We start from the raw sequence: 56753 nt of genomic DNA on the forward strand, positions 1-56753 counted from the left end.
GAGTTTACGCCGATTGAGAATGAGCTTGCTCATGGCTTGTCCTTCTCCTGAATAGGCGTATCGGGGCTGGTCCGATAGCGTCCCGTGATCATCGAGCGCAGATTATTCAGCGGCCCGGAGACAATCACCATGATCACATGGACGACGAAAAACAGCACCAGAAGCGCCATGGCGATAAAGTGGATGGTGCGCGCCGTCTGTCGCCCCCCGAACAAGTCCAGCAGCCACGGAAACCCTGCATTCATACCCGGGCTCATGCACAGCCCGGTCAGGATAACCGCTGGAAACAGCACAACGAAGACCATGAAATAGGTGAGCTTTTGCAAAGGCGAATAGCGTCGCCCATGATGGATCCGGAACCGCAGATGGTTCCAAATATCACCCGGCAAGCCCCGCCAATCGCCCTTTTTCGGGATAATATCACGCTCAATATGCCCATTGAGCACGCTGGCGACAAACCAGACGAACATCGTGCCGACGAAAATCCAGCCAAAGAAGAAGTGCACCACCCGCCCGGTCGCCAGATCGCGGAACGAGGGAATGGTCACAGCCCCCGGAAAGGCCACAAAATCGGGCCGCACGGCCGATCCGCTCATGCCCAAAACGCCGGTGGTATCAAAGGTCTGCCCGAAGACGGTCGTCTGTCCGCGCGGACCCTCAGGCGTATTGACCGCCCTGATATCGAGAATGGCGTTGTCAAACTCAAAGCCAGATTGCTGGCCGATATAGAGCGTGGGGTGGGCGTTGAAAATCTGCAAGCCAGAGAACAGCAGAAAGAATAGGCAGATCACCCAGGACCAATGGGTTAACCGCGTCCAGATCGATTGCCGATAGACCAGCGGCCCTTTGGTCGCTGGTGTGGTTTTCTCTGCGTTCAACGCCACGGTATTCGCCTCCTCAAGAGAGATAAGCGTCCGCGCCACTCATGCGGCGCGGTAGGCACTTCACGCTAAACGTCGCGTGCCGCCCAATTCATACCACGGCGGATGATGGTTGCCATATTAGGGTTTTCGAATTCTTTGGCTTGGTGGCCTAAAGTCATGTGGAACACGCGGCCCTGGCCGTACTGCCGCTTCCAGACGACAGGCATAACGACGCCCTTGGTCCAAGCGGCGTGCTCACCCGAAAATGTCGTCGTCGCCAGCACTTCGATCGATGGATCGACATGCATGTAATATTGCTCGGACGTGTATGGGAACGACTTGATCCCGGCCATGATCGGATCTTCCGGCCGCGCCACATCGACCGTGTAGTCGATGATATCGCCCGGATGCGCCACCCACTGGCCACCGACCATGAATTGATATTCGACGCTATCGCGAAACGCGTCGCTCATCCCCCCGTGATGCCCGGCAAGGCCCACGCCGTTTTCGACCGCCTTGGTCAGGTTCGCCACCTCGTCCTTGCCAATCTTGCTCATCGTGAAAATCGGGATAATCAACGACAGATTGGCAATATCAGGATCGGCAAAAGCGCTGGTCTCGGTTGAGGTGCGGACAGAATATCCGTCCTCATGGAGCCACCGACGATAAATCGTGGCGCACTCCTCAGGGTCATGCCCCTCCCAACCACCATAAACGATCAATGCACTGCGCATGCGCAATCCCCTGCAAATCAAACCGTGGCAACAATAACGGAGTGATCGGGAGATGTAAGCCCACTAAGCCAATTCATTGCCAAATCTAGACACGCACCGCCGACAAGCCCTTAAGTCTCTTACTATAAAGAAAATTTCCCACCCTCATCTTAGCGCCCCCACCAACCCACTCGATCCATCCCTCCGCCGACGAGTGGCAGGTTTGGCAGGCGTACTCTTGCCTCCCCTCAGCCCCTTCCCCAAATCCCCCAACCAACTCGATCCATCCCTCCCCCTACCAGGGGACTGTTTACAACTTGCTCATTTGGGATTCTAGTTTGGCTGTTTGGGGGTGATTTGCCGGAGGGTTTGAGATGGATTGTCCAGATTGTTCTAGCGCTGCGACGGTCAAGCGCGGCCTTAAGGCGGGTTACCAGCGATTTAGCTGTAAGGAGTGTGGTCGGTACTTTACTGACCGCGCCCTAAATTCAGCGCTCAGACAAAAGCGCAGGCCGTTCAGATGTATCTCAACGGCACCGGCATTCGGGCCATTGGGCGCGTCCTTTCGGCCTCCCCAGCCGCGGTCCTTAAATGGATCCGCAAGGAGCACGACATCTTGCAAGAGCGGATCGCGGCTCAGCGCGGGACGCCAGCGAGCGGGCCCGATATTATTGAGATGGACGAGATCTATACCTACGTCCAAAAAAACAGCAGCGAGCGGTTATCTGGACCGTTTATAGCCGAAGACAGCGCCGCGTTGTTGCCCACCACATCGGTGACAAAGGCGTAGAAAGTGCGATCACGGCTTACCGCTTGGCCCTGCAGGCTGTGGGTGAGATCGGGGCCATCTTTACCGATGCCAACTCTTGTTACGCACTCGCTTTCAAGCGCAATGGCGTGACCGTGCCACATTTGGAAACAAAGGCGCAAACCCACCTGATTGAGTCCTCAAATTCCTCAATAAGGGACAATCTTGCGCGGTTCAATCGGCGGACAAAGCGCGTCTCCAAAACAGTGCAGATGCTCGAGATTACGCTCAATCTGTTCTTCAACAGGCACCTCATGAAGAGTCCCAAATGAACAGTCCCCCCTACCAGGGGGAGGTTAGGTGGGGGTCCCGGTGCCTCCCATCAGCCCCGCCCCAAAAAACACCGCACTTTGCACTGTTACAAAGACCTGCTTAACTACCCGCGCGTTCCGTGCCCGCCACGGACTGCAGCAAGGACAATGAACGAGGAATTACGGGGATGAAGAAACTGCTTTTGAGCGCCACCGCGCTCACGTTTTTCGCCGGTCTTTCTGGCGCCGCCTATGCCGACTTCACACTGAACATCCTGCACATCAACGATTTCCACTCGCGGTTTGACCCGATCACGGGATCGGACTCCAATTGCAATGCGGAAACTGACGCCAAAGGCGAATGCTTCGGCGGCATCGCGCGATTGAAAACCATCATCGACGACACCCGCGAGAAATACACCTCGGGCAATTCGATTCTGCTGTCCGCGGGCGACAACTTCCAAGGCTCGCTCTATTACTCGACCTACAAGTCCAAGATCGTTGCCGACTTCTTCAACCAGATGGGCTTTGACGTCGTCGCCACCGGCAATCATGAATTTGACGACGGCCCGGAAGAGTTCCTCAAATTTATCGACGCTGCCGAGTTCCCAATCATTGGCGGCAATTTTGACGTCTCGCGTGACGATAACCTGCGCGGCAAGATCAAGGGCTCCTATGTTGTCGAAATCGGCGGCGAAAAGATCGGCATTATCGGCGCCACTGCAGAGGACACACCCGAAATCGCTTCCGTGGGCAATGTCGAATTCCACGACGTCATTCAATATGTCCGCGGCGCGGCCGAAGCGCTCGACGCCGCTGGCGTCAATAAGATCATCCTGCTCTCCCACATTGGCTATGGGGTAGATCTGCAAGTTGCCGCAGCGGTCCCGCTCGTCGACATCATTGTTGGTGGTCACAGCCACTCGCTGCTATCGAACACAGCTGAAAACGCCGTCGGCCCTTATCCGACCATGGTCACCAATCCGGACGGGATTGAGGTCGCCGTCGTCCAAGCCAATCAATATGGCAAATATCTCGGCGATCTCTCCGTCACTTGGGACGACAATGGCGTTGTCACCAAGGCCGAAGGCGAGCCCTATCTGATCGACGCCACCGTCGTCGGCAATGAAGACTTCAAGACCCAGCTTGCCGATCTGGCTGGCCCCCTCGCCGAAATGGCAGCTGTCGTTGTCGGTTCCACCACCGCACCGCTCGAAGGCTCGCGTGAAGTCTGCCGCGTGCAAGAATGTAACCTCGGCAATCTGCTCGCCGAAGCGATCCTCGAGCGCACCAAAGATCAGGGCGCAACCATCGCTTTCCAGAACTCTGGCGGCATTCGCGCGTCCATCGACACCGGCGAAATCACCATGGGTGAAGTGCTGACGGTTCTGCCGTTCTCTAACACTCTCGCCACCGTCGAAGTCTCGGGCGCAGACGTCATTGAAGCGCTCGAAAACGCCGTCAGTGACGTCGAAAACGGCGCTGGCCGCTTCAGCCAAGTCGCGGGCATGAAGTATTCCTTCTCGCTCTCCAAACCGGTGGGCGAGCGCGTCTCCGACGTTCTGGTCAAGGGCGAAGGCGATGAATGGGTGCCGATCGACGAAGAGGTTGACTACATCATCGTCACCAATAACTTTGTCCGCGGCGGCGGTGACGGTTTTGGAGTTTTTGCCGAGGGCGAAGATCCATATGACTTCGGCCCACCACTTGAACAGGTTCTGGCCGATTACATCGCCGAGCATGGTGGCTCCTACACACCATTCTTGGATGGTCGCATCACCCAGCTCGACTAACGCAAACTATAGCCAAGATTCTAAGGGCGCTTCCGAGCGCCCTTTTTTGTGCCCACAAACGAAAATTGTGATGACCCGTTCGGTGAACAATTCGTGAGCCCGCCCGTTAAGGGAGGGCTGGCGCCGTCACGCCTTGTGATCGGCCTAGCCAACGCGATAATTTAGAGACCCTTAGCATGAAGCCCTTACTTTTTGCTGCCATCGCCGTTTCCGCTCTGACCCTTGCGGCGTGTGATAACGCGCCAAGCGAAACACCCCCAGCCGCGTCAACGACCACGACGACACCAGCCCCGGCCCCTGCTCCAACGCCTGCACCTGCCCCAGCGCCTGCAGCGACGCCAGCGCCAACGCCTGCTCCGGCAGACCCGACCGCGACTTTGCCGTCGGACGCTGAAGTCAAGCAGGCCATGGACGATCTGCAGAACCAGGTAAAAGAGCTCAATCTGACCGATGCTGAAAAGCAGGAAGCGATTGCTCAGGCCCGTACTCAGGCCGAAACCATGGCCAAAAGCTCGGGCCTTACGGACGAACAGGTCAAGCAGGCTGGCGATGCCGCCGAAAACGCGGCCAAGCAGATGTTCGGCCTCTAATTCAAAAAAATTAGGCCCGCATCGCTGCGGGCCTCTTGCTTTGCACCGTGTCGCTTAGACGTGGTGCTCGGTGCGGTCGCGATCAGTCACCGTCCCCAAATCCAAAACCTTCTGAATATTTGTGGCGTGGCGGAAGCTTGGCTCAAGGTTCTTGCCGGTGCGGCACGCTTCAACAAAGCGCTCGTAATTTGTCTGCACCTTGTCGACCTGAACCTCGGTCCATGTCGCTGTCTCAGCATCATCACCGAGGCAGGTCAGAAGCTGCGATCCATCATGACGATGGCGCACTTCCACCGCACCCAACTCACCATAAACGCGCAAGCGCAGTTCATTGACGTGGCCGGTTGCCCAACGGGTCGCGTGAATCACGCCGAGTGCGCCATTTTCCAGCTGCGCCGTCATGGCAAAGCTGTCGTTCGCGTCCAGATCATATTCGCCAATCTTATTGCCCGGAGCCTTATCGAAGGTTTCCAAGCGGCAGAAGACCTTGGAGAAATCGCTGCCCGCGCCATAGGCGGCAAAGTCCAGGATGTGAACGCCGATGTCGCCCAAAACGCCATTCGAGCCATGCTTTTTGGACAAGCGCCAAAGCCACTGCGACTCCGTGCGCCAGTCACCCCAAGCCTTGGACACCAGCCAGCTCTGCAGATAGCTCGCCTCAAAATGCTTGACCTGACCGACCTGTCCCGACAGCACGATCTCACGGGCCTTTTGCAGCTCAGAGACGTTGCGATAGGTCAGATTGACCATGTTCACGAGGCCAAGGCGCTCGGCCGTTTCGGTCATTTCCAGCGCACGCGCATGGTCGGTCGCCAGTGGCTTTTCGCAGAACACATGCTTGCCGCCATTGAGCGCTGCAATCGTGGTCGCGTAGTGCACGCTATCGGGCGTCACATTGGCAATGGCGTCAAATTCGCCCCAAGCCAGCGCTGCATCGAGCGAGCCAAAGCCGCGCTCAATATTGTGTGCCGAGCAGAACGCCTCAACGCGTGCCGGATCAACGTCCACGCCCCCCACAAGGGTCACGCCTTCAATGGCCGCAAAATTCTTGGCGTGCGTGTTTGCCATGCCGCCAGTACCCAGGATGAGGATACGCATTGTCATTTATCCCTGCGGCCCGCGCCGCGCTGTTTCTCAACCAACGGTTCAGCTCTTGTACCGAGCCGATTTCCGTCCATTCAAAAATCCCGACGCGAACGCCGGGATTTCAAAAAGTGCGTCGCTCAGCTTATTTGAAGCCTTCGCGGCCTTCATGAAGGGTCGGACCGCGTTCTTCGATCGCTTCGAGCGCTTCACCAACCGGCACATTCGGTGCGTCCAGCAGCGCTGGGAAACGCGTACCGTTATTGGCCCAGTTCACCGCATTGCGCAGCACCTTGCCTACGGTATCGTCGTGATAGGTTGGATAGGTTTCGTGACCCGGACGGAAGTAGAAGATATTGCCCGCGCCGCGACGATAGGTCAGGCCCGAACGGAACACTTCGCCACCCTGGAACCACGACACGAAAACCGTTTCGAGTGGTTCTGGCACCGAGAAGGGCTCGCCATACATTTCTTCCATTTCGAGTTCGAAGAATGGCGGCAGGCCCTTGGCAATCGGGTGGCCCGGATTGACGACCCACAGGCGTTCGCGTTCGCCCGCTTCACGCCAGCTGAGCGCACAAGGCGAACCCATCAGGCGCTTGAAAATCTTTGAGAAGTGGCCCGAGTGCAGAACGATCAGGCCCATGCCCTGCCAAACATGCTTGGCAATGCGTTCGACAACTTCATCGGAAACGTCGCCATGCGCGGCGTGGCCCCACCAAACCAGAACGTCGGTGTTCGCAAGCACGTCTTCGGTGCAGCCATGTTCCGGCTCCTGAAGCGTCGCGGTCTTCACCTCGATATTGCCATCCTGCTTGAGCAGCGAGGCAATCTGGTTGTGCATGCCATTTGGATAGTTTTCGGCGACAACCTTGTTCTTTTGTTCGTGAACATTCTCGCCCCAAACGAGTGTACGGATGGGCATGGTAGGCTCCTAATGCTGTCGACCCCTTGGTCGACGTCTGCTGAGGTTACGGAGGTTGGCGACAGCCACAGGCATGCCGCCAACCCGATCTGTTCATGCGCCCTCAGGCGCAAACTTTAGCGAATGGGTTTTCCGGCCTCGTCGAACCGATGGATTTTCTCATTCAGAGGCGACACCCGAATGACATCGCCGCTGCGATACTCGCGCGCTTCATCCAAGCGCACGACCACTGGCTCTTCCTGCCCCATGTCGAGGTAGACATAGCTGTCCGAACCGAGGTTCTCGGTGTGGATGACCTTGCCTTCCCAAACGCCATCGGGCGACACGGTCATGTGCTCGCCACGAATGCCGACGGTGGTGCAGTTATGCGCCGCAGCCTTGTCGCCGGTGATGAAGTTCATCTTGGGAGATCCGATAAAGCCCGCGACGAACAGGCTGTTTGGCGTCTCGTAAAGCTCCATCGGCGTACCGACCTGCTCGACCAGACCATCCCGCAACACACAAATCCGGTCGGCTAGCGTCATCGCTTCCACCTGATCGTGCGTGACGTAGATCATCGTCACGTCGTTCATTTCTTCATGCAGCTTGGCGATCTCAATACGGGTCGCCACGCGCAGCGCCGCGTCCAGGTTCGAGAGCGGCTCGTCAAACAAGAACACCTTTGGGTCGCGCGTAATCGCACGGCCAATCGCCACACGCTGGCGCTGACCACCCGAAAGCTGCTTGGGCAGACGGTCGAGATACTGCCGGATTTGCAGCATGTCCGCTGCGCGTTCGACGCGCTTGCGAATGTCTTCCTTGCTCTTGCCCTTTTCGAGCGTCAGCCCGAAAGCCATGTTGTCGTAAACCGTCATATGCGGATAGAGCGCATAGGACTGGAACACCATGGCGATACCGCGCTTGGATGGTGCCAAAGCGTTCACCCGCTGCCCGTCAAACAGCATGTCGCCGGAGGTAATGTCCTCTAGCCCGCTGATGAGGCGCAACAGTGTGGACTTCCCGCACCCCGAAGGGCCGACGAAGACCATGAACTCGCCCTTTTTGATGTCGAGGTCGACGCCTTTGATCACCTCAACCGCGCCAAAGGCCTTACGGATATTGCGAAGCTCAATGCTTGCCATTTTCGACTTACTCCTTAGCCCTTGACGCCGCCGGCGGTGAGCCCGCTGACAATCTTGCGCTGGAAGATCAACACGAGCGCCACCAGCGGCACGGTTACAATCACCGAGGCTGCCATGATGATGCCCCATGGGATTTCATACTGAGACCCGCCCGACAGCATGGCGATAGCCACGGGAACCGTTCGGGTCTGGTTGCTGACGGTGAAGGTGAGTGCAAAGAGGAACTCGTTCCACGCCGCGATGAAGGCCAATAGGCCCGTCGTCACCAGCGCTGGCCACATCAGCGGCAGGAATACGCGGGTAATAATCACCCAAGGCGATGCCCCATCCACAATCGCTGCTTCTTCGATCTCGATGGGCAGGTCACGCATAAAGGTGGTGAGCACCCAGACAGTGAAGGGCAGCGTAAAGATGGTGTAGGAGAAGATCAGCGCCCAAGGGGTGTTGTAGATCCCCAAGGCACGGATCACCTCAAACAGGCCCGACAACACCGCAATTTGCGGGAACATCGAGACGGCCAGAATGCACATCAAAAGCAGGCCACGCCCCGCAAAGCGCACACGGCTCAATGCGAAGGATGCTGTCACCGCCAGAAACAGCGCAAACACCACGGTCGTTGTCGCGATGAACACCGAGTTCAGCAGATTACGCGGGAACGAGCCCTGGCTGAACACGGAGATATAGTTCTCGAGGCTGAACGAGGTCGGCCAGTAGTTGACGCGGTACAGGTCGGTGCCCGACTTAAAGCTCGTTAGAATGGCGTAGTAGAACGGGAACACCGCAGCCACCACAATCGCCACGACGAGCGCATAGAACAGCACCGTCTTGGTCAATTTCCAAAGGTTCAGTGAGCTATCCATTAGCGAGAACCTCCGTCAAAATTCACCTTGCCCAACCAGATGTAGAGAATGGTGAAGAGCGCGATGATGAGGAACAGCAGCGTCGATTGCGTCGAGCCTTCGGCGAAATTGTCGAACTGGAATAAGTTCTCCTGCGCCAACACCGACATGGTCTTGGTGGCCTTGGAGTTCGGCGTCAGCACATAAATCAGATCGAAAATGCGCAGCGCATCGAGCACGCGGAAGATGATTGCCACCATCAGCGCCGGACGCACCAGCGGCAGCGTGATCTTGAAGAACTGCTTGACCGGATGCACGCCGTCGATCTCAGCGGCTTCATAGATGTCCTTGGGGATCATCTGCAGGCCCGCCAGAATGAGCAGCGCCATAAACGGCGTCGTCTTCCAGATATCAACAATAAGCACGGCCAGCATGGCGGTATCGGGCGATGCCGTCCAAGCCACTGGCCCGTCCAACAGGCCCAGCTTCATGCCGAGATCATTGAGAATGCCGAACTGATCGTTCAGCATCCAGCTCCACATACGGGCCGATACAATGGTCGGGATCGCCCATGGAATAAGCACGGCAGCGCGGACAAAACCGCGGCCTTTGAATTCAGCGTTGAGCACCAGCGCCACGATCATGCCGAGCACGGTTTCCCAAAGCACGGACCAGAACGCGAAGCGCACGGTGTTCCAAACGGCGTTCCACCAATCGGGGTCGGCCAAAACACCACGATACAGCACGCGGCCGCTCTCAAGCGTGCGGATTTGCAGATAGTTTGCAAACCCAACCCACTGAGCGTCACCAATGCTGTTGAGCTTGGCGTCTGTGAAAGAAAAATAGATAGACCGAAGCAATGGCCACCCTGCCACGACCGCTAGGGCGATCAACATTGGCAGAAGGAACAGTCGCGCAGCACGAACACGCTGCTGCATCAGTTCGGATTTGTTGTGGGCCGCGCCTCTGGGCATCTGCGAAGAAACCGCCTCAGTCGTCATCAGCCTTCCCCCATGGTTCAAGGCAGAGGAGGTGCGGACATAGGTGCCCGCACCCTAACTTCATCCGAAGCGCTTACTTAGCGAGCAGATCGGTCAGGTCGATTTCGAGAACTTCAAGGTTCTCGGCAGCCGAACCATTGCCCGAGAGCGTGTTGTGGACTGCACTCCAGAACAGCGACGAGGCTTCGTTGTAAGAGGCTTGGGTTGGTGCGGAAGGACGCGGAACAGCGTTCTTGAAGATTTCTTCCCAAGCAGCCATGAACGGTGCTGCTGCCAAGACGTCAGCATCCTTGTAGAGGGTCTGAACGGTCGGCAGATTGTTCTGGCTGATCGCACGACGCTTCTGGGAGCCTTCTGAAGCGAGGAACAGCGCCAGTTCGGTCGCTGCATCGACTTCCTTGGAATACTTGGAAACCGCGAAGTTCCAGCCACCCAGCGTACCCGATGCCTTAGCGCCAGGGCCTTCGCCCGCAGGAAGCGGAGCTACGTCGAACTTGCCCTTAACAGGCGCGTCGGCCGAATTGCTCAGCGCATAAGCATATGGCCAGTTGCGCATGAACACCGAGTTGCCCAGCTGCCAGACACCACGAGCTTCTTCTTCGCCATAAGCGAGAACGCCTTCCGGTGCGATGGTGCCGATCCAGCTTGCAGCTTCTTCAAGCGCCGCTACAGCCTGCTCGTTATTGATCGAGATGGTGCCGTCAGCTTCGATGATCTGGCCACCGCCGTAAGCGTTAACCCACTCGAGAGCGTTACAGGTCAGGCCTTCATAGGCGTTCGCCTGGAAGACATAGCCCCACATGTCCTTGTTACCTTCGGCGCGCTCAGCATCCATGATCGCCTGAGCGGTCTGGTGCAGCTCAACCCAAGTCTTTGGAACTTCCTTGCCGTGCTTTTCCAGCAAGTCCTTGCGGTAGAACAGTGCTGGCGCGTCGGTAAAGCCTGGGACGGCAACCAGTTTGCCATTCACAGTCTGCGATTCAATCACGGACGGGAAGTGAACGCCAACAACGTCCTTGGCAGCTTCGGTCAGGTCAACGAGCTGATCGGCCAGCTGCGGCGCCCAGATAACGTCGGTCTGGTACACGTCGATGTCTGCGTTGCCCGCAGCAAGCCACAGACGGTACTGACCAAACTGGTCACTGGTCGAAGAAGGCATTGGGACGATGGTCACGTCATGGCCGCTTTCGGCCTTGAACAGATCCAGTTCCGACTGCAGGAACTGCAGGCCGGTGCCGGTGTCGCCCGAAACGATAGCGAGGGACGCCGCGTTTGCAGCGCCAACCATCGTCACACTCGCCAGCAATCCGGCGATAAGGGTCTTTAGATTCATTCGGAGTCCTCCCGAGAGAATATAAATGGGGGAGACAAAGACAGTCAGCCGCACTCCAGCCGTACTGCTTTTCCTCCCAAAGCGACTTTGCTGTTACCTGTTTCCGGTAGCGTCTTTCAAAGCGCTTTGGACGAGAAGGAACCAGACGGCCCGAAAACTGTCAAGCAAGACTTAACAAATTTTCCAGCACGCATTCTTGAGCGTTACTTTTCCTCCAAGAAGATCATGCACTTAAATCCGCAGTATTCGGCCACCCACCAAACCTGAGGTACGAACCGCAATCTGCTCCAATCGGTTTCAAACACCATCTTGCGCAGAAATTTGAAATCGCTTTGAATGGAATCTGAGGAGAAGCGCGGAGTCCCTATCAAAGGGAGCCCGCCTGCTTTAGAGCCAAGGTACACAATCAGCACTCAGCTGAGACACCGACGCGTTCGAAGCGAACCACGCCATGAGACTTAAAGATCTGGCCGAGCACCTGGGCCTTTCGCAGACCACAGTGAGCCGCGCCCTAAATGGCTATCCCGAAGTCAATGAGGAAACGCGCAAGCGCGTGTCCGAAGCGGCTGATCGCTTGGGCTATCGCCCCAATGCCAGCGCGTTGCGCCTGGCGACGGGCCGCAGCGGCGCCGTTGGGCTCGTCACCTCAGCCTCCGAAATTCTCGGGCCTCATATGTCGGAGTTCATCTCCGGCGTCGGCAGCGTCGTCACCAATCGCGACCAAGATATTCTGGTGACTGTGGTCAACAGTCTTGAAGAAGAAATGGCGGCCTATCGGCGTTTGGCAGCCAGCAAAAAGGTCGATGCAGTCATCCTGCACTCGCCCACCACCCACGATAAGCGCGCCAAGCTGCTCATGGAACTTGGCCTGCCCTTCGTGCTCCACGGCCGCACTGACATCGGTAAGCCCATCGCCTATCTCGACATCGACAATCAGGGGGCCACCGAACGCGCCACCACCCATTTGCTCGATCTCGGCCACACGCGCATCGCCCTGCTCAATGGCATCAAGGGGCAGACCTTTGCCGAGCACCGCGAGCTGGGCTACCGCATGGCGCTGAAGGCCCGCAACATTCCCTGCGACCCGAACATGGTCGTCAACACCCCGTTCACCGACGAATTGGGCTTCCGCATCGCCCAATCCATGCTCGCAGCCCCAAATCCGCCAACGGCGTTCCTGCCCGGCTCGATGATGACCGCGCTCGGCGTCTTCCGCGCCATCCGTCAGGCTGGCCTGACCTTGGGCAAAGACGTCTCCATCATCGCCCACGATGACGTCTTCCCCTATCTCAACGCCGACAACATGTACCCCAGCATGTCCACGACGCGCTCCTCCATCCGTCAGGCGGGTATCCGCATTGCCGAGCTGATCAGTCAGATCCTGGCGGGCAAATCTTCAGCCGACCTGCATGAAGTCTGGCCGGTCGAACTCGTGCTGCGTGAAAGCTCCGGCCCCGCGCCAACACGCTAACTGCCCTTGTCGTCGATCAGCCTTCCGCGCTACGACACTGAAAAGACTTGGAGCGTGCTGTGCAGACACCATTTGTCACCACTGATTGGCTTGCGGCCCATTTAGAAGACGACAACCTCGTCATCGTCGACGCCAGCTGGCACATGCCCAATGTGTCTCGCGATGCTCAGGCAGAATTCCGCGAAGGCCACATCCCCGGCGCTGTATTCTTCGACATCGACGCCATCTCCGAAAAATTCACTGATTTACCGCACATGCTCCCGACGCCACAGGCTTTTGCCCAAGCTGTCGGCGCTTTAGGCATTAGCGAAACCAGCACCATCGTCGTCTATGACGAAACCGGCCTCTTCAGCGCTCCGCGCGTCTGGTGGACGTTCAAGATTTTCGGCGCCCAAAACGTCTTAATGCTGGAGGGCGGCGGCCCAAAATGGCGGAGCGAACAGCGCCCAACCGAAACTGGCGAGCATCAGGCCCTGCCAGCGGTGTTCAATCCGCAATTCAAACCCGAAGCCGTTGCCGATTTCGACACCGTCTTGGCGCGCCTCTCCGACAAAAAAGCGCAAGTCCTCGACGCCCGCCCTGCCCCTCGTTTTAACGCAGAAGTCCCCGAGCCGCGCGCTGGTCTGCGCAGCGGCCACATGCCGGGCGCTATCAACGTCCCCGTGGGCACCCTCACTGAGGCAGGCATTCTGCGGTCCGACGATGAGCTCAAAACCCTGTTCGCTGAGCGCGGTGTGGATCTTGATCGGCCGATCATCACCAGCTGCGGCTCGGGCATCACAGCAGCGGTTCTGACGCTAGCGCTTCAACGCGCGGGTGCACAGTCGGTGGCGATTTACGATGGCTCTTGGACCGAATGGGGTTCGCGCGCCGATGCCCCGATCGAGCCCTAACCGCTCCAAACGGACTTTTCGCAGCACCTTACAGCATTGTAATGCCCGCTTTCCTTCCGTCACTGTTAGGGTCGTGCATTCTTATGACCATCTTACGACCGAGGTTTTTGTTGATCCGGCAGCTTCTGGCATCTTTTGTTGTCCTCGTGATTGCGGGACTGGCATGGCTTTATTTCGTTCCGGGCGCTCCGTCGACGCTGACGCAGCTCGGCATCTCGCTGCCCTTTGGTCCGCAAACCAGCGCTGAAGCAGCGCCCGCTGGCAGCGCTCCAGCAGCGCAAGGCGGCCCGCGCCCCGGTGGTCCTGGTGGTCCCGGCGCCCGCGCCCGCACCACTAATGTAGTCACCACCCCGGTCACGATGGCGACCATCAACGACACCCTTCAGGCCATTGGTGAAGGCACACCGTCCCGCTCGGTCACGGTCATTTCCCCGGCCGCAGGTACGCTCGCTGAAGTGCTCGTCCGCGCCGGACAAACGGTCAAAGCCGGCGATGTCATCGCCCGCATCGATTCTGCCGCCGAGCAGATCGAGTTTGACCGCGCCACCCTTACCGCCGCCGATGCCAAGGCAACGCTCGATCGCACAACAGGTCTTGCGACCACCAATGTTGTCTCCGGCACCGCCCTCACCGCCGCGCAGCTTGCCGCCAACAATGCCGAATTGGCGCTGCGCACCGCCAAGCTCAACCTCGACCGCCGCACCATCACCTCCCCCATTGATGGCACACTCGGCCTCATCCGCGTCACACCGGGCAATTACGTCAACGCGCAGACCCAAGTGACCACCGTCGATGACACCGGCACCATCCTCATCGATTTCTGGGTGCCAGAGCGCTATGCCGATAAGCTCAGTGCCGACATGCCGGTTACGGTCACCGCAGTCGCCTTGCCCGGAAAAAGCTTCACCGGTGAAATCGCCGCTATCGATAGCCGCATCGACTCCGCCAGCCGCACGCTTCAGGTTCAGGCCGAAATCCCGAACCCAGACGGCGTCCTGCGCGCAGGCATGAGCTTCTCGGTTGCCGTCGCCTTCCCCGGCGAAACCTATCCGGCAGTCAATCCGCTCGCCATCCTCTGGTCCGCCGAAGGCTCTTACGTCTGGACCCTTGAAGACGGCGCAGCCAAAAAGGTCATGGCCGAAATCGTTCAGCGCAATAGCGATGGCGTGCTCGTGCGCGGCGATCTTGAAGCGGGCGATCCAATCATCACCGAAGGCATTCTGCAGCTGCAGGAGGGCGCGCGCGTCACCGTGCTCGATGGTCCCGGCGCTGAAGAGCGCCCCGCCCCATCCGCCGATGGTCAGCGCCCCGCAAATGGCGCAAACTCCGGTGAGCGCCCAAGCGGCACCCGCCCGAGCAACTAAGGAGGGACGCCATGTCGATCGAGAAGAAAAATGAGAGGGGCGGCGCACTCGCCACCCTTTTCGTCAAACGCCCCGTCTTGGCCATCGTTATCAATGCCCTCATCGTCGTCGCGGGCCTAGCCGCGCTTTTGGGCATTGAAGTGCGCGAGCTGCCGCGTGTCGAACAGCCGGTCCTCTCCATCTCCACCAGCTTCCCCGGCGCTGCCGCCGAAACGGTGGACCGCGAAATCACTGCTATTGTCGAAGGTGCGGTCGCCCGCGTGCAGGGCGTCACCTCGATTTCCTCGTCCTCTTCGGTTGGCCAGAGCCGCGTCACGCTCGAATTTTCCGAGAGCACCAATCTCGACACCGCTACGTCCGACGTGCGCGACGCTCTCTCCCGCGCCGTTCGCAATCTGCCCGATGACGCCAACGAGCCAACCATTTTCAAGGCCGATAGCGACGCACAGGCGGTAATTCAGCTCGCCGTCACCTCCGACAATCTGACCACGGCCGAACTCTCGACCCTTGTCGACGACATCATCTCCGAGCGCCTCGCCGCTGTTGATGGCGTTGCGGAAGTGCAGGTGTACGGCACCCGCACCTCGAGCTTTGAAATCGACGTCGATCCGATCAAGCTCGCCAGCCGCGGCCTCACCGTCGCCGACGTGCGCGCGGCGGTCTCCACCATCGCGCTCGACACCCCGGCCGGCTCCATCAACGGCCCCAATCAGAACATCGCCGTCCGCGCCATTTCCGAAGTCACAAGCCCCGCGGACTTCGAAAAGCTCCCCGTCGGCAACAACAAGACCCTGCTTGGCGATGTCGCCACCGTCGTTTTCGACGCCGCCGCCAGCACCTCCTCCATCCGCGCCGATGGTCGTCCCGGCATTGGCCTGGGGATTGTGCGTCAGGCCCAGTCCAACGCCATCACCATTTCCGAAGGCGTCCACGCCGCCGTTGCAACGCTCAACGAAACCCTGCCCGCAGGCGTCACCGTCAAGATTTCCAGCGACGAAGCCGTCTTCATCAAGGGCGCGCTGCACGAAGTTGAAATCGCGCTCATCGTGGCGCTAGTGGTGGTCATTGCCATCATCTTCCTCTTCCTGCTCGATTGGCGCGCCACCATTGTGCCCGCCATTTCCATGCCCATCGCCCTTCTCGGCGCGGTCGCAGGCATGTATGCAGCAGGCTTCTCGCTCAACATTCTCACCCTGCTCGCCCTCGTGCTCGCCACGGGTCTGGTGGTGGACGACTCCATCGTCGTTCTCGAAAACATCGTCCGGCGCAAACACATGGGCGCTGGCCCCCGCGCCGCCGCCGTGCTTGGCACTCAAGAAGTGTTCTTCGCCGTCGTCGCGACCACCCTCACCCTCGCCGCAGTCTTTGTTCCGCTCTCCTTCCTCGATGGTCAGACCGGCCGCCTCTTCCGCGAGTTCGGCTTTACCCTCGCCATCGCCGTGCTGCTCTCCTCGGTAGTGGCGCTCACCATGGGGCCCATGGTGGCCTCGCGCCTCCTCAAATCGTCCGAGCACAAATCCCACGGCGCCGTTGGCAAGCTGGGTGGCCTCCTCGCGGGCTTCTACCGTCGCTCGCTGCGCATGGCGCTGAACAACCCGCTGGTTGTCATTGTCATTGCCGCCCTCTTCGCTGTCGCCTCCGTCTTCGTCTTCACCGGCCTTCGTCAGGAAATCACCCCACCCGAAGACCGCTCGATGATTTCGGTCAACGTCTCAGCCCCCAACACCGCCAGCCTGGATTTCGTCCGCACCCGTCTGGGTCAGGTCGAAGCCATGCTCACGCCCTACCTCGAAAGCGGCGAAGCAACATCGCTCTTCGTCCTGTCCGGCTGGGGCAATGGCGGCTTCATGACCCTCACCCTCGCCGATTGGAAAGATCGTGAACGGTCACAGGCCCAGATCGCAACGGAGATCAACGGTCTGCTCGCGCAGGTTCCCGGCGTTCGTGGTGGCATTCGTCAGGGCAATAGTCTTGGCATTCGCGGCGGCGGTTCCGGCCTGCAATTTGCTGTGGCCGGTTCCGACTATGCCGAACTGGCAGCCACGGCCCAGACCATTTCCAAAGCCCTTGAGGAAGATGGTCGTTTTGGCCGCGTCACCGTCGGCTATGACACCACCCAGCCTCAGCTGACCCTCACTATCGATCGTCAGCGCGCCGATGCCTTGGGCATCGACATCAATGGCCTCGCCGCCACCATGCAGGCGATGATCGACGGCTCCGAAGTCGGCTCGATCTTCATCAACGACACCTCCTATTCGGTGCGCATGGTCTCGACCACCAATCCGGTCAATGACCCTAAGGATCTCGAATCCCTCTTCGTCAAAACCGGCGACGGTCGTTTCGTCCCGATCTCAACCATCGCCACCATAACCGAAGCACCGGTTCCCCCTTCGCTTCGCCGTGAAGAACAGCGCCGCGCTGTCAACGTCACAGCCAGCCTTGAAGATGGGCTTGCGATGGGCGACGCTTATGCTGAGCTCCAGCGCATCGCCACCCCGCTTCTCGAAAACGGCCAGTCGATCCTGCCGATGGCAGAAGCCAAAACCTTGGGTCAGGCGAACAACGCTCTCGCCCTCACCTTCGGCTTTGCGCTGATCATCATCCTTCTGGTGCTGGCCGCGCAGTTTGAAAGCTTCTGGAGCGCCATCATCGTCATGACCACCGTGCCGCTCGGGGTCGCTGCTGGCATCTACTCCATTCAGCTCACTGGCGGCTCGTCGAACATCTTCGCACAGATCGGTCTGGTGCTGATTGTCGGCATCATGGCGAAAAACGGCATTCTCATTGTCGAGTTCGCCAATCAGCTGCGGGATCGTGGCATGTCGGTCAACGAGGCGATCGAAGAAGCCTCCAACATCCGCCTGCGCCCCGTTCTGATGACCATGATCGCCACCATTTTGGGCGGCGTTCCTCTGGTCGTGGCCACTGGTGCTGGTGCCGAAGCCCGTGCGGCCTTGGGTTGGGTGATTGTTGGCGGCCTCTCCATTGCGTCAGTCGCCACGCTTTACCTCACCCCGGTCGCCTATAAGCTCCTCGCGCGCTTCTCCAAGCCAAAGGTTGAAGAAGAAGCCCGTCTTGAGCGCGAGCTAGACGAAGCCAATGACCTGCCGGAGCCAACTCCGGCAGAGTAACCCTTCTTGCCTTTGGGGGCGTTTATGGGCAACCGTAGACGCCCCAAAACAAGGAGGCCGCATGCAATCCGTCCAAAACGGCGCCATCACGCTCGAAACTGAAAGTTTCGGGTCTCCCGACCATCCGGCCATCCTGCTCGTTATGGGCGCGACCACCTCCAAGCTCGGCTGGCCCGATGCACTGTGTGAAGCGCTGGCGGCCTCCGGTCATTACGTCATCCGCTTTGACCACCGCGACACCGGTCGCTCCACGTCCCGCCCCTTCGGCACCACCGCCGACACAGTCGAAGACCTCGTCACCGACGTCCTCGCCATCGCCCGCGCTTATAAGCTCACGCGCTATCATCTCGTCGGCATGTCCTTGGGCGGTTTCATCACCCAGATGATCGCCACCAATCCCCCACCAGAGCTGGCGTCCATCACCCTCATCGCCGCCGAACCTCTCGGCTGGGATGGAGCCGAACTGCCCACCTTGCCGCCCGAATTTTTTGCCCATTTCGGCGGCCTTGCAGACCTCGACTGGTCCACCCGGGAAGACGTCATCGCCTTCCTCGTCGAAATCCAGCGCCTCTCAACCGGCAAAGCCCCCTTCGATCCAGCGCTCGCCCGCGCCGATGTCGAACGCCTCCTCGATTACGCGCCGTCCGTGCCCTCCATGTTCAACCACGCCAGCCTCACCACGGCGCGTGATTGGACCGGAGCCTATAAGCGCATCGCCGTCCCGACGCTGGTCATTCACGGCAAGCTTGATCCGCTCCTCCCCCTCCCCAGCGGCGAAGCCCTCGCCCATCACATCCCCCACGCCAAACTCACCGTTCTAGCCAACACCGGCCACGAACTCCCCACCCACGCCTTCCCAACCCTCCTCACCGCCCTCACCACCCACGTGCGTGAAAATGGTTAGGTCGCCACTTTGCAAAATCGAGAGCTTCCCGCTAATCTTCGTGCACGGCATACGCCCATGCCGCCCCCCTCCAATGGGTAAGCAGCCACCTGTAGGGCCACAATTTTGAGCAAACACATCGCTCGAGCGGTTGCATAAGGAGGGGTTGCTTCATTCGCTCTAGCCATGAGGTTTGACCATGAAGCTCACCCAATCCGTCTCTCGCCTGCGTCGCCAAGCCAAGGCGATGTCTCGTGACAACGCCGTTCCCTTGCATGTGGCGCTCGACACCATTGCCCAACAAGACGGATTTGCCCCCTGGTCCTTATTGATCGCCCAAAACCCGCAACTCACGCCGCCTGAGCAGTTTTTCGCGCTTATGTCGCCGGGTGACCTGACCCTTATTGCGGCACGCCGCAACCAGGGCAAAACCCGCTTCGCCCTCGACCTGGCCCGCCTCGCAGCGCGCGCCGGGCTCTGGACCAAAATTTATAGCTTTGAGTATACCGAAGCCGAATTGCGCAATCACCTCACCACTGAGGAAGCGGACGACGCCATTGCGCTGAACTGCTCGGACGAGGTGAGCGCTCAGACCATTGCTGACGACCTCGCCCAAGCCGGTCGCCCTTCGTTTATCCTCATCGACTATATGCAGGCCCTTGATCACCAGCGCAGCAAGCCCGATCTGGGCACGCAATTGGAAAAACTCAAAACCGCAGCGCAAGATCACAGCGCCATCATCTGCCTCATCAGCCAGATCGACCGCGCCTTTGACGATAGCGACAAACGCTTTCCCAACATCGATAATCTGCGCCTACCCAACCCAATCGCACCGCACCTCTTCAGTGTAGGAGCCTTTTTGAACAAGGGCGCCGTCACCTTCCAGACGGTCCAGCCCTAGGGGGAAATCATGCACAAAGGCTCCTGCCTCTGCGGCGCTATCCAGTTTTCAGTCTCAGCGCCCCTCGCCCCGCCCACCGCCTGCCACTGCATTCAGTGCCGCAAGCAGACAGGGCATTTTGAGGCAGGAACCGATGTGCCCAAATCCGCCCTCAGCGTGACGGGCGAGGAGAATTTGCGCTGGTATCACTCCTCGGAAAAAGTCCGTCGCGGCTTTTGCGGCACCTGCGGTTCAGCCCTGTTCTTTGATCCCGTCCATCTCGATTGGATCGGCATCTTCATGGGTGCCTTCGACGGCCCCACCCACACCAAATTGGCGCAACACATCTTCACCGCCGAAAAAGGCGACTACTACGACATCACCGACGGCCTCCCGCAAAACCAACACTAACGCGCCCCAAGCCGCGCCCCGGCTTTGCGCGCGGCCTCTTCGCGTCTCTGCTGAAATGGCCCCGCGCCTTCAATGATCGCCTCTACGTCCGCTCTCCGCGCTGTCTTTGGCGAACCTCCGGACAAGGGCGGCGCGGGATCATATTCCATGCCGAGTTGGATAATGCGCGCGCGGTCCTCGCCAAAAACCCGCGCCACAAACGCCAGAGCGAAGTCGATCCCCGATGTTACACCCGCGCCGGTAATGCGATTGCGGTCACTCACGACACGCTCCGCCACCGGCTCAGCGCCCATCAGCGCCAGCTGATCCAGTGACAGCCAATGGCACGTTGGTCGATAGCCCGCGAGCAGGCCGGCCGCCGCCAAGACCAATGACCCCGTGCAAACCGAGGTGACATATTGCGCTGTCTCCGCGCGCTCGCGCAGAAACGCCAACACCGTATCGTCATCCATCAGCGCCAATTGTCCCGGCCCGCCGGGCACGAACAACACATCGGTGCGCTGGCAATCGGCGAAAATCGCGGTCGGCGTCAGCGTCAGTCCAGAGCCGCACCGCAGCGGCTCCAAATCTTTCCAAACGAGATCAATGGTGACGCCCGGAACGCGTGCAAAAACTTCAAATGGTCCAGTCAGATCGAGCTGGGTCAGTCCGGGGTAAATGAGCATAGTGACATGCATGGCAAATCCTCCTCCAAAGATTTGCCCAGGCGAACGGCGTTTCCCGGTCGCGCTCCCTGATGGTGCTCCATCGTTTCGCCAGTCACGCAACGGCTTCAGAGTTGCACCATCCCAACCACTCTGCAAACAAAAACTGCCTGTGCGTCCGTCGCGCATCGCCACTCTCGGCGATACCAACCTATCCCCTCGCTCCCTGCAGCCCCTATTCTGGTCCCCGCGCCACTGCAACAACACCAGCGCCCATTACCCCTCCTCAAAGGCACGCCCGAAACGAGCTTGCAATCGCTCATCTTTCGGCATGAGCGCATGCCACGCGAGGCCCTTTTTGCGCCCACTTGCCGCCCATCCGCGTGCCCAAAAGTGCCAGCCAAAAGCCACATCGGGGCCAATGGACGCCACAACCAAAAACTCAACAAAAAACCGGGACTCTCGCCCCGGTTTCTAACGCTTCGCCGCCAGCTAAAATCAGGCCGAGCGATTCTTGTTGTAGAGATCGAAGAACACCGCTGCGAGCAGCACGACGCCCTTGATCATCTGCTGCCAATCGATGTTCACGCCCATGATCGACATGCCGTTATTCATCACACCCATGATGAAGGCACCGATCACCGCGCCCGCCACCTGACCGACACCGCCCAGCGCCGAAGCGCCCCCGATGAACACCGCCGCGATCACGTCGAGCTCCAGCCCCTGCCCCGCCTTCGGCGTCGCCGAATTGAGACGCGCGGCATAGATCATGCCGGCCAGAGCCGCCAAAGCCCCCATGATTGCAAAGATGTAAAAGGTGGTGCGTTCGGTCTTGATGCCCGAAAGCGCTGCGGCCTTGAGGTTGCCGCCAATCGCATAAATGCGACGACCAAAGGTCAACTTCTTGGTCAGGAATACAAAGCCCGCGATCAGGATACCCATAACGACGAGCACGTTTGGCAGGCCGCGATAGGACGCCAGCATATAGGCGAAGAACAGCACCAGCGCCGCGATCACAACATTCTTGATGATGAAGAGGCTAAAGGGTTCAACCACATAGCCGCGCGCAATGCGACGCGACCGCGTACGCAGGCTGAAGAACATCATCGCCACAATCGCCACGATCGCGATCACCATAGTGGTGGTGTGCAGCACAACCGGCTTACCGTTCTCGGCGATAAATGGCGTGGTCAAAGGGCCGATAAGATCAGGGATAAAACCGGCCGACAGCATCTGGAATTCTGCAGGGAACGGACCAACCGACTTACCCGCGAGAATGGCCAGCGACAGGCCCTTAAAGATCAGCATGCCCGCCAGCGTCACGATAAATGCCGGAACGCGGTGATAGGCAATAATATAGCCCTGTGCCGCGCCGATAGCGGCGCCCACGACCAGACAGATCGCCCCGGCCACAATCGGGTTCGCAAGGAATGCCAACTCTGGCGGGAACTTCCATCCCACCATCAGCATCGCCGCCAAAGCCCCGACAAAACCTGAGACTGAGCCGACCGAAAGATCGATATGGCCTGCGACGATCACCAGCAACATGCCAAGCGCCATCACGATGATATAGCTGTTCTGGAGGATAATATTGGTCAAATTCACCGGCTTAAACAGCACGCCATTGGTGAAATATTGGAAGAAAAGCATGATCAGGATCAGCGCCAGCAGCAGGCCGTAATCCCGCATATTGGCCTTCAATGCTCCGACGAGGGTCAGCTCTTGGCCCTGTGCAGGCGCTGCAGCTCCAGTTGGTGCGGTGTCTGTGGTCATGATGCTTTTCCTTCGGCGCGCACGATAGAGCGCATGATCTTTTCTTGGCTGGCTTCGCTGGTCGGCATTTCGCCAACGATGCGGCCTTCATTCATCACGTAGAGGCGGTCCGTGAGCCCCAGCAGTTCGGGCATTTCCGAAGAAATCACGAGGATAGCTTTCCCCTGTGACGCCAGCTGGTTGATAATGGTGTAGATTTCATATTTCGCGCCCACGTCGATGCCGCGGGTCGGCTCATCCAAAATCAACACGTCTGGATTGGCGAACAGCCATTTGGACAGCACAACCTTCTGCTGGTTGCCGCCCGAAAGATTACCCGTCACCTGATAGACGCTCGAGGAGCGGATATTGGTTTTCTTGCGATAGTCATTGGCCGCGTCCAGCTCGGCCAGATCGTCAATCACCCCGAGGCGAGAAACGCCCGCCAAATTGGCAATCGTGGTGTTGTTTTTGATATGGTCGATGAGGTTGAGACCATAGGTTTTGCGGTCTTCCGTGGCATAGGCGATGCCGCTAGCAATCGCGCGACCAACGGTCGAAATATCAATGGGCTGGCCGTTCTTGGTCACTTGCCCGGAGATTTTCTGCCCCCAGGACTTACCAAAGAGGCTCATGGCAAATTCGGTACGGCCCGAACCCATCAAGCCTGCAATACCAACGACCTCACCCCTGCGCAGGGTGATATTGACGTCCTTGATAACGTGCCGATCCCGATGCTGTGGGTGATAGGCATTCCAGTTTTTAACTTCGAGAATAACCTCACCAGCATGGGTCTGCCGGGCCGGATAGCGATCTTCAAGGGAGCGGCCCACCATGGAGGTGATGATCCGGTCCTCGGTAATATCCTGCGTATCCATCGTCTCGATGGTCTTGCCGTCGCGAATAACCGTTACGCGGTCCGCCACGCGCGAAATCTCATTGAGTTTGTGGCTGATGATAATGGAGGTGATGTTCTGCTTTTTGAATTCCAGCAGCAGATCGAGCAGTGCCTGGCTGTCTTTTTCCGAGAGCGACGCTGTCGGCTCGTCAAGGATAAGAAGCTGCACGCGCTTGGACAGCGCCTTGGCAATTTCCACCAGCTGCTGCTTGCCCACGCCCATATTGGTGATCAGCGTGTCCGGGTCTTCCGATAGGCCGACCATGCCAAGCAGTTTACGCGCGCCATCGCGGGTTTCATCCCAGTCGATAACGCCGCTCTTGGCCACTTCATTGCCGAGGAAAATATTCTCTGCGATGGACAGAAGGGGCACCAGAGCAAGCTCTTGGTGAATGATCACAATGCCCTTGTGTTCGCTGTCGCGGATGGACCGAAATTGCTGTTCCTGCCCCTGATAGATGATCTGGCCTTCGTATGAGCCATGCGGATAGACCCCGCTCAAAACCTTCATCAGGGTGGATTTACCGGCCCCATTTTCCCCGCAGATGGCGTGAATTTCGCCTTCACGAACGTCCAGATTGACGTCCTGTAGCGCCTTCACACCCGGGAATGTCTTGGTGATGCTGCGCATCTCCAGAATAGTTTTGGTCATGCTGACCCTATGATTTAGAGCCACAGCGCCCCGCCAGACGCCAGTGCTGTGCCAAGTCATATGGCGGGGCCCTAAGGCTCCGCCTCTCTTCGCTCGCTCACAAGGATCGAAAAGGCCCGGCTAAAGCCGGGCCTTTCCATCCGTTTAAAGCTTACTGGAGTTCTTCGGCCTTGATGTAACCGGAAGCGATAACGCGTTCTTCGTAGTTGTTCGCGTCAACTTCGTATGGGGTCAGCAGGATCGAAGGCACAACCTTGACGCCGTTGTCATAGGTGGTGGTGTCGAGGCCTGTTGGCTCGCTGCCGCCGATAACGGTGTCGAGGAGCTGCGCGGTGTACTGAGCCAGTTCGCGGGTGTCCTTGAAAATGGTCGAGTACTGTTCGCCAGCGATGATCGCCTTAACCGAAGGAACTTCAGCGTCCTGACCGGTCACGATTGGCCACTTCAGGTCGCCAGAGCCATAGCCAACGCCACGGAGCGAGGAGATGATACCGCGCGACAGACCATCGTATGGTGCCAGAACGCCGTGTACGATCGAGCCATCGGAGTAATTAGCCGACAGGATGTTGTCCATGCGAGCCTGTGCAACAGCACCGTCCCAACGCAGGGTACCGACAACGTCCATGCCCTGCTGGCCGGACTTAACGACAACGTCACCGCTGTCGATCAGTGGCTGCAGAACAGACATTGCGCCGTCGTAGAAGAAGAAAGCGTTGTTGTCGTCTGGCGAGCCGCCGAACAGTTCAACGTTCCAAGGCTTCTGGTCTGCGAAGCGTTCTTCGAGGCCCTTTACAAGGCTGTTCGCCTGCAAAACACCAACCTGGAAGTTGTCGAAAGTGGTGTAGTAGTCGACATTGCCGCTTTCGCGGATCAGGCGGTCATAGGCAACAACCTTGACGCCCTGATCAGCAGCCTGCTGCAGAACAGCGGAAAGCGTGGTGCCGTCGATCGAAGCGATAACCAGAGCGTCCACGCCCTTGGTGACCATGTTTTCGATCTGCGCGAGCTGGTTCGGGATATCGTCTTCTGCGTATTGCAGATCGACGGTGTAGCCCATGCCTTCAAGCGCACCCTTGAGTTCATTGCCGTCCGAGATCCAGCGCAAAGACGACTGGGTCGGCATAGCGATACCAACCGAGCCCTTGTCCTGAGCGAAAACGCCCGACAGCGCAGTGGTCGAAAGAACAGCAGCACCAACGAGTGCCAGAATTGAGTTACGAACCTTCACGTCTCGACTCCCTAATTTTCGAGATGACTGTTTATGGTCACGACTTAGGAGCCGGATGATTTCTGGCGCAGCTTTGCCGGCTCCTCGCCATGCAAAAGCATCCCGCGCGCCAGTCAGCGCGCAAACGGGGGCCTGCGTCCAACGCAAACCACGGTGCCAATGAATTCCTCCGGTGCAGGCGACATGCGCCTGTTGAGCCCTCCTCTGCTCATGACCGGAAAGCTAGTGCAATCTGATAGCTTCTGTAAAGTCCCCACACGCCCTTCAGAATATTTTTTCGAACCCAGAAGAAAATTGGAACGCTTGCTTGATCGGAAGAAATTCTCAGACTAACGTCCGGGTTCTGCCGCGGTCATAGCCAGATTATACGGTAGTCAGGATGTGAAACAGATCAAAGGTATCTGATATGTTTGATAATAACGCGCCATCGCCCGCGCCGAGCGATGCCACTGTCAGCGCCGCAGATTCGGTCGCTCGCGATCTGGCAGACATGATCCTGACGCAGATGGTGCCCGGCGCGAGCCTGCCCAGCGAAGCCGAGTTAGCAACACGTTATGGCGTGTCGCGCCTCACCATCCGCGAGGCGGTCAAACTCTTGGCCGGCCGCGGCCTGCTGGACTTGGCGCGAGGACGGCGCGCGGTTGTGCGCGAGCCAGATGGTTCGGTCTTCGCTGATTTCCTCACAGCCATATTGCACAATGATAGCAAGGGGCTTTTCGACCTCGTCGAGGTGCGTTTCTCGCTAGAAATGCAATCCGCCACTCTTGCTGCCAAGCGCGTCAACCGCGCCGGGCTGACCGCAATCGAAACCACTTTGGAGCGCATGCGCCAGTCTGCCGCCTCCGACAGTCCGGACGCAGAAGCCGATTTTCATAACGCGGACATTGCCTTTCACGAGGCCATTGCCCTCGCCAGTGGCAATCGCGTTTTAGGCTATCTGTTCGAGGCCATGTCCGGTCCCCTGCGCAATGGCGTTCGCATCAGCCGTCACGGCCAGGCCGCGCGCGGCCACACGATCCAAGACACGATAAATGCCCACCAGCTCATTCTCGACGCCATTCGATCCGGCAATGGGCGCGCGGCCGGTGAAGCCATGCGTGTCCATCTCAAGGACACCGAATCCGACATCCGCGCCGCGCTTGCCAGCATGACCAATCTACGCCCCACCCAGACCGACCTGCCCCGATAAGCCTCTGAGCGACAGAAGATTTCTCAAACTCTGCGCTAACGCTCCTGCCTAGCCCCACACCCTATCGTGGGCTATGGTCCGCGCCGGATGGAGCGGAGGGTAAGGCGTGTCACAGGATCTTCTGATTGGCGTCGATGTCGGCACAGGCAGCGCCCGCGCCGGGCTTTTCGACAAAGCAGGCAAGCTTTTATCGCGCCACGAAGTCCCCATCTCGATGCGGCGCTCAGATGCCCATCACGCAGAACATGATAGCGAAGAAATTTGGTCCACTGTCTGCCAGGCCGTGAGGGCAATTCTCAATCACGCCAAAGCCGATCCTGCCGCAGTCGTCGGCATCGCTTTCGATGCCACCTGTTCGCTGGTCGTCCGGGATGCAGACGGCGTGCCAGTTACGGTTTCCCCTGATGGCAACGCGCGTTGGGATACTATTGTCTGGCTCGACCATCGCGCCATTGCCGAGGCTGAAGAATGCACCCGCACGGGCCACCGCGTGCTCTCCTCCATCGGCGGCGTGATGTCGCCGGAAATGGAAGTACCGAAGCTGATGTGGCTCAAGCGTCACCTGCCCCAATCTTGGTCACGCGCCAAACAGATCTTTGATTTGGCAGACTTTCTCTCTTGGAAGGCCACTGGCTCAAATCAGCGCTCGCTCTGCACCCTTGCCACCAAATGGACCTATCAATCCGGAGATGGCGCGGGCTGGCAGCACGACTTTTTTGAACAAATCGGCCTCGAGGATATCGTCGATCGCACCAGCATCCCGCCGCATCCTACCCCTGTCGGGGGCGATCTGGGCCCCTTGACCTCTAAGGCTGCGACGGAGCTCGGCTTAACCACGAAATGCCACGTCGGCGCAGGCGTCGTTGATGCCTATTCAGGCGCGCTGGCCACTCTTGGCCCGCTGACCAGTACCCCACTCGACCTCAATCGCCACTGCGCCCTAATTGCGGGCACCTCAAGTTGCGTGATGACCATGGCACCCGACCGCGCGCCCACGCCGGGCGTTTGGGGGCCTCACCATGGAACAATCCTAGGCGGCTACTGGCAAATGGAAGGTGGGCAATCGGCCTCCGGCGCCCTGCTCGATCACATTGTCCGTTGGCACGCTGCGGGCGGCGACCCCACAGCCGAGCGTCATCGCGACATTATTGATCGCGTTCAGCAGTTGCGCGCCATCGAGGGCTCCAACTTGGCCAAGCGCCTTCACGTCGTCCCCGATTTCCATGGCAATCGTTCACCCCTAGCAAACCCAAATGCTTTGGGCGTCATTTCTGGGCTAACCCTCGATAGTGACTTTGATAGCCTCTGCCGCCTTTACTGGCGGACATGTGTTGGCATAGCCCTAGGCATTCGTCACATTCTCGACGCCATCAACACCGGCCCCTATGCGATTGACACGATCCACGTCATCGGCGGTCACACCAAAAATCCACTATTGATGGAGCTTTACGCTGAGGCGACCGGCTGCACAGTGATCGAGCCCAACACTCCAGACGCAACGCTCTTGGGCATGGCCATGGCCGCCGCAAATGCCGCCGGGCTATATGATGGCCTGGCGCAAGCGACCATTGCGATGCACCAAGGCGACACCGCCCACACACCCCACCGCAAGGACGAAATCGCATTTTCTCGCGACTACGATATCTTCTTGAAAATGCTCGCGCATCGCGCCGAGCTGGATGCCTACGCATAAGGCCTATGCGCCGGAAACATTAGCGGAACTAATTTCGCTATGTCTCGTTCTCCCTGCAGCCGTCTTGTACCCCACAAGCCGGTTTATGGAGATACGATCATGCAGAATATCGAACTCAAATCCCTCGAAGATGCTGGTCGCACCACCGCAGTCTGGTCTTCCGATATTTCGGAGAAACCATCCCGCCTTGAAAGCGTTGCCTTCGCGCTTCTTCCGGCGTCGCTCATCCTAGTCGTCGCCGCGATTTTGCTGGTCGCGCTGCTCTAGGGTCAGAGCTACGTTCGCGCCACTTAGGAGGGTCTTATGACACTAGGCACCATACTTCTTATTATTCTCATCTTGCTTCTGGTCGGCGCACTGCCCAATTGGGGCTACTCGCGTAACTTTGGCTATTTCCCGTCCGGCATTCTGGGCGTGATTTTGGTCGTCGTGATCATCCTGCTGCTGATGGGACGAATTTAGCTGAGAACACCGAAAAACGGGCAGACTTCCCTCAGGCTCTTTGAGCCCGCCCGTTGCAAGACGGCATTGCCCCCGCCCGTCTTGCCCATGATCCCGGCGACCTAACGGTCTTGCCGGGATCATTCTTTATTGGCCCCTTCGGAACCCACACCCAGCATTCGCGTTTAGTACACACACATAGTGGAGTATTATTTATGGCAATTTCAGACGTAACCACCGCAGCGGCCAAAGCGAAAAGCACAACGCGCGAAGCAGAACTAGAGCTTCAGATTTCACAACTGCGCGAAGACATTAAGTCGATCACGGACACTGTTGGTAAACTGGCAAACAGCAAGACTGAAGAAGCCAAGGGCAAGCTAAACGAAGTTAAAGACGCTGCAGCCAATGAACTTGAACACCTCAAGGCCAAAGGCCAGGACCTGATCGGCGAAGCCCAGGGTCAGGCTGAGCAGTATGAAAAGCAGCTCAAGGACACCATTCGTGAAAAGCCACTGACCTCGGTTGCGACTGCAGTGGGTATTGGCTTCGTCCTCGCCCTTCTGACACGGTAAGCCTTATGGGTCTGATAGCGCCCCTCGCGGCGCTACTCGGCTTAGAGGTAGAGAACATTGCCGACAAGGCAAAGGCGGCAGCAATCGTTTATGGGCTGCTGGGCCTGTTCTCGACCATTGCTATCGTCTTCCTGCTTGTCGCAGCCTATCTGGCGCTTGCTGATCTCTTTAGCCCGCTGATGGCCGCCCTCCTGCTCGCTGGCCTATTTGTCCTGCTTGCAGTGGCGCTATTGCTCGGCGCTCAGATTGGAAAGAACCAGCAAAAGCGCAAGGTCGCTCAGCGTCGGCGGTCCAGTGAAACTGGTGCCTTCATCACCACAGCAGCGCTCACCGCTGTGCCGATGATCCTGCGCGCACCAATGGCGGCTAAGCTTGCACTGCCTGCTGCTATTATCGGTACCCTAGCTCTGCTGCGGAACCGAGAGTAACCGTCTCAAACCACTGTCGCTGGCTGAACAATTGCCAGAGACAGTGGTTTTAATTCGAGCACCACCTTCTCTTCCAGCGGTATCAATTCCCCATCGATCACGGCGAACACGCCGCGTTTGCGCTTGGGAAACGTCAGCACGACCTTGCGCGCCTCAATCTCCGTGACCGATGGATTGTCCCGCCATTGTCCGGTGACGATATCTTTCACGAGCCCCAACAGCGCGTTGGATGTCAGGGCACCAGCCACATAGACGCCGAGCTTGCCGCTATCGAGCCGCGCTGCCACCGGCAATCCACCAGCACCAACCGGGTTGTTGGAGACGGCCAAGCCAGAGCTATGCTGGGACACCAAGCCCTGCGCCGTTTCGATTTCAACCGCAAAGCGCGGCGGGTTCACCATTGAAGAAAACACCGCGCGCAGACTCGCCAGCATTTTGCCGATCCGGCCATGATAGGTCATCGAATTACGGATCCGCACCAGCCGTGCATGAACGCCGACACCAAACTGAAAGACGAACGGTCGGCCATTGGCCGTTGCGACGTCGACATGGGCTATGCGCCCCGCAGCCAAAGCGCTAATCGCCGCCGTCAGGTCCATCGGCCCACCTATGGCGCGCGCGAACATGTTCATTGTCCCCGCTGGCAGAACACCCAGCGGCTTGCCGCAGTGGTAGGCCACAGCTGCGGCGACGGAGATCGTTCCATCGCCACCACCGGCTATAATGCCGTCCACCCCATCGTCCTCTGCGGCCGCCTGCAATGCTGCCTCGACCTCATTGCCACGGACCTGCACACACTCGAGCTTGTGCCCTTCCGCCTCAAAACTGGTCGTCGCCAGCGCGGTGAAAGCGTCAAGGTCTGTGGTTTTCAGCGTTCCACCATCCCGGTTGAGGATCATGCGGAAGCGCAATCTAGGCCTCGTGACCGTGGAGCAACTGCCCCAGCTGCGGCATGGTGATACGCACGGTCAGACCACCGGTATCGCGGCGTATGTACTTCGGTTCCCCGCCAAACTGATTGGAGAGCTGCTTGACGATAACCGATCCAAGCCCCTCATCGCTCGTTTCATTCTGCAGCCCCGCACCATTGTCCTCGACGTCAAGAACGGCAATCCCATCATCACCCTTGTAAAGCTTGACGATGATGGCCCCGCTCTGGCCATTGGGAAACGCATGCTTGAGCGCGTTGGTAATCAATTCGCCGACGAGGATGCCCAAGGTCGTTGCATCTCGCGCACCAACCTCGATGGGTTCAATTTCAGCGGAAATGCTGACACGCCCACTGTCCGCTTGGGTGCCGGCGATGTCCTCGACCACCGCACCCAAAAACTCAGCCGCGCTCGTGGTTTCAAGATCGTCACCCAGTCGCAAACGCCTATGTGCGGAAGCGATGGCGTGGACGCGTTGACGCGCTGCCTCAAGCGCAGTCTTCACCTTATCGGAGTTAGAGCGCATTGCCTGCAAAGCGAGGAGAGACGAGACCGTTGCCAAGGAATTGCCGATACGATGGTTCATATCCTGCAGAAGCGTCTCGACGCGTTCCCGTTCCTTTTCAGCAAGAGTTTTAGCCTCTTCGATAACCTTTGTTCGTTCCGCGACCTCGGACTCGAGCAATTCGTTCTGCGATTTCAGGCCATGCCGTTCCATCGCCAAGAGGCTCACCTGGCGCTGCGTGCGCGCCAGTAACGAATAGGCCAACACCACGGAGGCGAACACTGCGGCGATCATCGCGAAAGCGGATAGGCTTCTTGTCTGACGGATCGCCTCGTTTCTCTGTGCGAGCTTTTCGTCTTCTTCGGCCACAAAGTCCGCCAGCGTCTGAGTGACTTCACTCATCAACCGCGCACCGAGCCCAGTCTCCAAAAGATTGAGCGCTTGCCCGCCTTCATTCAGCCGCGCGAGTTCGACAACCCGCTGCATCTCGGCGAGCTTACCCACGAAGGAACCCGTAATGCCCTCAAGCCGCGCGTGTTGGGCGCGGTCGTCTTCTGTCATGGTCAGTAGAGTGTCGGCATCGTCACTAATGCCAGCGATAGCGGATTGATACGCCTGATAAAATTGCTCATCGCCGGTGAGCAGATAGCCACGCTGGTTCGCTTCCGCCTCAACAAGCGATTGGCTCAATTGACTAGCAGATGTCCGCACAGCGAAGGTCTTGGTGACATCTTCAAGCTGACGCTCGAAGCCACGCAGCAAAAGCAGTGACGTCACAACGCCCAAGCACACCAAGGCCAAAGACGACCAAATAGCGACCCTGCGCATTTGCGGGCGCAACATGGGTCTCGTCTCTGCCGACTTGGTTTCCATCGTCAAAGGCCCCGATCCGATATTCAAATCCACTGCCCCGCCCAAGGCCGACATCAAGACGGCCTTGCATCACATCAATGGCAGTATTGAGGCTCAGGGCGAGAGAGATGGCAATAGGTGCCTCACTCCCCCCTAGAACGAGTGGTTTCCTGATGTCACCTGCGCTGAAACAGCATCCGGACCATAGTCAGACTCGCCGCTGACTTTGAGAATATCAGTGAGGCGCGACCGTGCTCTGGAGACCCGGCTCTTCATGGTTCCCACCGCGCAATCACAGATGGCTGCCGCTTCTTCGTAGGAGAAGCCCGAAGCACCGATCAGAATAACCGCTTCACGCTGATCATCTGGCAGCTGCGCTAGCGCCTTCTTGAAATCCTCAAGATCCATGGAGCCATACTGCGAAGGATGCACCGATAGTCGTTCGGTAAAAGCACCGTCGCTATCTTGCACCTCGCGGCCGCGCTTGCGCATCTGGCTATAAAACTCATTGCGAAGAATGGTGAAAAGCCATGCCTTGATATTGGTGCCCATCTCAAAGCTGGACTGCTTCGCCCACGCTTTCATAACGGTATCCTGCACCAGGTCATCAGCCTTGTCGTGCTTGCCGGTCAAAGACACAGCAAACGCGCGAAGACTGGGCAAGGTCGCCAGCATTTCTCTCTTAAACGAGGGAGTCTCGGCTGCCATGAGGTTACTCCCCACCCGTTTGGGCACTAGCAGCTTGAGCCCTTTCGGCCTCATCAAGTTTTTCTAGTAAATCTAGAAGTTGGTCAGGAACCCCCTCGTCCTGCACTGCTCCATAAAGAGCACGCAAACGCGAACCAATATCGGAATTCGGCCCCAACCCGTCGTCTACCCGCCCCTCATGCTTTCGCATGTTCGGCTGAGTCACACGATTATCCTTTGTCATTCACCCGACCGTTCAGTCTTGCACTACTCTATTTAACAGTTACCAATGCACACATAGGGCAAAAGTTCCAGTACATCGGAACTTTCCTTTATCGTGGTCGTTAAGGATAAAGTGCAAGATTGCACGAGCGTCACTGGGGAGCTATTTTCTATGTCACTATCTATGCGGATTGCGCCGCACCTGCCCTACCTCCGTCGTTTTTCGCGCGCAGTGACTGGCTCACAAACTTCTGGCGACGCCTATGTCGCCGCTACTCTAGAAACTCTGATTGCCGATATTAGCCTATTTCCAGAAGCGTCTAGCGATCGCATAGCGATCTACAAACTCTTCTCGGCCTTGTTCTCCTCCTCTGCCATTACGATCCCATCGCCTGTTTCCAGTTTCATTTGGGAGCAGCGTGCGGCGTCTAACCTTGCCAATTTGGCCCCGCGCCCGCGCCAGGCATTTTTGCTGGTTGCAGTCGAAGGTTTCACCAATGATCAGGCTGCAGAAATTCTTGATGTGAGCGCTGAAGAGTTCACAGTTCTCCTGCGCGAAGCCTCGACCGACATCTCCCGTCAGGTCGCGACCGAAATTATGATCATTGAAGATGAACCGCTCATCGCAATGGACATTGAGCAGATGGTCGAAAGCCTCGGCCATAAGGTAGTTAGCATTGCCCGCACCCACAAAGAAGCTGTGGCGATGTTCAATGACACCAAGCCACGAATGATCCTAGCCGACATTCAGCTTGCTGACGGAAGCTCGGGCATTGATGCGGTAAATGACATTCTCAACGCTGCGTCCGTGCCGGTCATTTTCATCACAGCCTTCCCAGAACGGCTGCTCACAGGTGAACGTCCGGAGCCGACCTTCCTCGTTACCAAGCCGTTCAACCCAGACATGGTCAAGGCGTTGATCAGTCAGGCCCTATTCTTTGACGAAGGTTCCCGGGCGGCAGCATGAACTGCAAAATCAAATCTAAATCAGAAGGCCGGTTCTTACCGGCCTTTTTCTTTGTCGAACGGAACTCGAAGAGCTGCGGAACAGTTTATATTTCAATTCAAACTTTGGAGATTGAGATGCTGTACTACGCTCTCGTATTCCTCGTTATCGCTCTTATCGCTGGCGTGCTCGGCTTCGGCGGCATTGCAGGCGCCTCTGCGGGCATCGCGCAGATTCTGTTCTTCCTGTTCTTGGCCTTCCTCGTCATATCGCTGGTCATCGGCCTGATGCGCCGTAAAACCTAATCTCAGAAAGCGGTGCTCCGGCACCGCTTTTTTTATTGCCTTGGCGCAGGCAGGATATCCCCAATTCTTCCTGTAACCTTGTAGGCCACAAGGCCAATCCATTCGCGCATGGCAACGGTAAGAACCTCAAGGTTGAGGAGCGGATTTGCCAGGTCCAACCCAAAACTCTCATTGCCGGGACTCCTATAGTCGGTCGGCCAAGCAAGCACCTCTATGCCTTCCGCGCGAAATAGACCGACAGATCGCGGCATGTGAAAGGCTGAAGTGACCAGCGCGATGCCCCGGCTGTTCTTAAGCTGGTCTGCGGTGAACGCAGCGTTTTCCGCCGTGTTCCGGGACTCACCTTCTAAAATAAGCCGCGATCGATCAATTCCGAGCTGAACGAATATCCGTTCGGCCGATTCCGCCTCTGTTTCGGTTTCGGCTACAATCAACCCGGACCCGCCGCTAAAGACGATCTGAGCCTGAGGGAAACGCTGCGCTAGGGTCACAGCTTCGATAAACCGATCCCCAGCGCTATTCAGCTCCGAAACGCCCCGCGCCGCGCTGATCCGCCCATAGGTAGAGCCACCCAAAACAAGGATTGTGTTGAGATCGTCCGGAAGCGCTGCCCGCTCGAATCTATTTTCCAACGGCGCAATTAAAACCGCACCAAAGTTCGAGAAACCGGCAACCAGCGTGAATACAACCGCGGAGGCGATAAAGCTCAATGCCATCCTTCGCTTATGGAAGAAGGTGCCGACCATCGCTGCGACTAAGAGTATCAAAATAATGCTTAATGGCTGAGCGATGAGCCAAAAAATCTTTGATAGCAGGAAGAACAACGCTACCCCCGATCTACACCGTCTTTGGGTAAAGAACCCTTTTTCACTTGCTATCTCACCGACTTCTGGTTTTCTACCAAATGGTCAAGATTGCGTGCCTTCAAAAATAGCAATCACCGGTCAGCAGGAAGGCTCTTTCGGGGGCTAAGGTCAGTATGAGTCAAGCCGAACCCGTTGTGAACGGGGCAAATGTCGTTGTCGAACTGCGGAATATCCATAAGTCCTTTGGTGAACTTGAGGTCTTAAAAGGCGTTTCGTTCACCGCGAATGAAGGTCAGGTCATCTCGTTGATCGGCTCGTCCGGCTCTGGCAAATCGACGCTTCTGCGCTGCATCAATATGCTTGAAGTGCCCAATCAAGGTGACGTTGCCATTGGTGGTGAAGTCATTTCACTGGTGGGCAACGGCCATGCGCGCCGTATCGGCGATGAAAATCAGATCCGTCGCATCCGTTCGGAACTGGGCATGGTGTTCCAGTCCTTCAATCTCTGGGCGCACATGACTGTTCTTGAGAACGTCATGGAAGCCCCTTTGATCGTTCAAAAGCGTCAGCGCGCCGAAGTAGAAGCAGAGGCTCGCGCCATGCTCGACAAGGTCGGCATCGGTGCTAAGGCGGACGCTTACCCATCGCAGCTGTCTGGCGGCCAACAACAACGCGCTGCAATTGCGCGCGCACTGTGCATCAACCCGCGCGTCATGCTGTTTGACGAACCCACCTCGGCTCTCGATCCGGAGTTGGGTGTTGAAGTACTACGCGTGATCAAGCTTCTCGCTGACGAGGGGCGCACCATGATCCTTGTGACCCACGATATGGATTTCGCACGGTCGGTTTCCGACCATGTGATCTTCCTGCATCAAGGGCTAATCGAGGAAGAGGGAACACCTGATCAGGTGTTTGGTGCAACCAAGTCGGCGCGTCTTAAACAATTCCTCAACGCAGCGAACCACGACTGACGAGGATTGGCCTTAAGGCAAAAACCAAGAATTATAGGAGAGAGCGTTATGAAGAAAATTATGTTTGCCGCCGTTGCCGCACTTGCGCTGACCGGCGCGGTCTCCGCACAGGAAACCGTCCGTATCGCAACTGAAGGTGCATATGCACCTTGGAACTTCCTCGATGACAACGGCAATGCTGCCGGTTTTGAAATCGAGCTGGGCAATGCAATCTGCGCTGAAGCAGGTCTCACCTGCGAGTGGATCCTGAACGACTGGGATTCGATCATCCCGAACCTGCTCGCTGGCAACTACGACCTGATCATGGCTGGCATGTCGATCACTGAAGAGCGTCTCAAGACGATCGACTTCACCCAGAACTACTTCCCGCCAGATCCGTCCAAGTATGTTGCTATGGCAGCGACCGAGCTTGATTATGCCAACCTCTCCGGCGCCCGCGTTGGCGTTCAGGGCGGCACCATTCAGGCTGGCTATGCCGAAGAACACCACGCGGCCAACAACACCATCATCACCTTCGCGACCGCCGACCAGGCGATGGCCGATCTTGCTGCAGGCAACATCGACACCATCCTCGCTGACGGCGCTTATCTTGAACCAGTCGTTGCAGCTTCTGGCGGCGCGATCGAATTCAAGGGCGAAAACGTGCTCATCGGTGGCGGCGTTGGCGCTGGCGTCCGCAAGGACTCCGAAATCAAGACCAAGGTTGATGACGCGATCACCGCTCTGAAGAAGAACGGCACCGTCGACACCATCATTGCGAAGTGGTTTGAAGGCCACGGCCCATATTTCGCTGAATAAGGCTTAAAGCCCAACATCGGCCTTTCCCGCCATCGGGAAAGGCCTTTTAGAGATTCCCATATGTTCGAAGACTTTGCATTCTGGGTCGCCTACCTCACCAACGGTAAGCACATGACCTGGTACGCCAGCTTTCAGTTTACCGTTATTGCAGCCCTGCTCGGTGGGGCGCTTGCTGTTGTCTTCGGGCTAACTGGCGCGACGCTGAAAAGCTCGCGCTTTCTACCGCTCCGTCTGATCGGGTCCACCTACTCCGCTATCGTTCGCGGCGTCCCAGACATCCTCTTCTTCCTCTTCTTCCCGCTCGCGTTCGAGCAGGGCGTAGAGTGGTTCATCTCGACCCAAGTGTGTAGCGCCGACATGATCGCCGCGCAGAACGCACCTTGGCCTCCGTGTAAGGAAGCTAACTGGTTCCTGGGCACCACCGAATACCTGCTGCTCGCTAGCGTTTCCCTTGGCCTCGTCTATGGCGCGTTCGCGACCAACGTCATTCACGGGGCGATGCGCTCCGTGCCCCATGGCCAGCTTGAAGCGGCGCGTGCCTTTGGCATGTCCTCAAGCCAGGTGTTGTGGCGCGTGCATGTCCGCCAGATGTGGGTCTATGCCCTGCCCGGCCTCTCGAACGTCTGGCTGTTGCTCGTCAAAGCAACCTCGCTGCTCTCGCTCCTGCAGATTGCCGATATCGTGCTCTGGGCTGATCGTTTGGGTGCGCCAAATTTCCTGCCCGCTGTAGGGTTAGTCCACGACGATTGGCGCTGGCGGTATTACCTCGTCCTCTTCCTCTTCTACATCCTGGTTACATGGGTTTCCGAACGCGTGTTTGAAGCGATTATGCGCAAGGCTGGTCGTGGGATTCTCAGCGAGGTGGCAGCATGATCCAGGAATTCATCGACGACGTGATCGTGATGGCCCCGGCTGTATTGTACAATCTGTACTTTGCTGCCGCATCGATCCCACTTGGCTTCGGGTTCGCGGTGCTTCTCGCACTTGGAAAAGCCTCCCCCAATAAGCTGATCAACCATTTGTCGCGCGGCTTTATCTACGCCTTCCGAGGTTCGCCGCTCTTCATCCAGTTCTTCATGTTCTATTCTCTGGCGCTGTCACTGAACCTGAGCGTCTGGCGTCCTTTGGGCATTTCCGGTTTTGTGCTGCACCCGCTGTTTATTGCGCCGCTGGTCCTGACCATCAACACCGCTGCTTACACCGCCGAGATTTTCTACGGCGCTTTGCGAGCCGTTCCCAAGGGCGCGATTGAAGCCGCGCGCGCTTATGGCATGAGCCGTTCCCAGCAGTTCCGTCGCGTCATATGGCCGAACATGATCCGCTTCGCTTGGCCCGCATATACCAATGAAGTGGTGTTCCTGTTCCACGCGACAGCCATTGTCTATTTCGCCGTGCCTGTGCTGAGCGGTCAGCGTGAGCTCATGCTCACCGCCAAGGATTTTGTCGAACGCGACTTCAACGCCTTCCTCCATTTTTCGGCAGCAGCCGTTATCTTCCTCGCTGTCTCGCTGGTTATCTTCGCCATCTTTGGCGTGATTTATCAGCGCCTCATGCGCCACCTCCCCTCCCAGCCGGGCCTTCGTTTTGCGCCCAAATGGTTCCGCTAAGAACATGACTTTCCAGCAGCACTCCACAGTCGTGGCCGGCGATGCGCCTGGCCACTCAACCACGCTTTATTGGTACACCGTCGGTCCTGAAACCGCCGAGACCAAGGTGCATCTTCAAGCGGCCATGCATGCCGATGAACAGCCCGGCACCATGGCGCTCCATCACCTGCTGCCCATGCTGCGTGATGCTGACGCCAACGGAAAGCTCAACGCACGCTTTGTAATTTTCCCGTCGGTCAATCCGCTCGGTCTCGACACGCGCGTCCTGCGCCGTCACATCGGTCGCTATGATCTCGGCAGTGGCATCAACTTCAACCGCCGTTGGCCAGACCTTTATCCGGCGATTGCGGACAAAGTCGCTGGCAAGCTCGGAACGAGCGGCGCTGAGAACGTCAAAACTTTGCGTGCTGCAGTTGGTGAATGGCTCGACAGCCAGATCCCACTCACCGCAAACCAGAAGCTGCGGGTTCTGGTCATGAAGTCCGCGCATGACGCTGACATCGTGCTCGACCTGCATTGCGATGACGATAGTCTCCAACACATCTTCACCTCCCCCGAGATGACCGGCCTTCAAGCTTTGGCAAATCGTATGGGTGTGGCGGCAACGCTGACCGCTGAAGACAGCGGCGGCGGCTCTTTCGACGAAGTGCTGCCGAACCTTTATCGTAAGGCACAGGCCGCCAATCCAGGCCTGCCGATCCCGATGGCCGCTGAAACCGCGACCCTCGAATATCGCGGCCAAGCCGACGTGTTCGATCACATCGGTAGCAAGGACGCTAATGGTCTTTATAGCTTCTTCTGTGATCGCGGCTTGATCAGCGACACTGTTGATCCCGCCACCCCAGCACCCCCTTTCGTGCCGTTTGAAGCGACAGAGGTTCTGCGCACAGACCGCCCGGGCCTTCTCGCCTATCGCGTCGAGCTGGGTGACGAGGTCAAGAAGGGCGACGTGATCGCCGATCTCATCGCCATGGACGGCCCCGAGGCCTTTATCGCCCGCACGCCAATCACCACCAGTGCTGATGGCTTTGTGCTGTCCCGCGTCATGGCCAAGTATGTGCCAGCAGGTGCCTCCATCGCCAAGATCGTGGGCAAGGAAGTCCTCCCCAGCCGCGCTGGCGGTTACCTTCTCGAAGACTAAACACAAAGGGCTGGATCGATGATCCAGCCCTTTCTTATTCCTAGCGCTTATCGGCTTACTTAAGCCCGAACGCGCCGTGCTCCAGCGCCGTGAACACGCCACGCAGCTCCGCCAAGCCCTTCATACGACCAATAGTGGGATAGCCCGGCTGCGCCCGGCGACCGAGGTCGTCCAAAATATCCTGACCATGATCCGGACGCATCGGGATCTGCCAATCCTTGCGACCCACAGCCTTGCGGCGGCGCTCTTCCTTGATCACAGCCGCGATAACCGCAACCATGTCCGTATCGCCCCCCAAATGCTCGGCCTCATAGAACGAGCCCATGATGTCGTCATTGTCACGCTTGACGTTACGCAGGTGCAGGAAGTGGATTTTTCCGGCGAATTGCTCAACGATGGCTGGCAGATCATTGTCAGGACGCGCCCCTAGGGACCCCGTACAGAACGTCATGCCATTCGCTGGGCTATCCACCGCGTCGAGAATGTATTTGTAGTCCTCAGCCGTCGACATAATGCGTGGCAAGCCGAGCAAAGCGAACGGCGGATCATCAGGATGGCAGCACAGCCGTAAGCCGAGGTCTTCCGCTGTTGGCACCACTTCTTCAAGGAAGTGGATAAAGTGCTGGCGGAGCTGATCGCGACTGATCGCACCATATTCATTGAGGTGCGCTTGTACGTCTTCGAGCGACATCGACTCCGTTGAGCCTGGCAGGCCCATGGTGACGTTGCGTGCGAGCTGCTTCTTGTCGTCTTCCGACATCGCTTCAAACCGACGCCCTGCCTCATCGGCAATGGCATTGGTGAAGTCCGCCGGTGCGCCAGGGCGCTTGAGGATATGAATATCAAAAGCGGCAAAATCGGCGATATCGAAACGCATGCAGGAGCCGCCATGCGCAACCTGCCAGCGCAGATCGGTCCTCGTCCAATCCAGAACCGGCATGAAATTGTAGCAAATCGTCTCAATGCCGCTGTCAGCGAGGTTGCGCATCGAGATTTTGTAATTGGCGATATGCTCCCGCCAATCGCCCTTCTGCTTTTTCATGTCCTCGGTAACAGGAAGACTTTCGACTACATCCCAAGTGAGCCCGGAAGCAGAACCGTCCTTACGCGTAGAAATTTCCGAATGGCGTTTGGCGATCTCTTCCTTCGTCCAGACGACACCATTGGGAACGTGGTGCAGCGCACTGACCACGCCTTCGGCGCCAGCTTGGGTGATGTCATCGATGCTGGTCAAATCCTTCGGACCAAACCATCTCCATGTCTGTCGCACTTAAGGCTCCATAAATTCGATTGTTCTTGAATGTGATAGGCGCGCACAAACACCCGCGTGCGGATGCTGCCGCGCGCGGGGATCTGGCTCGATATGTGATGGTAATGAACGAGCGCTGGTCGCTCGGTTGCGCTGCGCTACTTGCGCATTTGCCTGTCGTACACGAAGCGCGGCATTTCCCATTTCAAGGTCAAAGCCAGCATACGCAGCGTAAAGCCCACCGCGATGGCGACCGCCGCTGTCAGATCCGGTGAGAAGTTCAGCATGAGCCCGGCATAGTAGAGCGCGCCCGTGATCAGCGAAACGGTCGCATAAAGCTCGCCTTGGAACACCAGTGGAATATCGTTGCACAGCACGTCGCGCAGAATACCGCCCACGATCCCGGTGATGATACCCGAGACGATGATGATCATCGGATGCAGGTCGAGTTCCATCGCAATGTTGCAGCCAATGATCGAAAAGACCACCAGACCGAACGCGTCGAGCGCCAGGAAGGGCCACTTCAACCGATCGACGACGCGCGCCAATGGGATGGTCAGCAAAGCTGCCCCACACACCAGTAGCAGCAAATAAGGGTTCGCGACCCAGGTGAGTGGATAGTGGCCGATTAGAACGTCCCGCATGCTGCCCCCGCCAAGCGCGGTGACACAGGCGATGAGGCACACGCCAAACCAATCCATGTTCCGACGACCCGCAGCGAGCGCCGCTGTCATGGCTTCGGCGGTAATGGCGATATAGAATGCAATAAGCAGCATGGCCAGCCTGTGGGGGGACGGAAGAATCTGCGGCCACTGTACGGGACCGCATGTCCTCTGTCTCACCCATCGTTTTGGCACAAGTGTTCACAGCGGATCGCTTACAGAAAATCAGCGCGGTGCGGCGTGAACACATCAACCAGCCGCCCCTTCTCAAGCGCGACGACGCCGTGCACCAAGCCAGAAGGCACAATAAAGCTGCCCCCCTGCCCCACGATTTCGGTTTTGCCGTCGATCGTCACCTCAAAGGAACCTTCGGCGACATAGCTCACCTGAATATGCGGGTGACTATGCAATGCGCCGACAGCCCCTTTTTCGAAGCCAAATTCGACCTGCATCATTTCAGCGGTATGGATCAGCACACGGCGCGTATTGCCGGGCGACAATTCAATCCATTCACTGACGTTTGGCTGAGCAAAAAACGCTTGTTGGCTCATGTCGTTACCTCGCTAGCCAGCCGCCATCCACGGGGATCGTCGCCCCATGCATGTAATTGGAAGCCGGTGCCAAAAGAAAAACCGCTGCATCGCCAATGTCCGACGACACACCCCAACGACCTGCTGGAATACGCCCCAAGATCGATGCCGACCGGTCCGGATCATTGCGCAGCGCTTCAGTGTTATTGGTCTCGATATAACCGGGCGCGATAGCATTCACATTGATGCCCTTGGCCGCCCATTCATTGGCCAAAAGCTTGGTGATGCCCATCACGCCTGACTTGGATGCCGTGTAGCTCGCAACGCGGATACCGCCCTGATAGCTGAGCATCGACGCGATGTTGACGATCCGCGCTTGTCGCCCCTCGGCAAGGGCTTTGCGCCCCAGCGACTGGCAGAGGAAAAACACCGTCTTAAGATTTACATCCATGACGCTGTCCCAGTCCTCTTCCGAGAAGTCGACTGCATCAACGCGCTTGATGATCCCGGCATTGTTGACCAAGCCATGGATTGGGCCATGCTCCCCCCAAACTGCATCGAACATAGCCTGCGCGGCACTGGGTGAGCTCAGGTCAGATTGAACGGCGATGAATCCCGAACCCTGAGCCTCCATAATGGACGCCGTCTCATCCATGCTGGAACGCCCAACACCAATAACGCGGCCTCCCGCCCGGCCAATGCTGAGCGCAATGCCCTGACCAATACCGGTGTTGGCACCAGTCACCATCACGGTCTTGCCCGAGAGGCTAAACGCAGACAGATCCATTAGTAGAGATCTCCCATCTCTACCTTTTCAATGTCGGTGTAATCGACATTGTCGCCCGCCATCGCCCAGATGAAGGTGTAAGCGCCCGTGCCTGCGCCGGAATGGATGGACCAAGGCGGCGAGATAACAGCCTCTTCGTTGCGAACGATGAGATGGCGGGTTTCTTCTGGCTCGCCCATCAGGTGAATGACAAAAGCATCCGGCTTGAGGTCGAAATAGAGATAGGCCTCCATGCGGCGGTCATGCACGTGAGCGGGCATGGTGTTCCACACAGAGCCGGGCGCGAATTGGGTAAGACCGACGACAAGCTGGCAGGTCTTCACACTGTCAGCATTGACGTATTGGAAGATTGTCCGCTCATTGGCGGTATCCGCAGCGCCTGCTTCCAAACGTTTAGCGCCGGACTGCTGCAACAGTTTTGTCGGATAGGACGCGTGGGCTGGTGCGCTGAGGAGATAGAACTTTGCGCCCTCTCCCGCGAACTGGACGTCTTTGTTGCCCATGCCAATGTAGAGCATGTCGCGCGACCCAACCGCGTGGTTTTCGCCATCGACGACGATTGTGCCTGGTGCGCCAATATTAACGGCAATCAGCTCGCGGCGATCTAGGAAGTTTTCCGTGCCCGTCGGCTTAATGGGCAAGAGCGCCAGGGGGCCGCCCGCGGGCACTGCGCTACCGACGGCCATACGATCATAGTGTGTGTATACCCAACGCACCGTGTCCGGTTCAAACAGGTCTTCAACCAAGAAGGTGTCGCGTAGCTCCTCAGTGCCCATTACCGATGCGGCAATCGGATCGATAGCAAAGCGAATTTCGTACTCAGTGCTCATGACAGTCCTCACTTAGTTCTGTTCGTCCAACCGCTGGCGATAGCGCTGCTGGCTGCGAGATAGGTGGTCGCGCATGGCCTCACGCGCGGCGTCTTGGTTTTGGTCGCAAATCGCGTTCAGGATGGCGCGATGCTCTTCGTGCAATCCGGCTTGATAGTCGTAAGTCAGTACGCTCTCTGTGCCCCAGGGAGAGGCAACATCGCAGGGTATGGTTCGGCTACCGAGCGCCTCCAGCACCTCAAGATAGAAAGGGTTGTTGGTTGCGGACGCGATGGATCGGTGAAATGCGAAATCCGTGCGCCCGGTTGGTGTCCCTTGCTCCAGAAGACGCCCGAACTCATTGAACGTTTCCCGCATCTCTGCTTCTTGGCTCGAGCTACGGCGAACCGCCGCCAAGCCGGCCGCCTCAATCTCGATCCCCATACGCACTTCAAGAACGTTGAGGGCGACCGAGATTTTGTGCGTTCCGGCACCACCCAAGGCACCGAACGTCGAGGCAGCGTTGGCCATGACGTAGAGCCCTGCACCCTGCCGAGGTTCAACGATTCCATCAGCGGCCAGAGCAGCAATGGCTTCACGGATGACCGTGCGGCTAACGCCAAAAACACTTGTCAGCTTGGCTTCACTGGGAAGCTTGGCGCCAGGAACAAACTCCCCGGCTCCAATTCTTTGCCGCAACGTCTCTGCGACCACTGACGCAAGCTTGGGTTTGCGGGCGCGCTCGGCGCCCGCTTCTTGCAAAGCCATGACATCACCGGAACAGGCTTGGGAGCCAAAGCGACAGCGCCGGAATGTACGTAACGAGACCCAAGACAATCAGACCAGCCAGATAGAAGGGCCAAATGCTCTTCATCGCTTCCCAGACCGTTATCTTGCCCACCGCCGCGGCGACAAACTGCACCGGTCCAAGGGGCGGGGTATTCAAGCCAATGCCTAGGTTGAGGATCATGATCACCCCGAAGTGCACCGGGTTCACACCAAAGGCCGTAACCATCGGTAGGAAGATCGGTGTGGTGATGATGATCAGCGGACCCATGTCCATAAAGGTGCCGAGCAGCAGCAAGACGATGTTGATCAGCAGCAGCACCATGAGCGGGTCTTGGGTGATGTTTGAGATCAAGTCCGTCAAGATCGGAGCAACGCGCAGGTAAGCCATCAGCCAACCAAACGAGGCTGCGGCACCAATGATGAACAACACCATCGAGGTCGTGCGCACAGCCCCCAGCACAGCGTGAACAAACTCACCCCAGCTCAGGCTACGATAGACGAACAGCGTCACAAGCAGCGCATAAATCACCGCGATGCACGAGCTTTCCGTCGCCGTGAACATGCCCGAACGCACGCCGCCAAAGATGATGACAATCAGCATCAGGCCGGGGATGGAAATGAGGAAATACTGGAAGGCCTTACGGAAACCAGGAAATGGCTCAGTCGGGTACCCGCGCTTCACAGCCACGAGGTAAGCCGTGATCATCAGCGCAACGGCGAGCAAGAGGCCCGGAATAATGCCGGCAGTGAACAGATCCGCAATCGAGATGCGACCACCGCCCGAGAGCGAGTAAATGATCATATTGTGCGACGGCGGCAGCAACAGAGCGATCAAAGCCGCCATTGAGGTGACGTTCACCGCATAGTCAGCACCGTAGCCACGTTCCTTCATTTGCGGGATCATGATCCCGCCAACCGCAGCCGCTTCCGCGACGGCTGAGCCAGAAATACCGCCGAACAAAGTCGAAGCCGCCACATTGACTTGGCCGAGGCCACCGCGCACGTGCCCGATCACCGCCCCCGCGAAGGCGATAATGCGTGCCGCAATGCCTCCCCGCATCATCAGATCGCCGGCGAAGATGAAGAACGGAATAGCCAGAAGCGTAAAGCCCGCTAGCCCCGAGTTGAGCTGCTGAAACACCACCATCGCCGGGCGTCCCAGATAGAGAACGGTCGCAAAGCTTGCGATGCCCAGACAGAAGGCGATTGGTGTACCGACCAACATAAGCGCGGTGAAAACACCGAAAAGGATCCAGTATTCCATGGTGTTTAGGCCTCGGTCACGAGTTCAGAAACGGGTTCATCGATGGGTTCACCGGCCCAGCGCCGCAAGAGGCGCTCAAGCGAGAACAGGCACATCAGAACACCCGAAATAACGACAGGGAGGTAGGTCATGGTCTGCGGCACATGCAGAACGGGAATGGTCACCGTCCAGCCACGAATGGCCAAAAGTGCGCCGTAGTAGATCATGCCTGAAGCGAATGCGAAAACCGCAACGTCGCTGATCGCCCGCAGCACACCCTTGGCGGCTGGTGGCAAAACATAGATCAAAACGTCAAAACCCATATGGAAGTTTTCGCGAACGCCAACGGCTGCGCCCAGGAAAATCGTCCAGCTCATCAACATGATCGCGGTCGCTTCCGTCCAAGGCGGCGACGAATTCATCACGTAGCGCATAAAGACCTGATAGAAGACGATGGCCGTCATGACGACAATGCCAATACCAGCAAGCCACAGCGCGGCAGTCGAGAGCCCTCTCAGCAGCGTGCTGAAAGTGGGGAGCCAAGTTTTCATAAGATTTCCTCCGCAGGGTGGAAGCCGGGCTCGCGACCTTTGCGAGCCCGGTGCGTACGGGTTTTAGCCCTCGGTTGCCTGAATGCGGGCAACCAGATCCTGCAGCTTTGGATCGGTAACGTACTTATCGTAGACAGGCTTCATCGCTTCGATGAATGGGGCCTTATCAACTTCGTTGATGGTGGCACCGAGCGCTTCGACAGCAGCCTTGGATTCAACTTCCTTCGCCTGCCAGAGTTCACGCTGGTAAGCGACAGATTCCTTGGCAGCTTCGCGCATGGCCTGCTGGGTCTCTGCGTCCAGTCCGTCCCAAACTACCTTGGAAACGACCAGTACTTCTGGAACCATCAGGTGTTCGTCGAGCGAGAAGAACTTAGCAACTTCAGCGTGACCGGCAGTGTCATAGCTGGGGTAATTGTTTTCAGCACCGTCGATAACGCCGGTCTGAATGCTGGAGTACACTTCACCATATGGCATTGGCGTAGCGTTACCGCCGAGAGCGCCAACCATGTCAACGAAGATGTCCGACTGCATCACGCGGAACTTCATGCCGGACATATCGGCCGGGGAAGTGATCGGCTTGGAGCTGTTGTAGAACGAACGCGCGCCACCGTCGTAGAAGTTCAACGCAATAACGTCCACCTTCTCGAAGGCTGCGAGAATTTCTTCGCCGATTGGGCCGTCCAGAACGTTGTGGAAGTGCTCAGTGGAGCGGAAAATATAAGGAAGCTGAGTGACGGTCGCTTCTGGAACCTGTGTATTGAAAGCGCCAATGGAGATGCGGTTCATGTCGATGACACCGAACTGCGTCTGCTCGATGGTATCAGCTTCACCACCCAATTGCGCCGAGTGGAACACTTCTACGCTATACTTCCCGCCGGTCTTTTCCGAAAGAAGTTCGCCGAACTTCTTTACGCCTTCAACGGTTGGGTAGCCATCAGGATGGGTATCGGACGAGCGCAACACAGTCTGTGCGCTAGCAGCTGAAACCATCAGGCTGGAGACAACGAAGGCCAGAATAGCCTTCTTCTGCATATGGAACATATAGAACCTCCCAAGGTGCTTTTAGACTCGTATCCTCATATCGAGCCCGGACGTTTACCGCCCATATCATCTAGTATGCAAGACGATACTGGAACAACTTGTATGGAAGTGGAAAAACCGAGTCAACAGACAAGTTGCAGAATTTGTATGACGACTAAATCTCTAGCAACAAACAAAAAGCCTCCAAACCGCATAGGCTTGGAGGCTCAAAGGGCAAATTGTAGCGCGAAACTTTAAATATGAATTGCGCCGTCACCGAGCGAAAGCGCGGCTTCGCGGATCGCCTCCGAAAGCGTCGGATGCGCGTGCGTTGTACGCGCGAGATCTTCCGATGCGCCGGAGAATTCCATGAGCGTTACGAGCTCATGGATCATCTCGCCAGCGTTCTTGCCGATGATATGCGCGCCAAGCACGCGGTCAGTTTCCACGTCAGCAAGAATTTTGACGAAGCCCTGCGTCGACATCATCGCCTTGGCACGACCATTGGCGGTGAAGGGGAACTTGCCGATCTTGTAATCGACGCCTTCAGCCTTGAGCTCATCTTCCGTCTTGCCGACGGTCGCCACTTCCGGATTGGTGTAAACCACACCCGGGATAGCTGCATAGTTCACGTGGCCGGCCTGACCGGACAGGATTTCGGCAACAGCAATGCCCTCGTCTTCCGCCTTATGTGCCAGCATTGGGCCAGCAATGACGTCGCCGATTGCATAGATGCCATCGACCGAGCTCTTGTAATGGCCATCCACTTGAACACGGCCGCGTTCATCAACGGCAACACCGACGATATCGAGGCCAAGCCCCTCGGTGTTCGCCTTACGACCGATGGCAACCAATGCAACGTCAGCAGCCAGCACTTCTGCTGCCCCGCCCTGTGCTGGTTCAACACGAACCTTGATCGAGCCATCTTCCTCGCGATCAACACCAGCGACCTTGCTCGACAGCTTGAATTCCATACCCTGCTTCTGCAGCATCCGCTGGAACTGGCGCGCGACTTCGCTGTCCATACCCGGCAGAATACGGTCGAGATATTCAACAACGGTCACCTGAGCGCCAAGACGCATCCACACAGAGCCGAGTTCTAGGCCAATAACACCAGCACCAATCACCACGAGCTTGTTCGGCACAGCCTGAAGTTCAAGCGCGCCTGTGGAGGTGACGACGGTTTCTTCGTCGATCTCGATGCCCGGCAGGTTTGCCGAGACCGATCCGGTAGCGATCACAATGTTCTTCGTCAGAATTTCAGTCTGAGCACCAGACTGCGGCGTGACCAGCACCTTGCCCGCAGCAGGGATTGAGCCAATTCCGCGGAATACGGTGATCTTGTTTTTCTTGAAGAGATACTCAACGCCACCAACGTTGGACGACACCACATCAGCCTTGTGGTTCATCATCTGAGGTAAGTTCAGCTTCGGCGTCGAAATATCGATGCCGAGCGCCTTAAAATTGTGGTTCGCTTCTTCGAAAAGCTCAGAGGCGTGCAACAGCGCCTTCGATGGGATGCAGCCGATGTTGAGGCACGTCCCGCCGAGGGTTTGCCATTTCTCGACAACGGCCACCTTCATACCAAGCTGAGCGGCGCGGATCGCGCACACATACCCGCCGGGGCCCGAACCGATGATGGTAAGGTCGAATTGGTCTGCCATTGTTTAAGCCTCAATGAGTTCAGCGCTGCTGCGCGATGGCGACTCGAAACGCCAGCGCAAGGAAGGTTATGCCGGTAACCCGATTGAACCACCGGCCGACACGGTAAAAGCCCTGTCGAACACTGGCTGTCGTAAAGAAAAACGACACCAATGCGAACCAGGTAAAAAGCATTAGGCTCATACTTCCCACGTAGAAAACCTTGGTCTCAAAACCCGTACGGACCGAGACTAAGGACGTGAAGAGAGCCAAGAAAAACAGTACCGCCTTGGGGTTAAGAAGATTGGTCAAAAAACCCAAGGCAAACGCGCCAATATCGCTCGTCGCTGCACCATCGTTCGCGCCAATTTCTGGCGCTTTGGGCGGCGGACTGCGTAGGGCCGAAATAGCGAGCCAAACGAGATAAGCGACGCCTGCCCACTTCAAAACGTTGAACAACAGCAAAGACTGCCCAACGATCAAACCAACGCCCAGAAGCGTATAGGTGCCATGGACCAGAATGGATGCGGCGATACCAGCGGATGTGAAGAGCGCGGCGCGGCGGTTGTGAACTACGGCTTGGCGTAGAACCATAGCGAAATCCGCGCCGGGAATAACGGCGTTGATACCGAAGGCCAACATGAGGCCTGCGAATTCAAACCACGGAAAGCTCATCAACCCGCCCTTCAAACGGCCACGACAAGGGTTATACGAGCCAACGTCCCATCACAACGCCAGCATGGTCAAGTGCCCCTGCCCGTTTAGCATGGCAGTTTAGAAAGCAACGCCGACGAACATCAAGATCAGGCCAATTAAAGACACGACCCAGATCATTGAGCGCAATTGCTTTACGTCAATGAAATAGGCCGGCAGATAGGCGCAACGTGCCCAGAACCACAAATGAGCGCCCCACTGGGTCAAGCCGTCACTGCGGCCTGAAACTTCGGTCGCAATGGCGAGGGCCACAAAGACAGCATAAGTTTCGAGGAAATTGGCGAGGGCCTTTTGCGCTCTAGCGTTAAGCTTGCTCGGCGGGGGCACATGTTCATCGCGCTGGCTGTTGGCGTAATCCACGCCATAATCAAGCCGATAAAACGTTGACTGCACGAACAAATAGGCCAGCGCCAGCCCGGCGCTCCAAACGAGATAAGTCAACTCTATCGACATAGTACCCTCCTGCGATGTCAGGATACTACGCCGATAAAGCGCGTTTGGTTCAACCTGCGGAAATTTCTTGTGCCTGCTTCAAGACACTGGGCAGCTGTTTATCGATATCGAGGGTGCCACTCTGCACCTGCTCTAAGAATGTTTTGCAGAACACATCCTTGTCACCGGCCTGATTGAAGGCCGACATGATCTGGCTGCCGCCATAGGTTTCAGCAGCTTGTTGTTGCCCTTCAGCAGCGCCCCCAAGGCGCGTGATGACCCGATCCGCCAGATCCAAATAGCTGATGTTGCGCAGATACCAATTGGCCGCCGCGTCCTTATAGATCGGGTCGAGGCCGGTATTTTCGTAGCAATGGGTCGTCATGGCATCGACGATAGCCTTCGAGCCATGGAATGCCATCAACTCGCCGATTAGTGGCGTGTTGCTGGCTTGTTCCTGAGCGGAAATCGTAAAGGGAAACAAGGATAGTGCGGCGACACACAATACAAACCGTCGCAAAATTATCTCCAAAACTACTCAACCGCGGTCCGGCAACACACACGAAAAAGGCCCGCCGAAGCGGGCCTTTTGAAAGCGCAATTGTGACCTTTTAGAGGTCGAGAACGAGACGCTCTGGGGATTCCAAGCTTTCCTTGACGCGAACGAGGAAAGTCACGGCTTCCTTACCATCAACAATTCGGTGATCGTAGCTAAGCGCGAGGTACATCATCGGACGGATGACGATCTGACCGCCAACCACAACTGGACGTTCCTGAATCTTGTGCATGCCCAGAATACCGGACTGCGGTGCGTTCAGGATCGGGGTCGACATCAGCGAGCCATAAACACCACCGTTGGAGATGGTGAAAGTGCCGCCCTGCATGTCTGCCATCGACAGCTGCCCGTCGCGGGCCTTCTTGCCGAGGTTGCCGATTTCCTTTTCGATTTCAGCAATCGACATCTGATCCGCGTTACGAACAACAGGAACCACCAGGCCCTTGTCGGTGCCAACGGCAACGCCAATGTGGGCATACTTCTTGTAGATCAGCTCATCGCCGTCGATCTCAGCATTTACAGCTGGGATTTCCTTGAGAGCCTGCACGACGGCCTTGGTGAAGAAGCCCATGAAGCCGAGCTTTACGCCATGCTTCTTCTCAAAGAGGTCCTTGTAGCGTGCGCGCATGTCCATAACAGGCTGCATGTCCACTTCGTTGAAAGTGGTCAGCATAGCGGCCGTGTTCTGTGCATCCTTAAGACGACGGGCGATGGTCTGGCGCAGGCGTGTCATCTTCACGCGTTCTTCGCCGGCCGCATCATCTGGATTGGAAGGTGCGCGTGGTGCAGCAGCAGGAGCCGGTGCAGCAGCAGACGCGGCGGCCACAGCAGCAGGGCGCGCCAGCGAAGCCAACACGTCTTCCTTCAGAACCTGACCGGCCTTGCCGGAACCAGCGATTGAGCCTGCGTCGAGGCCCTTTTCGTTGATCATCTTCTGAGCAGATGGGGTCGGTGCACGGTCAGTTGCAGCCTCTGCTGGCTTAACAGGCTCTGGACCGGCGGCATTGGCCGCTGGAACTTCGCTCTTTGCAGGAGTCGGTGCGGCTGCTGCAGCCGGAGCTGAAACTGCAGCACCAGAGCCCACGCCAATCGCGCCGAGCAGAGCGCCAACGTCCACTGTCGCGCCGCTTTCTGCAACAATAGCTTCAAGCACGCCCGAAGCCGGTGCGGGCACTTCGATAGTGACCTTATCGGTTTCGAGTTCCACGAGCGGTTCATCGGCGGTGACGGTGTCACCAACCTTCTTGTACCACTGACCAATAGTGGCTTCAGATACGCTTTCGCCCAGGGTCGGGACACGGATTTCAGTCGACATATTTGTTGTCCTTGTACTGGTTTACTTAGCGAATGCGTCGTCGAGGAAGGCTTGCAGCTGCGCAAGGTGCGTACGCATCAGACCCGTTGCCGGCGATGCTGCGGCCGGACGACCGACGTAGCGAACGCGCTGGCCTTCACGACCAATCTGGTCAAATACCCATTCAACATAAGGTTGGATGAACGCCCAAGCACCCATATTGCGGGGCTCTTCCTGACACCAAACAACGTCAGCATTAGGGAAGCGGCTCAACTCATCGTGGAGAGCCTTCGCCGGGAACGGATAAAGTTGCTCAACGCGCAGCAGGTAGACGTCGTCAATGCCACGCTTTTCGCGGTCTTCCAGCAGGTCGTAATAGACCTTACCAGTACACAGCACCACGCGACGGATCTTTTCGTCTGACGTGAGGCGGATCGTGGTCTTTGGCAGCCCTGGTGCTTCAGCGTCGTCCCAGAGGAGACGGTGGAAGCAGCTATCTGGCCCAAGTTCGACCAAGCCAGAAACGGCACGCTTGTGACGCAGCAGGCTCTTTGGCGTGAACAGGATCAGCGGCTTACGGAAGTCGCGTTTCAGCTGACGGCGCAGAACGTGGTAATAGTTCGCTGGCGTCGTGCAGTTGGCGACCTGCATATTGTCTTCCGCGCAAAGCTGCAGGAACCGCTCCGGACGCGCCGAAGAGTGCTCTGGGCCCTGCCCTTCGTAGCCGTGTGGCAGCAGCATCACGAGGCCCGACATGCGGAACCACTTGCGTTCACCCGAAGAGATGAACTGGTCGATAACGACCTGCGCACCGTTCACAAAGTCACCGAACTGCGCTTCCCAAAGGGTCAGAGCGCGCGGCTCTGCCAGTGAGTAGCCATATTCAAAGCCCAGAACAGCCTCTTCCGACAGCATCGAGTTGATGACTTCGTAGCGGGACTGGTCAGCCGACAGATTGTTGAGCGGGGTGTAGGTCTTGTTCTCAACCTGCTGATCGTTCAACACCGAGTGGCGCTGGCTAAAGGTGCCGCGTTCACAGTCCTGGCCGGAGAGGCGGACTGGGTGACCTTCAGTCACCAGCGTACCGAACGCCAGTGCTTCTGCCGTTGCCCAATCGATGCCTTCGCCGCTTTCAATCGCGCCAAGACGGTTGTCCATAAAGCGCTTAACGGTCTTGTGGACGTTGAAGTCAGCCGGAACGGTGGTCAGCTTGGTGCCGATGTCGTGCAGAACATCGAGCCCAACGCCGGTTTGACCGCGTCGTGGGCCTTCGAGCTCAGCTGGCTTGAAATCCTTCCAAGCGCCATCGAGCCAGTCAGCCTTGTTCGGGCGGTAGTCTTGGCCGGCTTCAAACTCAGCTTCAAGGTTCGCTTTCCAGTCCGCCTTGATCTTCTCGATCTCGGCAGCCGAATAGAGACCTTCCGCAACGAGCTTGTCCGAATAGATCTCCAGCGTCGACTTATGCGAGCGGATCTTGGAATACATCAAAGGCTGCGTGAAGCTTGGCTCATCGCCTTCGTTGTGGCCAAAGCGGCGGTAGCAGAACATGTCGATAACGACTGGCTTGCCGAACTTTTGGCGATACTCGACAGCAACCTTGGCCGCAAAAACCACAGCTTCCGGATCATCACCATTCACATGGAACACCGGCGCTTCGATCATCTTGGCAACGTCGGTCGGATAGGGCGACGAACGCGAATACATCGGGCTCGTGGTAAAACCGATCTGGTTGTTGATCACAAAATGGATCGAACCACCTGTACGGTGCCCCTTAAGGCCCGACAGACCCAAGCATTCGGCGATTACGCCCTGCCCAGCAAAGGCCGCGTCGCCGTGGATCAACAGCGGAAGAACGACAGAACGGTCGGGCTTTGCCGACTGGTCCATGTTCACCAGCTTCGCGTCAGGCGCGATAAATTTGTCCTGCTTAGCGCGAGCCTTGCCCAACACCACCGGATCAACGATCTCAAGGTGAGAAGGGTTTGCCGTCAGCGACAGGTGAACCTTGTTGCCATCGAACTCACGGTCCGACGATGCACCAAGGTGGTACTTCACGTCGCCGGAACCTTCGACGTCTTCTGGGTAGAATGCACCACCCTTAAACTCATGGAACAGCGCGCGATGCGGCTTGGCCATGACTTGCGTCAGCACGTTCAAACGACCACGGTGTGCCATGCCAAGGACGATGTCCTTGATCCCGAGCGCGCCACCGCGCTTGATGATCTGTTCCAGCGCAGGAATGGTGCTTTCGCCGCCATCAAGGCCAAAGCGCTTGGTGCCGGTATACTTCACGTCGAGGAATTTCTCGAAGCCTTCAGCTTCTACCAGCTTATTCAGGATCGCCTTCTTGCCTTCCGGCGAGAAGGTAATTTCCTTATCTGGACCCTCGATCCGCTCCTGCAGCCACTGCTTGGCTTCGGGATCGGAGATGTGCATGAACTCGATACCCATCGTGCCGCAATAGGTACGCTGCAGAATGGCGAGCATTTCTGGAAGCGTCGCGTATTCGAGGCCCAGATAGTTATCGATGAAAATCTTGCGGCTGTAGTCAGCCTCAGTGAAGCCGTAGCTTGCCGGGTCGAGTTCCGGAGCTGGCTCCTTTGCGAGCATGCGCAGCGGGTCGAGATCGGCATGCAAGTGACCGCGCATACGGTAAGCACGGATCATCATGATGGCGCGAATACTGTCGCGTGTGGCCTGCAGCACGTCTGCCGTGCTTGGCGCGGGCTTACCCTCGGTGGTAGCCTTTTTCGCAGCAGCCTTTTCGGTCTTTACCGCGATTTCGCCCCAGTTGCCGTCAAGTGCAGCAACAAGGTCGCCACTCTCGGCCTTCGGCCAATCAGCGCGTCCCCAGCTCGGGCCATCGGCATTCTTCTGCGCGTCTGCCGGACTGTCGTCCAAGCGCGCAAAGAAATTCTGCCAAGTCTCATCGACGCTGGAAGGATCGCTTTTATAGCGAGAGAAAAGTTGTTCGATGTAGTCGGCGTTGCCCCCATACAAGAAGGAGGTCAGTAAGAACGTCTCGTTCTTTTCCTGTCGTGTCATCGCTTTTTTTGCGAGGCGCTCGCCCCGCCATCCTTTAAAACGAGCCGGTGAACCGGCCTGAACGCGGTCCTTAATTTCGATCGGATACTGACCGCTTATCCTTAGTATCCTGTTAAGTGAGCACACCCTGAGCAGGTGTGCGGCTCAATTTCGAACGACCTTGGCCTAATTGACGGCTAGCATCGTTCTAAATGACACGCGGCAGATGCTTGTCGCGTCCCAGACAAACCCAAAGGGGCCTGCGGTATAATTCGGATCCCAACTGCGGCAAGAAAAGACAACTTCACTGACCTAGTGGGATTATTCTCAACCCAACCGCCTTTGAAAGGCGATTGGGTCTAATTCATGTCAGAGCCTGCGCGAAGCGCTTAGCCCTTGAGCACTTCCACAAGAGTGGTGCCCAGACGCGCTGGCGATGGCGAAACGCGAATGCCAGCAGCTTCCATGGCCGAGATCTTGGATTCTGCGTCACCCTTGCCGCCCGAAACCACAGCACCGGCGTGGCCCATGGTGCGGCCCTTAGGAGCTGTACGGCCTGCGATGAAGCCAGCCATTGGCTTCTTACGACCCTTCTTGGCTTCGTCGATCAGGAACTGTGCAGCGTCTTCTTCAGCCGAACCGCCGATTTCACCGATCATGATGATCGATTCAGTGGCGTCGTCAGCAAGGAACATTTCCAAGACGTCGATGAACTCAGTGCCCTTAACTGGGTCGCCACCGATACCAACTGCCGTGGTCTGACCCAGACCTTCATTCGACGTCTGGAACACAGCTTCATAGGTCAGTGTGCCGGAGCGCGAAACGATACCGACCGAACCCTTGCGGAAGATCGAGCCCGGCATAATGCCGATCTTGCATTCTTCTGGGGTCAGGATGCCTGGGCAGTTCGGGCCCAGAAGGCGCGACTTAGAACGGTCAAGGCGAGCCTTGACGCGCACCATATCTGCCACCGGAATACCTTCGGTGATGCAGGTGATGAACGGGATTTCCGCTTCAATTGCTTCGATGATGGCGTCAGCCGCGCCAGCAGGCGGCACATAGATCACCGACGCGTCTGCACCAGTGCGTTCCTTGGCTTCTGCAACGGTGGCGAAGATCGGCAGGTTTTCGCCACCAGCGCCGGTCCAGGTTTCGCCACCCTTCTTGGGGTGAATACCGCCGACCATCTGCGTGCCATAGTAAGCCAGCGCCTGCTCGGTGTGGAACGTGCCGGTCTTGCCGGTCAGGCCCTGAACGAGGATCTTGGTGTCTTTATTGACGAGAATAGACATTGTTTCCGGTCCTCTAACTTAGCCGTTCACCGCTGCGACGATCTTCTTCGCCGCATCGTCGAGATCGTCTGCTGCCGTAATGGCGAGACCAGATTCATTGAGAATTTTCTTGCCGAGTTCGACATTGGTGCCTTCAAGGCGCACGACCAGCGGCACCTTCAAACCAACTTCCTTCACCGCGGCGATCACGCCCTCGGCGATGACGTCACACTTCATGATGCCACCGAAGATGTTGACCAGAATGCCTTCAACCTTCGGGTCAGCGGTGATGATCTTGAACGCTGCAGCAACCTTTTCCTTGCCCGCGCCACCACCAACGTCACAGAAGTTCGCTGGCTCTTTGCCATAGAGCTTGATGATGTCCATGGTCGCCATGGCAAGGCCTGCGCCATTCACCATGCAACCGATGTTGCCATCGAGCGCCACGTAAGCGAGGTCCCACTTGGAGGCTTCGATTTCCTTGGCGTCTTCTTCGGTTTCGTCGCGCAGCGCCTTGATATCGTCATGGCGGAACAGCGCATTGCCGTCGAAGGAAACC

58 protein-coding genes and 1 riboswitch (2 of these 59 only partly in view) are annotated in these 56753 nt (G+C 57.6%); of the genes, 23 read left to right on the forward strand and 35 right to left on the reverse strand.

The genetic code is table 11. The features are described from left to right. The 3 genes from H4N61_RS13180 to H4N61_RS13190 all read right to left on the reverse strand — a co-directional run. On the reverse strand, positions 1–33 hold the 5' portion of the coding sequence (locus tag H4N61_RS13180; protein ID WP_182394220.1) for a molybdopterin-dependent oxidoreductase. 759 nt of this gene lie to the left of the window's left edge; 33 of the gene's 792 nt are visible here — the first part of the coding sequence; its start codon is at positions 31–33; its stop codon lies off the left edge, out of view. Next, complete coding sequence (locus H4N61_RS13185; RefSeq protein ID WP_182396028.1) at positions 30–878, reverse strand: cytochrome b/b6 domain-containing protein; 849 nt, start codon at positions 876–878, stop codon at positions 30–32. The genes H4N61_RS13180 and H4N61_RS13185 overlap by 4 nt, the downstream gene beginning before the upstream one ends. Positions 879–949: 71 nt before the next feature. After that, complete coding sequence (locus tag H4N61_RS13190) at positions 950–1597, reverse strand: ThuA domain-containing protein (protein ID WP_169195713.1); 648 nt, start codon at positions 1595–1597, stop codon at positions 950–952. Between the two features lie 499 nt (positions 1598–2096). Here H4N61_RS13190 and H4N61_RS13195 point away from each other — a divergent pair, with 499 nt between their 5' ends. The 3 genes from H4N61_RS13195 (at position 2097) to H4N61_RS13210 (ending at position 5018) form a co-directional block, all read left to right on the forward strand. Beyond that, entirely contained in the window at positions 2097–2366 is a 270-nt protein-coding gene (locus H4N61_RS13195; RefSeq protein ID WP_182394221.1) for a hypothetical protein, read from the forward strand. A 457-nt stretch (positions 2367–2823) separates the two neighbouring features. Further along, a complete protein-coding gene (locus H4N61_RS13205; RefSeq protein ID WP_182394222.1) occupies positions 2824–4428 on the forward strand; it encodes a bifunctional metallophosphatase/5'-nucleotidase in 1605 nt (534 codons plus the stop codon). 176 nt (positions 4429–4604) lie between these two features. Next, complete coding sequence (locus tag H4N61_RS13210; protein WP_182394223.1) at positions 4605–5018, forward strand: hypothetical protein; 414 nt, start codon at positions 4605–4607, stop codon at positions 5016–5018. 54 nt (positions 5019–5072) lie between these two features. Here H4N61_RS13210 and H4N61_RS13215 read toward each other — a convergent pair whose 3' ends face one another. From H4N61_RS13215 to H4N61_RS13240, 6 genes are all read right to left on the reverse strand, one after another. Further along, complete coding sequence (locus tag H4N61_RS13215) at positions 5073–6116, reverse strand: Gfo/Idh/MocA family oxidoreductase (protein ID WP_182394224.1); 1044 nt, start codon at positions 6114–6116, stop codon at positions 5073–5075. A gap of 130 nt (positions 6117–6246) precedes the next feature. Continuing rightward, complete coding sequence (locus H4N61_RS13220) at positions 6247–7026, reverse strand: ThuA domain-containing protein (RefSeq protein WP_169195716.1); 780 nt, start codon at positions 7024–7026, stop codon at positions 6247–6249. A gap of 116 nt (positions 7027–7142) precedes the next feature. Then, positions 7143–8147 carry an ABC transporter ATP-binding protein gene (locus H4N61_RS13225; RefSeq protein ID WP_169195717.1) on the reverse strand — a complete coding sequence of 335 codons (1005 nt, stop codon included), beginning with the start codon at positions 8145–8147 and terminating at the stop codon, positions 7143–7145. Between the two features lie 14 nt (positions 8148–8161). Next, complete coding sequence (locus H4N61_RS13230) at positions 8162–9007, reverse strand: carbohydrate ABC transporter permease (RefSeq protein ID WP_182394225.1); 846 nt, start codon at positions 9005–9007, stop codon at positions 8162–8164. Continuing rightward, complete coding sequence (locus H4N61_RS13235; protein WP_169195718.1) at positions 9007–9987, reverse strand: sugar ABC transporter permease; 981 nt, start codon at positions 9985–9987, stop codon at positions 9007–9009. Before H4N61_RS13235 ends, H4N61_RS13230 begins: the two co-directional genes overlap by 1 nt. 73 nt (positions 9988–10060) lie before the next feature. Further along, entirely contained in the window at positions 10061–11320 is a 1260-nt protein-coding gene (locus H4N61_RS13240; RefSeq protein WP_169195719.1) for an ABC transporter substrate-binding protein, read from the reverse strand. A 451-nt stretch (positions 11321–11771) separates the two neighbouring features. Here H4N61_RS13240 and H4N61_RS13245 point away from each other — a divergent pair, with 451 nt between their 5' ends. The 7 genes from H4N61_RS13245 to H4N61_RS13275 all read left to right on the forward strand — a co-directional run bounded on the left by H4N61_RS13245 (position 11772) and on the right by H4N61_RS13275 (position 20353). Next, positions 11772–12791 carry a substrate-binding domain-containing protein gene (locus H4N61_RS13245; protein ID WP_182394226.1) on the forward strand — a complete coding sequence of 340 codons (1020 nt, stop codon included), beginning with the start codon at positions 11772–11774 and terminating at the stop codon, positions 12789–12791. A 59-nt stretch (positions 12792–12850) separates the two neighbouring features. Then, the gene (gene sseA, locus H4N61_RS13250; RefSeq protein ID WP_182394227.1) at positions 12851–13684 is read left to right on the forward strand and encodes a 3-mercaptopyruvate sulfurtransferase; all 834 of its coding nucleotides are present in this window, start codon (positions 12851–12853) and stop codon (positions 13682–13684) included. Between the two features lie 110 nt (positions 13685–13794). Further along, positions 13795–15048: an efflux RND transporter periplasmic adaptor subunit gene (locus tag H4N61_RS13255; protein ID WP_182394228.1), complete on the forward strand. Its 1254-nt coding sequence runs from the start codon at positions 13795–13797 to the stop codon at positions 15046–15048. 11 nt (positions 15049–15059) lie between these two features. Then, on the forward strand, positions 15060–18179 hold the full coding sequence (locus tag H4N61_RS13260; RefSeq protein WP_169195723.1) for an efflux RND transporter permease subunit: 3120 nt from the start codon (positions 15060–15062) through the stop codon (positions 18177–18179). Positions 18180–18240: 61 nt separating this feature from the next. After that, entirely contained in the window at positions 18241–19083 is an 843-nt protein-coding gene (locus tag H4N61_RS13265; RefSeq protein WP_182394229.1) for an alpha/beta hydrolase, read from the forward strand. A 178-nt stretch (positions 19084–19261) separates the two neighbouring features. Beyond that, positions 19262–19963, forward strand: coding sequence for a DNA helicase (locus H4N61_RS13270; protein WP_182394230.1), 702 nt, complete (start codon positions 19262–19264; stop codon positions 19961–19963). A 9-nt stretch (positions 19964–19972) separates the two neighbouring features. Next, positions 19973–20353, forward strand: a complete 381-nt coding sequence (locus H4N61_RS13275; protein WP_182394231.1) for a GFA family protein — start codon at positions 19973–19975, stop codon at positions 20351–20353. Here H4N61_RS13275 and H4N61_RS13280 read toward each other — a convergent pair. The 4 genes from H4N61_RS13280 to chvE all read right to left on the reverse strand — a co-directional run bounded on the left by H4N61_RS13280 (position 20350) and on the right by chvE (position 25509). Then, the gene (locus H4N61_RS13280; protein WP_182394232.1) at positions 20350–21030 is read right to left on the reverse strand and encodes a DJ-1/PfpI family protein; all 681 of its coding nucleotides are present in this window, start codon (positions 21028–21030) and stop codon (positions 20350–20352) included. The genes H4N61_RS13275 and H4N61_RS13280 overlap by 4 nt on opposite strands. A 16-nt stretch (positions 21031–21046) precedes the next feature. Beyond that, a riboswitch (ZMP/ZTP riboswitch) is annotated at positions 21047–21126 on the reverse strand. Between the two features lie 369 nt (positions 21127–21495). Next, positions 21496–22770, reverse strand: a complete 1275-nt coding sequence (gene mmsB, locus H4N61_RS13285; protein WP_169195727.1) for a multiple monosaccharide ABC transporter permease — start codon at positions 22768–22770, stop codon at positions 21496–21498. Then, complete coding sequence (mmsA, locus tag H4N61_RS13290) at positions 22767–24299, reverse strand: multiple monosaccharide ABC transporter ATP-binding protein (RefSeq protein WP_182394233.1); 1533 nt, start codon at positions 24297–24299, stop codon at positions 22767–22769. Before mmsA ends, mmsB begins: the two co-directional genes overlap by 4 nt. 151 nt (positions 24300–24450) lie before the next feature. Then, complete coding sequence (chvE, locus tag H4N61_RS13295; protein WP_248306614.1) at positions 24451–25509, reverse strand: multiple monosaccharide ABC transporter substrate-binding protein; 1059 nt, start codon at positions 25507–25509, stop codon at positions 24451–24453. A gap of 424 nt (positions 25510–25933) precedes the next feature. Here chvE and H4N61_RS13300 point away from each other — a divergent pair, with 424 nt between their 5' ends. From H4N61_RS13300 to H4N61_RS13325, 6 genes are all read left to right on the forward strand, one after another. Continuing rightward, positions 25934–26716 (forward strand): FadR/GntR family transcriptional regulator, encoded by a 783-nt coding sequence (locus H4N61_RS13300; RefSeq protein ID WP_182394234.1) that lies wholly within the window; start codon positions 25934–25936, stop codon positions 26714–26716. 106 nt (positions 26717–26822) lie between these two features. Further along, on the forward strand, positions 26823–28409 hold the full coding sequence (locus H4N61_RS13305) for an FGGY-family carbohydrate kinase (protein ID WP_182394235.1): 1587 nt from the start codon (positions 26823–26825) through the stop codon (positions 28407–28409). A 99-nt stretch (positions 28410–28508) separates the two neighbouring features. Next, complete coding sequence (locus H4N61_RS13310) at positions 28509–28676, forward strand: hypothetical protein (RefSeq protein WP_169195732.1); 168 nt, start codon at positions 28509–28511, stop codon at positions 28674–28676. A gap of 36 nt (positions 28677–28712) precedes the next feature. Continuing rightward, positions 28713–28871, forward strand: coding sequence for a DUF3309 family protein (locus tag H4N61_RS13315; RefSeq protein WP_169195733.1), 159 nt, complete (start codon positions 28713–28715; stop codon positions 28869–28871). Positions 28872–29065: 194 nt separating this feature from the next. Then, a complete protein-coding gene (locus tag H4N61_RS13320) occupies positions 29066–29422 on the forward strand; it encodes a DUF883 family protein (RefSeq protein ID WP_182394236.1) in 357 nt (118 codons plus the stop codon). Between the two features lie 5 nt (positions 29423–29427). Then, a complete protein-coding gene (locus H4N61_RS13325; protein WP_182394237.1) occupies positions 29428–29850 on the forward strand; it encodes a hypothetical protein in 423 nt (140 codons plus the stop codon). A 5-nt stretch (positions 29851–29855) separates the two neighbouring features. Here the strand turns inward: H4N61_RS13325 and H4N61_RS13330 are convergent, their stop codons facing one another. From H4N61_RS13330 to H4N61_RS13345, 4 genes are all read right to left on the reverse strand, one after another. Continuing rightward, positions 29856–30761, reverse strand: a complete 906-nt coding sequence (locus H4N61_RS13330) for a diacylglycerol kinase family protein (RefSeq protein ID WP_182394238.1) — start codon at positions 30759–30761, stop codon at positions 29856–29858. 1 nt (position 30762) lies between these two features. Next, on the reverse strand, positions 30763–32127 hold the full coding sequence (locus tag H4N61_RS13335) for a CHASE3 domain-containing protein (protein WP_182394239.1): 1365 nt from the start codon (positions 32125–32127) through the stop codon (positions 30763–30765). A gap of 162 nt (positions 32128–32289) precedes the next feature. Then, the gene (locus H4N61_RS13340) at positions 32290–32844 is read right to left on the reverse strand and encodes an RNA polymerase sigma factor (protein WP_169195739.1); all 555 of its coding nucleotides are present in this window, start codon (positions 32842–32844) and stop codon (positions 32290–32292) included. A 4-nt stretch (positions 32845–32848) separates the two neighbouring features. After that, positions 32849–33067 carry a NepR family anti-sigma factor gene (locus tag H4N61_RS13345; RefSeq protein WP_169195740.1) on the reverse strand — a complete coding sequence of 73 codons (219 nt, stop codon included), beginning with the start codon at positions 33065–33067 and terminating at the stop codon, positions 32849–32851. Between the two features lie 150 nt (positions 33068–33217). On the opposite strand from H4N61_RS13345, the gene H4N61_RS13350 reads away from it, so the two are divergent. Together H4N61_RS13350 and H4N61_RS13355 are read left to right on the forward strand one after the other, a co-directional pair. Beyond that, complete coding sequence (locus H4N61_RS13350) at positions 33218–34012, forward strand: response regulator (RefSeq protein ID WP_169195741.1); 795 nt, start codon at positions 33218–33220, stop codon at positions 34010–34012. Between the two features lie 116 nt (positions 34013–34128). After that, on the forward strand, positions 34129–34296 hold the full coding sequence (locus H4N61_RS13355) for a DUF1328 domain-containing protein (RefSeq protein WP_169195742.1): 168 nt from the start codon (positions 34129–34131) through the stop codon (positions 34294–34296). Positions 34297–34328: 32 nt separating this feature from the next. On the opposite strand, the gene H4N61_RS13360 is transcribed toward H4N61_RS13355, so the two are convergent. Continuing rightward, positions 34329–35120, reverse strand: coding sequence for a YdcF family protein (locus H4N61_RS13360; RefSeq protein ID WP_182394240.1), 792 nt, complete (start codon positions 35118–35120; stop codon positions 34329–34331). 155 nt (positions 35121–35275) lie between these two features. Here H4N61_RS13360 and H4N61_RS13365 point away from each other — a divergent pair, with 155 nt between their 5' ends. The 5 genes from H4N61_RS13365 to H4N61_RS13385 are packed head-to-tail and all read left to right on the forward strand — an operon-like array spanning position 35276 to position 39619. Beyond that, a complete protein-coding gene (locus H4N61_RS13365) occupies positions 35276–36073 on the forward strand; it encodes an amino acid ABC transporter ATP-binding protein (RefSeq protein WP_182394241.1) in 798 nt (265 codons plus the stop codon). 48 nt (positions 36074–36121) lie between these two features. Further along, positions 36122–36871: a transporter substrate-binding domain-containing protein gene (locus H4N61_RS13370; RefSeq protein ID WP_169195745.1), complete on the forward strand. Its 750-nt coding sequence runs from the start codon at positions 36122–36124 to the stop codon at positions 36869–36871. A 60-nt stretch (positions 36872–36931) separates the two neighbouring features. Further along, positions 36932–37744, forward strand: coding sequence for an ABC transporter permease subunit (locus tag H4N61_RS13375; RefSeq protein WP_169195746.1), 813 nt, complete (start codon positions 36932–36934; stop codon positions 37742–37744). After that, positions 37741–38478, forward strand: coding sequence for an ABC transporter permease subunit (locus H4N61_RS13380; RefSeq protein ID WP_182394242.1), 738 nt, complete (start codon positions 37741–37743; stop codon positions 38476–38478). The genes H4N61_RS13375 and H4N61_RS13380 overlap by 4 nt, the downstream gene beginning before the upstream one ends. A 4-nt stretch (positions 38479–38482) precedes the next feature. Beyond that, entirely contained in the window at positions 38483–39619 is a 1137-nt protein-coding gene (locus H4N61_RS13385) for a succinylglutamate desuccinylase/aspartoacylase family protein (RefSeq protein ID WP_182394243.1), read from the forward strand. A 55-nt stretch (positions 39620–39674) separates the two neighbouring features. Here the strand turns inward: H4N61_RS13385 and uxuA are convergent, their stop codons facing one another. From uxuA to sucC, 17 genes are all read right to left on the reverse strand, one after another. Next, entirely contained in the window at positions 39675–40889 is a 1215-nt protein-coding gene (uxuA, locus tag H4N61_RS13390; RefSeq protein WP_182394244.1) for a mannonate dehydratase, read from the reverse strand. Positions 40890–41026: 137 nt separating this feature from the next. Then, entirely contained in the window at positions 41027–41644 is a 618-nt protein-coding gene (locus H4N61_RS13395; protein WP_182394245.1) for a trimeric intracellular cation channel family protein, read from the reverse strand. A gap of 101 nt (positions 41645–41745) precedes the next feature. Further along, positions 41746–42081: a cupin domain-containing protein gene (locus tag H4N61_RS13400; RefSeq protein WP_182394246.1), complete on the reverse strand. Its 336-nt coding sequence runs from the start codon at positions 42079–42081 to the stop codon at positions 41746–41748. Between the two features lie 4 nt (positions 42082–42085). Beyond that, positions 42086–42847 (reverse strand): 2-dehydro-3-deoxy-D-gluconate 5-dehydrogenase KduD, encoded by a 762-nt coding sequence (gene kduD / locus H4N61_RS13405; protein ID WP_182394247.1) that lies wholly within the window; start codon positions 42845–42847, stop codon positions 42086–42088. Beyond that, positions 42847–43677, reverse strand: a complete 831-nt coding sequence (gene kduI, locus H4N61_RS13410) for a 5-dehydro-4-deoxy-D-glucuronate isomerase (protein WP_182394248.1) — start codon at positions 43675–43677, stop codon at positions 42847–42849. The genes kduD and kduI overlap by 1 nt, the downstream gene beginning before the upstream one ends. 12 nt (positions 43678–43689) lie before the next feature. Next, the gene (locus H4N61_RS13415; protein WP_182394249.1) at positions 43690–44424 is read right to left on the reverse strand and encodes a FadR/GntR family transcriptional regulator; all 735 of its coding nucleotides are present in this window, start codon (positions 44422–44424) and stop codon (positions 43690–43692) included. Between the two features lie 4 nt (positions 44425–44428). Beyond that, the gene (locus H4N61_RS13420) at positions 44429–45709 is read right to left on the reverse strand and encodes a TRAP transporter large permease (protein ID WP_182394250.1); all 1281 of its coding nucleotides are present in this window, start codon (positions 45707–45709) and stop codon (positions 44429–44431) included. A gap of 5 nt (positions 45710–45714) precedes the next feature. Beyond that, positions 45715–46239: a TRAP transporter small permease gene (locus H4N61_RS13425; RefSeq protein WP_182394251.1), complete on the reverse strand. Its 525-nt coding sequence runs from the start codon at positions 46237–46239 to the stop codon at positions 45715–45717. 63 nt (positions 46240–46302) lie between these two features. Beyond that, positions 46303–47283: a TRAP transporter substrate-binding protein gene (locus tag H4N61_RS13430; RefSeq protein WP_199368532.1), complete on the reverse strand. Its 981-nt coding sequence runs from the start codon at positions 47281–47283 to the stop codon at positions 46303–46305. 233 nt (positions 47284–47516) lie between these two features. Next, positions 47517–48926: a dihydrolipoyl dehydrogenase gene (gene lpdA, locus H4N61_RS13435; RefSeq protein WP_182394252.1), complete on the reverse strand. Its 1410-nt coding sequence runs from the start codon at positions 48924–48926 to the stop codon at positions 47517–47519. Between the two features lie 19 nt (positions 48927–48945). Further along, on the reverse strand, positions 48946–49578 hold the full coding sequence (locus tag H4N61_RS13440; protein ID WP_182394253.1) for a LysE family transporter: 633 nt from the start codon (positions 49576–49578) through the stop codon (positions 48946–48948). Between the two features lie 99 nt (positions 49579–49677). After that, a complete protein-coding gene (locus tag H4N61_RS13445) occupies positions 49678–50070 on the reverse strand; it encodes an MAPEG family protein (RefSeq protein ID WP_182394254.1) in 393 nt (130 codons plus the stop codon). A 49-nt stretch (positions 50071–50119) separates the two neighbouring features. Continuing rightward, complete coding sequence (locus H4N61_RS13450; protein ID WP_169195760.1) at positions 50120–50569, reverse strand: hypothetical protein; 450 nt, start codon at positions 50567–50569, stop codon at positions 50120–50122. Positions 50570–50660: 91 nt separating this feature from the next. Next, positions 50661–51920, reverse strand: a complete 1260-nt coding sequence (gene odhB, locus H4N61_RS13455; protein WP_182394255.1) for a 2-oxoglutarate dehydrogenase complex dihydrolipoyllysine-residue succinyltransferase — start codon at positions 51918–51920, stop codon at positions 50661–50663. Positions 51921–51941: 21 nt separating this feature from the next. Continuing rightward, positions 51942–54944 (reverse strand): 2-oxoglutarate dehydrogenase E1 component, encoded by a 3003-nt coding sequence (locus H4N61_RS13460; protein ID WP_182394256.1) that lies wholly within the window; start codon positions 54942–54944, stop codon positions 51942–51944. A 368-nt stretch (positions 54945–55312) separates the two neighbouring features. After that, entirely contained in the window at positions 55313–56215 is a 903-nt protein-coding gene (gene sucD, locus H4N61_RS13465; protein ID WP_169195763.1) for a succinate--CoA ligase subunit alpha, read from the reverse strand. An 18-nt stretch (positions 56216–56233) separates the two neighbouring features. Next, on the reverse strand, positions 56234–56753 hold the final stretch of the coding sequence (sucC, locus tag H4N61_RS13470) for an ADP-forming succinate--CoA ligase subunit beta (protein ID WP_169195764.1). 674 nt of this gene lie beyond the right edge of the window; the window shows 520 of its 1194 coding nt (coding positions 675–1194); its start codon lies off the right edge, out of view — the gene reads right to left on this strand; its stop codon occupies positions 56234–56236.

The organism is Devosia sp. MC521 (assembly GCF_014127105.1).
Lineage (GTDB): Bacteria > Pseudomonadota > Alphaproteobacteria > Rhizobiales > Devosiaceae > Devosia.

Excerpts from the sequence above, each read along its gene's own strand:
- H4N61_RS13190 (WP_169195713.1), bottom strand. The coding sequence starts at position 1,597 with ATGCGCAGTGCATTGATCGTTTATGGTGGTTGGGAGGGGCATGACCCT.
- H4N61_RS13195 (WP_182394221.1), top strand. The coding sequence starts at position 2,097 with ATGTATCTCAACGGCACCGGCATTCGGGCCATTGGGCGCGTCCTTTCG.
- H4N61_RS13205 (WP_182394222.1), top strand. The coding sequence starts at position 2,824 with ATGAAGAAACTGCTTTTGAGCGCCACCGCGCTCACGTTTTTCGCCGGT.
- H4N61_RS13210 (WP_182394223.1), top strand. The coding sequence starts at position 4,605 with ATGAAGCCCTTACTTTTTGCTGCCATCGCCGTTTCCGCTCTGACCCTT.
- H4N61_RS13215 (WP_182394224.1), bottom strand. The coding sequence starts at position 6,116 with ATGCGTATCCTCATCCTGGGTACTGGCGGCATGGCAAACACGCACGCC.
- H4N61_RS13220 (WP_169195716.1), bottom strand. The coding sequence starts at position 7,026 with ATGCCCATCCGTACACTCGTTTGGGGCGAGAATGTTCACGAACAAAAG.
- H4N61_RS13225 (WP_169195717.1), bottom strand. The coding sequence starts at position 8,147 with ATGGCAAGCATTGAGCTTCGCAATATCCGTAAGGCCTTTGGCGCGGTT.
- H4N61_RS13230 (WP_182394225.1), bottom strand. The coding sequence starts at position 9,007 with ATGGATAGCTCACTGAACCTTTGGAAATTGACCAAGACGGTGCTGTTC.
- H4N61_RS13235 (WP_169195718.1), bottom strand. The coding sequence starts at position 9,987 with ATGACGACTGAGGCGGTTTCTTCGCAGATGCCCAGAGGCGCGGCCCAC.
- H4N61_RS13240 (WP_169195719.1), bottom strand. The coding sequence starts at position 11,320 with ATGAATCTAAAGACCCTTATCGCCGGATTGCTGGCGAGTGTGACGATG.
- H4N61_RS13245 (WP_182394226.1), top strand. The coding sequence starts at position 11,772 with ATGAGACTTAAAGATCTGGCCGAGCACCTGGGCCTTTCGCAGACCACA.
- H4N61_RS13260 (WP_169195723.1), top strand. The coding sequence starts at position 15,060 with ATGTCGATCGAGAAGAAAAATGAGAGGGGCGGCGCACTCGCCACCCTT.
- H4N61_RS13265 (WP_182394229.1), top strand. The coding sequence starts at position 18,241 with ATGCAATCCGTCCAAAACGGCGCCATCACGCTCGAAACTGAAAGTTTC.
- H4N61_RS13270 (WP_182394230.1), top strand. The coding sequence starts at position 19,262 with ATGAAGCTCACCCAATCCGTCTCTCGCCTGCGTCGCCAAGCCAAGGCG.
- H4N61_RS13275 (WP_182394231.1), top strand. The coding sequence starts at position 19,973 with ATGCACAAAGGCTCCTGCCTCTGCGGCGCTATCCAGTTTTCAGTCTCA.
- H4N61_RS13280 (WP_182394232.1), bottom strand. The coding sequence starts at position 21,030 with ATGCATGTCACTATGCTCATTTACCCCGGACTGACCCAGCTCGATCTG.
- mmsB (WP_169195727.1), bottom strand. The coding sequence starts at position 22,770 with ATGACCACAGACACCGCACCAACTGGAGCTGCAGCGCCTGCACAGGGC.
- mmsA (WP_182394233.1), bottom strand. The coding sequence starts at position 24,299 with ATGACCAAAACTATTCTGGAGATGCGCAGCATCACCAAGACATTCCCG.
- H4N61_RS13300 (WP_182394234.1), top strand. The coding sequence starts at position 25,934 with ATGTTTGATAATAACGCGCCATCGCCCGCGCCGAGCGATGCCACTGTC.
- H4N61_RS13310 (WP_169195732.1), top strand. The coding sequence starts at position 28,509 with ATGCAGAATATCGAACTCAAATCCCTCGAAGATGCTGGTCGCACCACC.
- H4N61_RS13315 (WP_169195733.1), top strand. The coding sequence starts at position 28,713 with ATGACACTAGGCACCATACTTCTTATTATTCTCATCTTGCTTCTGGTC.
- H4N61_RS13320 (WP_182394236.1), top strand. The coding sequence starts at position 29,066 with ATGGCAATTTCAGACGTAACCACCGCAGCGGCCAAAGCGAAAAGCACA.
- H4N61_RS13325 (WP_182394237.1), top strand. The coding sequence starts at position 29,428 with ATGGGTCTGATAGCGCCCCTCGCGGCGCTACTCGGCTTAGAGGTAGAG.
- H4N61_RS13335 (WP_182394239.1), bottom strand. The coding sequence starts at position 32,127 with ATGTTGCGCCCGCAAATGCGCAGGGTCGCTATTTGGTCGTCTTTGGCC.
- H4N61_RS13340 (WP_169195739.1), bottom strand. The coding sequence starts at position 32,844 with ATGGCAGCCGAGACTCCCTCGTTTAAGAGAGAAATGCTGGCGACCTTG.
- H4N61_RS13345 (WP_169195740.1), bottom strand. The coding sequence starts at position 33,067 with ATGACAAAGGATAATCGTGTGACTCAGCCGAACATGCGAAAGCATGAG.
- H4N61_RS13350 (WP_169195741.1), top strand. The coding sequence starts at position 33,218 with ATGTCACTATCTATGCGGATTGCGCCGCACCTGCCCTACCTCCGTCGT.
- H4N61_RS13355 (WP_169195742.1), top strand. The coding sequence starts at position 34,129 with ATGCTGTACTACGCTCTCGTATTCCTCGTTATCGCTCTTATCGCTGGC.
- H4N61_RS13365 (WP_182394241.1), top strand. The coding sequence starts at position 35,276 with ATGAGTCAAGCCGAACCCGTTGTGAACGGGGCAAATGTCGTTGTCGAA.
- H4N61_RS13370 (WP_169195745.1), top strand. The coding sequence starts at position 36,122 with ATGAAGAAAATTATGTTTGCCGCCGTTGCCGCACTTGCGCTGACCGGC.
- H4N61_RS13375 (WP_169195746.1), top strand. The coding sequence starts at position 36,932 with ATGTTCGAAGACTTTGCATTCTGGGTCGCCTACCTCACCAACGGTAAG.
- H4N61_RS13380 (WP_182394242.1), top strand. The coding sequence starts at position 37,741 with ATGATCCAGGAATTCATCGACGACGTGATCGTGATGGCCCCGGCTGTA.
- H4N61_RS13385 (WP_182394243.1), top strand. The coding sequence starts at position 38,483 with ATGACTTTCCAGCAGCACTCCACAGTCGTGGCCGGCGATGCGCCTGGC.
- H4N61_RS13395 (WP_182394245.1), bottom strand. The coding sequence starts at position 41,644 with ATGCTGCTTATTGCATTCTATATCGCCATTACCGCCGAAGCCATGACA.
- H4N61_RS13400 (WP_182394246.1), bottom strand. The coding sequence starts at position 42,081 with ATGAGCCAACAAGCGTTTTTTGCTCAGCCAAACGTCAGTGAATGGATT.
- kduD (WP_182394247.1), bottom strand. The coding sequence starts at position 42,847 with ATGGATCTGTCTGCGTTTAGCCTCTCGGGCAAGACCGTGATGGTGACT.
- kduI (WP_182394248.1), bottom strand. The coding sequence starts at position 43,677 with ATGAGCACTGAGTACGAAATTCGCTTTGCTATCGATCCGATTGCCGCA.
- H4N61_RS13415 (WP_182394249.1), bottom strand. The coding sequence starts at position 44,424 with ATGGCTTTGCAAGAAGCGGGCGCCGAGCGCGCCCGCAAACCCAAGCTT.
- H4N61_RS13420 (WP_182394250.1), bottom strand. The coding sequence starts at position 45,709 with ATGGAATACTGGATCCTTTTCGGTGTTTTCACCGCGCTTATGTTGGTC.
- H4N61_RS13425 (WP_182394251.1), bottom strand. The coding sequence starts at position 46,239 with ATGAAAACTTGGCTCCCCACTTTCAGCACGCTGCTGAGAGGGCTCTCG.
- H4N61_RS13430 (WP_199368532.1), bottom strand. The coding sequence starts at position 47,283 with ATGTTCCATATGCAGAAGAAGGCTATTCTGGCCTTCGTTGTCTCCAGC.
- lpdA (WP_182394252.1), bottom strand. The coding sequence starts at position 48,926 with ATGGCAGACCAATTCGACCTTACCATCATCGGTTCGGGCCCCGGCGGG.
- H4N61_RS13440 (WP_182394253.1), bottom strand. The coding sequence starts at position 49,578 with ATGAGCTTTCCGTGGTTTGAATTCGCAGGCCTCATGTTGGCCTTCGGT.
- H4N61_RS13445 (WP_182394254.1), bottom strand. The coding sequence starts at position 50,070 with ATGTCGATAGAGTTGACTTATCTCGTTTGGAGCGCCGGGCTGGCGCTG.
- odhB (WP_182394255.1), bottom strand. The coding sequence starts at position 51,920 with ATGTCGACTGAAATCCGTGTCCCGACCCTGGGCGAAAGCGTATCTGAA.
- H4N61_RS13460 (WP_182394256.1), bottom strand. The coding sequence starts at position 54,944 with ATGACACGACAGGAAAAGAACGAGACGTTCTTACTGACCTCCTTCTTG.
- sucD (WP_169195763.1), bottom strand. The coding sequence starts at position 56,215 with ATGTCTATTCTCGTCAATAAAGACACCAAGATCCTCGTTCAGGGCCTG.